Here is a 56,349-nt window from a genome sequence, read left to right as displayed (position 1 = left end):
ACCCGGTCCAGTAGGTCGAGGGTGGTGGCGGGGGAGTCGGTGAGAGTGTTGCCGTGGTACTCGAAAGCGATGGCGACTCCGCGCGCCGCGGCAAGATCGGCAATGCGCCGGGTGTCCTTCACAACTGCGTCCCAGTGTTCTTGGCTGGCGTTCGCGGAACCGAGTTCCCCTGCCCAGACGCGGATCCTTGGCGCGCCTAAGGAGGCGGCGAGGTCCAGTGCCCGGCCGAAGTCTCCAAAGGCCCCGCAGCGGTAGTACGAGCCGAGCGATAGGACTGTCAGTCCGGCAGCCGCCGTGGCGTCCTTCGCGTGCGCGGCTGATTCTGCGTCACTGACATGGACGTCAGTACCCCACTCGATGCCGGCCAGGCCCGCATTCGAGGAAATTCGGACCACCTCGTCGATTCCGTGTGCGCGGAGGGTGACGGAACAAATGCCAGGCGTGAGGTCAGCCAGCGTGGTGAGGTCGATCATCGTCTTAGGATACCGGGAATGCGCTTACCCGGTAATGGCGTATCGCATGTCGAACACATCCGCACCCGCTCCTGCCGGCCGTGCGCACCCGCTCCCGCCGTGCGCGCCCGTTTCCGCCGTGCGCACCCGTTTCCGCCGCGCGCACCCCTTGAGCGTCGGCACCGCACCCGTTCCCGCCGAGCCTGACACATGGGGGGTTATGGGTGCATTCGGCGTCAGGGGGTGCGCAGGTGGAACCCAGCCCGGCCAAGCCGCCCGGTCCACTAGTTCGACTTACTCAGCGTCCGGCCCATGATCGCCTGGGTGAGGGCGTCGATCACTTCGGCGTTGGCCAGCGGGTTCCGGATCAGGGTGAAGTCGACGTCCCCCACTGGCGGGAGGCCGAACCGCTGGGTGATCACTTTCAGGTCCTCGGGCACCAGCGAGGCGGGCATGACCGCAACTCCAATGCCCGCGCGTACCGCAGCCAACACTCCGCTGATCTGCTTGGTGCTGCACGTGATCCGCCAGGTCCGGCCCTCGGCTTCCAGTGCATCAATAGCCAGCTTCCGGCTGAGGCTTGGCGCCGGGTAGGCGATGAGGGGGACCGGCGCTCCGGGCTCAAGGATGGTTTGCTCGACGCCCACCCACGCAAAGTTGTCGTGCCGGACTACAGTGCCTTCCTTGGCTCCGGCCACCCATTTCACGAACACCAGGTCCAGTTGCCCGGCATTGAGCCGCTTGTAGAGCTGGTCACTTTGGCTGACGGTGAGCTCCAGGTTGATTTGCGGGTACAGCTGCCGGAACTCGCGAAGGATCCGGGGTAGGCCGGTGATGGCGAGGTCGTCTGCGGTGCCAAAGCGGAGCCGCCCGCGCATGGCTGAACCGGAGAAGTAGCGGGCGGCGGAGTCGTGGGCGGCAAGGATGCTGCGGGCAAATCCGGCCATGGCGTCGCCGTTATCGGTGAGCCGGACCTCGCGCGTATCGCGGGCAACCAACACCCGTTTGGCGGAGGCCTCGAGCTTGCGGACGTGCTGGCTTACGGTTGGTTGCGCGAGTCCCAGGCGTTCTGCAGCCTTGGTGAAACTCAGCGTCTCTGCGACGGCCAAAAAGGAACGGAGCTGGACAGGTTCGAACACGTAACTCCTCAAGCGCAGGTCAGCGCCGGGCCGGAGTACTGCGCCATTGGAGAGGGCTCATTGCATTCCGCAATGCTAGTTATAGGCGCAATACGCTTCCATAATTGCTGCTGGCAACCATAGCGTTAAACGTATCCCACCGAAACTCTCGATCCGAGGACTACTTTTGGCACCCCCACCGCCTTCAGCGGCAAACGTCAGCCAGCCCGTCATCGATTCCCTCTCCGCGCCTCAGCCGCCGGACACCGTCACCCAGCCGCTCGCCGTCGTGAGTGAAAAGCTGCCCTGGCGGCATACTTTCATCTCTCTGAAGGTCCCCAACTTCAGGATCTTCGCGATTGGCCACTTTATAGCCGTGATCGCCATCTGGATGCAGCGCATTGCCCAGGACTGGATGGTGCTTCAACTCTCCGGGTCCGTCACCGCGGTCGGAATTACGGTGGCGTTGCAGTTCATGCCGTCACTTTTCCTTGGCCCATGGGGTGGCATGATTGCCGACCGTTTTGCCAAGCGCAAGATCCTCATCATCTGCCAATCGGCGGCCGCAGTACTGGCCGCCCTCCTCGCGGTGCTGTCCCTGAGTGGCCGCGTCGAAGTATGGCACGTCTACGTGATCGCCCTTGCCTTGGGCTTCGTGACTGTTCTGGACCAGCCAGCCAGGCAGGTGTTCGTCAACGAGCTCGTCGGACCCAAGTACCTGCGCAACGCCATCAGTGTGAACTCCACGACCTTCCAGCTCGGCGGGCTGATCGGTCCCGCCCTGGCCGGTGTGCTGCTCACAGCAGTTGGTGCCGGCTGGGCCTTCGCCGCCAACGCCGTGGCATGCTGCTCCACGGTGGCCATGCTGCTGATCCTCCGCAAGGACCAGCTGCACCTCAGCCAGCCGACGCCCCGCAAAAAGGGAATGCTGCGCGAAGGCCTCAACTACGCGCTGAGCAAGCCAACCATCTACTGGCCATGGTTGATGGCCGGCTTCGTGGCAGTTTTCGCCATGAGCCTGCCGGTACTGCTGGCCGCCTTCGCGGACCACGTGTACGACGCCGGTGCCGGAGGCTACGGCCTGCTGAACGCTATGGTTGCGCTCGGTGCACTCGCGGGAGCGGTGGCGTCCACCCGGCGTCGTCAGTTGCGGTTGCGCTCGGTGGTGACCTCCGCCGGGTTGTACGGTTTGATGCTCTGCGTGTCCTCGCTCATGCCAACCATGGTGTGGTTCAGCGTCGCCATGGTCCTGGCCGGATTCTGGTGCCTGATGTTCCTCACCGCAGCCAACCAAATGGTGCAGACCAGCTCCAACATGAGCATCCGCGGCCGCGTCATGAGCCTGTACCTGGTGGTGCTGATCGGCGGCCAGGCAATCGGCGGTCCCATGATGGGTTGGCTCGCCGAGCACCTCGGTCCGCACCTGGCCGTCCTGATCTCCGGTGGGGTGCCGGCCATCGCAGCTGCGGTAGTCGCCGTCGTACTGGCCCGGAAGTCATCCCTGCACATCAAGGTGGACCTGCGTGATCGGCGTCGGGTGCTGCGGATCGTGCGGGAGCCGCAGACCGTATAAAACAGGTGAAGCGCCCCAGCCGAACCGGGGCGCTTCATGTGGCGTGGCGCTAGGCCGCAGGTATGTGCGGATACTCCGCTGAGCGTCCCTGGAACTCCAGGACGTCCGGGTTCCGGATCACGCCGTCGCGGATCTCGATGGCCCGGGAGACGGTTTCGTTGGCATCCCATCCCTCCGGTCCCGCCACCACGGTTTCCAGGAAGGGCAGCAGGGCCTCGCTGATTTCCCAGCTGGCCGAGTTCCACAGGTAGGACGGGCTGTGGTCCACTGCGTAGTAATTGACGTGCCCACCAACGCGGAACATGGGCTCGTCGAACGTGGTGGTCCGTGCCCAGCTGAAGCCCATGCCTTCGTCGCAGGAAACGTCCACAATGAGGCTGTCCGGCTGGAACTCCGTCAAATCCTCCGTGCGCAGATATGTCAGCGGGGCGTTCGGATCCTGCAGGGTGCAATTCACCACGATGTCAGCCGCGGCAAGGAACGGAGCCAAGGGCTTGCGCCCCTTGTCCGTGATGACTTCGCTCAGGAAAGGCGCCTTGCTGTCATGGTCGAACTGCACGATCCGCACTGAGTGGATCGGAGACCCGACGGCGGCGACGCCACGGTTTGTCAGGACCTGGACGTCGTGGATGCCATGGGCATTGAGCGCCGTGACAGCACCGCGGGCGGTGGCACCGAAGCCAATGACGACGGCGCTGAGCCGGCGGCCGTAGTCGCCGGTGGAACCCGTCAGGGCCAGGGCGTGCAGCACGGAGCAGTACCCGGCGAGCTCATTGTTCTTGTGGAAGACGTGGAGGCCGAAGCCACCATCGCCCGCCCAGTGGTTCATCGCTTCAAAAGCAATGAGCGTGAGCTTCTTGTCGATTGCCAACTGGGTGATCGCCCGGTCCTGCACGCAGTGCGGCCAGCCCCATAAGGTTTGCCCGTCACGGAGTTCAGCCAGATCCTGGGCCTGCGGCTTAGGGAGGAGGATGACGTCGCTGTCGGCAATCAATTCCTCACGCGTTCCGAGCCCGCCTACCAAAGACTCAAGTTTGCTGTCCGGAACGCCGAACCGCTCGCCGTAGCCATGCTCGAAGCGAAGTTGCCCGCGTACTTCAGGAGCAATCCGCTCCAAATGCTGCGGGTGGATCGGTAGACGGCGCTCATTGGGCTTCAGTGAGGAAGCCAGGACGCCTATGCTGAGCTGGCCGGTTGGCGCGCTCACTTCTTGTTGCCGGTGGAAGGCTTTGCCGCCTCGGTGGCGGAAGACTCGGAAGCCCGCTTATCCGCACGTTTTTCCTTGATGGATTTACTGGATTTCTTTGATGCGGTTTGGCGCGGTGATTTGTCGCCCATGATGGCTCCCTTAGAGCGGAGCCGCGATGGCTCCTGACTCCTGACGATACACCTTCCCCGGAGCGGATTGTGGCCGGAGTCACGAGGGCTTGGCGGCAGGCTGAAGACAAAAGAAACCCCGGATCATTGGATCCGGGGTTTTCTTGGAGCGGGCGACGGGAATCGAACCCGCGTATCGAGCTTGGGAAGCTAGCGCTCTACCATTGAGCTACGCCCGCGTTGCCCGGGAAAAATCCCCTGAGCGAGTCCTAGCTTAGCGCAGTTGCGGGACTCCTCATGACCGGCGCACCGTAGACCGCTGCGGGCCGTCACCGCGGCCCACCCCGGCCCTATTTGAACAGCTTCATGCCATTCCAGCCGTTGCCCACCTGACGCTGGGCACCCCAGACCCCCGCACCCAAGGCGTAGTCCACAAGATAGCCGTCCACGGTGTGGGCAGTGATGCTGCGCGTTCCCGGGCCTGACAAACCGAAGCTCGGAACCAGCGCCTTCATGGTGCCCCAGCCGGAACCAATGGTGGTGGGCAGTCCCGCGAAGCCGCCACTGCCGTTGCCGGGGTAGCTGAGCAGGTGCCCGGAGGTTGTGGTGGCCAGGATGTCGTTGGCGCCGTCGGCATTCCAGTCGGCCATGGTCAGGCCCATTCCAGCCCAGCCGCTTCCAATGTCCACGCGGTAGATCAACGACCTGCCCATGGTATTGGGGTAGTAGCGCAGCCCGCCATCCGGGAAATAGCCAACGACCCCTGGGAAGCGTTCCGCGGCGGACCATTTGCCCACGGTGATGTTCATCTTGTCCCAGTCGCCGGTTCCCACCACGATCTGAGTGGAGAAAGCACCGCCAGGCCAGCCCGTAAACAAGCCCAGAGTGCCGTTGTCCCATTGAGCCAGAATGTCGTAGACGCCATCAGAATCCCAGTCCACTACGAAGGCCTGCTTCAAGCCATGCCAGTTGGAACCGATCACCGTGGGAACGCCGTAGCCGCCACCACCGTGCGCAGGGTAGCGAAGGAGCCGGCCGGAAGAGTCTGCGGCCACCAAGTCCGCTCCGGAGGTGATGCTCGCATAAGCGGTGGGATTGCCCGCAAAGTACTGTTCCATGGTGGGAAAGCCCCGGCGTTTCATATCGGTGGCCAGATCCACGCCGACGTAACGCAGGTGCCACGGCTCATAGCTGTAGCCCGTGATGTTCGTATAACCGTTGGGATAGCGGACTATGAAGCCGTACTTGTGGGCATTCGCGGCCACCCAGATGCCGGCGGCCGTGTCACCGAAACACGTACTAAGCCCGCACGAACCGTTGGCGTTCCCCACATCCACAGCCAATCCGGTCTGATGCTCGCTGTGTCCTGGGCGTGCCGAAATGAGATCCGCCTGGGCCTGGCCGTAAATGCTGACGTAGTAGGAGTAAACCTGCTGCTGCTGCGCGTAGGAACGGTAGCCGCTCACCACTGCAAGCCCGCCCGTGCCGGCATCGGCCGCACCCTGGAACAAACCGTTGAGCCATGCCGCAGCTTCGGCGCGCAGGTACTGCCCGGAGCCGCGGGCATTAACAAGGTCGCCCGGAGCGTAGCTCACAGGATTCAGGGGCCTGGATTTATTGACCAAAACAGAGTAGCTCGCGGGGTTGCCCACAGGATCGACGCTCGGCAGCGGATTCGCTGCGGTTGGCACCGCTGCTTGAACGACACTGGCCTGTGCAGCAGTGGCAGGGACCGGCGCTGCCGTGGCAGGCGCCCCAGCCATGACCCCGCCAGCTACCGCCAGGCTGAAGATCGCAGCGCAAGCTGCCAGTCGTCGTCGTGCGCTCCCCACGGAACCCGAATGATTTTTCCCTCGCATAACGCCCCCAATTTTTTTGTAACCAGCCGCAGGCACTCTACCCGGCCCGCGGTCGCCTGTCAGCAGTTACCCGCAATAATCGGCAGATAACCATTCGGTCAAGGCTCGGCAGTCTTGTGTCGTGGGCGCCCCGCCGCTGACTATTCTGAAGGTGTTAGCTGCAGCGTATGGGGAACCGGGCTACGAATATTCGACCGTACGCCGAAAGAGGTTCCGTGGCATTCGCAGCCCATGAAGTGGTGATCAATAGGGACGCCATGACCGTCTACGGATTCCTCATGGACGGGATGAACAACTCCCTCTGGCGTTCCGGAGTGCGCAGCATCGCGCTTCGGTCCGGCGTTCGCGGCCAAAAAGGTGCCCTGTACCAGCAGACGATAACCGGCCCCGGCGGCCGCCCCGTCGCCGCCGACTTCAGGATCACCGAGGCCCGCCCAGGAGCCGAAGTCCGCTATTCCGTGGTTACAGGGCCAGCACGGCCCACCGGCGGTTTCTACCTCAGCACCGAAGGCAACACCACCCGGCTCCGGTTCGCCCTTGAATACCACCCCAAGGGCCTGCGTAAGCTCACGAACGGCGTGATCCAGAAAGCCTTGGAGGGCGAAGTGGCGCAGCTGGAACAGCTCAAGATTGCCATCGAAGCCCACCCTGAGGGGTAGTCGCCGCTGTTGACGTACGACGCCGACGCCCGGGTTAGGCGTTGAGGCGCAGCTTCTACTGGGCGAACTTCAGCCCGCCCCAACCGATGCCTATAGTCACCGGAGTTGTGAGGCGTCCGGTATTGAGATCCCAATACTCAACAACACCGTTGCGGTTCAGCCCGGCAACACCCGTCGAGTCGGGACCGGTCACACCTCGCAGCGTTCGCAGCCCGATGTAATCCGTCCATTCAGCACCCACTACCGGACGCGATTCCTGCTTGGGCGTGCCCAGTCCGCTGCCCCGATACAAACGGAGGGTGCCGTTGGCCTCAGTGGTGAGCAAATCCTGGAATCCGTCGGCGTTGTAATCCACCATGTTCAGCCTGATGGCCGGGAAACCCGTTCCAATCGCCGCCTGCGCACGAATAAAGGCCAGGCCCGCGTTCTTGTAGAGGTACAGGTTACCGCCCGAGTCCATGGCTACGATCTGGGGAAGCCGGTTGTTGGCGCACCACGTGCCCACGGCAATGTTTAGCGTCCCCCAGCCCTGGCCCAGTGCAACGGGATCCTTGAAACCTCCTGCCTGAAGACCGGGATACACCAAGAGGGCGCCGTCGAGTCTTTGGGCGATCAGGTCAAACACCCCGTCGCGGTCCCAGTCCGTAATGAAGAGGTCCTTCAGCCCGGTGAACCCGAGTCCGATTCTCTTGCCACCGCCGTACCGGCCGCCACCCCACGAAGGGTAGGCCACCACGGAACCGTCGCCGGCGATTGATACCAGGTCTGCAGCGCTGCTGATCGATGCCGCGCTGAGGTTAAGGGTGGGTGGTTGGTGCTTGCTGCCCGGTTCGCAGACACCTACAGGATCCGTTGGTGGCGGGACGGTGCCGCCCGGGCTGGTGGTGGTCCCTGCCGGCAAGGTGGTGTAGCCGAAGAAATTCACCACACCCCAGAGCGTGAATCGATTCGGGGTGGTCTGCCAATTTCCATCCGTGTACGTGATGCCGATGCCCATGACATTGAACCGAGGATCACGGAGAAGCGCATCGTGCCCCGGCGATCCCTTCCACCACTCCACAAGCTGCGCCGCGTCCCGGTCCCAGCGGACAGCGATCACCTCACCCGCGCCGTTGTTGGGGTTCAGCGCTCGTGGATCCGTCCAGAAATTGGCGCGGTGCTGGATCACCTCACGCGTTGCAATGTTATTGGACCAATCCTGCGCCAGGCTGGCCACAGTTGCGTGGTACTTCACGGGGGCCAGGCCGAGCGATGCGCGATAACTGTTGATCGCGTTGAAAACCGTCAGGATCGCTGCCGTGTTGCTGTCAGGGAGGAGGGCCAGGGCACCGTTGTCAGGATTAATGTCGCCGCTGGGGGCCTTTCCCGGGAACGGCGTGGGGGCGGTGGGTGAGGGTGCCGGGTTTTGGGTTACTGCAGGGGGCGGAGTCGGTGTTGATCCAGATGGTGCGGTGTCGACTGCTGGAGGTTCGGTCGCCGGGGGTTCGGTTGCCGGGGGTTCGGTCGCCGGGGGTGGCGAGGCGGTGTCAGTGGGTGACGGGCTCGGAGAGCCGGTTGGCTCCGTCGGTTCCGTGGGCGAGGCCGGTTCGGTGGGTGAGGCTGGTTCGGTGGGTAACGAGTCCGCGGGGTTCGGTCCTGCGGCCGGGGCCGTCGGCGGTGCCTCACTGGGGACGGTGCCGGCGGTCACTGGTGGCGCCGGTTCAGTTGCCGGCGGTCCGGAGACACCAGGGTCCGAGGGGTTGTCCGGACCCCACGAGGGCCCGATGCTGGGCAACGGCGGCGGAGTTTCAAAGACGGGATCCACGGCGACGGGACCACCGTTTGAGTCGGCTCCCGTCGTGATGCCTGGTGTCGGCGTCGAAGTCCCTGCGTCCGGGGCGGGCGCCGTGGACGGCGGGGATACGTTGCCGGCTGCCGGGAGGGGCGCGGAAGGTGCGGGCTCCGCCGTCGTGCTTTCCTTCGGTCCCGTCAGTCCTGACGGGACCTCTGCCGAAGGGGTGGACGTGGGGCCGGGGCTGGTCTGCGTTGAGGGAAAAATCTGGCTGGAAGCAACCACCCCGAGAGCCAGGGTGCAGGCCAGCACAATGGCGGCAGGCGCAGCCAGTTTTCTCACAATTACCCCGCGAATGCTCGTTGCCCCCAAGTACGGGCGCGGTTGTACATGTCCGGGAACTATAGTCCCATGGGGCGGCGTGGACAATGCATGGGGTATTTTTGATGCTGTGCTGATCTCTGACCGCGATATTCGTGCCGAAATAGAATCCCAACGGATTGTTCTTGAACCGTACGACCCCGCGATGGTTCAGCCGTCTTCCGTGGACGTGCGGATTGACCGGTTCTTCCGGCTCTTCGACAACCATAAATACGCCCACATCGACCCCGCCGAGGAACAGCCTGAGCTGACCCGGTTGGTGGAAGTGGAGGGCGACGAGCCATTCATTCTTCACCCTGGGGAGTTCGTGCTCGGTTCCACCTACGAAACTGTCAGCTTGGCCGACGACATTGCTGCGCGCCTCGAGGGGAAGTCATCCCTGGGGCGGCTTGGGCTCCTGACGCACTCCACGGCTGGCTTCATTGACCCCGGTTTCTCGGGTCACGTGACCTTGGAGCTCTCCAACGTTGCCACGTTGCCCATCAAGCTGTGGCCGGGCATGAAGATCGGCCAGCTGTGCTTCTTCCGTCTGACGTCCTCCGCTGAGCACCCCTACGGTTCCGGTGAGTACGGCAACCGCTACCAAGGCCAGCGTGGACCCACCGCCAGCCGCAGCCACCAGAACTTCCACCGGACGTCCATTTAGCGTCTTCTGGCGTGCCGCCGAGGGTTTAGCCCCCTGGCTTTGGGTGTGTCTTTGGGGTGAGATCCCGCCCCCTCGGCGGAGGGGGTGACACGCTCGCTACGCGGGTGCGCGTTCCGGCGTGCGGGGTGGTGTTCCCGGAGTTTTTCGGATGGCCTTGACCACTGGCTCCACGAAGCGGGCCGCAAGCGGGCCGAGGATGGCCATGATGAGTACGTAAGCGGTAGCGAGGGCTGCAAGTTCGTCGGGCACGGCCCCGGAAGCAACAGCCAGCCCTGCGATGACAATGGAGAACTCACCGCGGGCGATCAACGCAGCTCCTGCGCGGAAGCGGCCCGGCACAGCGATGCCCGCGCGATTGGCGGCCCAAATTCCTGTGAGCATCTTGGTTGCGGCGGTGACGAATGCCAGCACCAGCGCCCATCCAAGGACCGGGGGAATGGAGGTGGGGTCCGTGTTGAGTCCAAACGCCACGAAGAAGATGGCAGCAAAAAGATCCCGCAAAGGTTCGAGGATCCTGGTGGCGTTGTGGGCCGTCGCACCGGAGATAGCGATGCCCAACATGAACGCACCCACTGCGGCGGAGACTTGCAGGGCAGATGCAATGCCTGCCACGAGGAGAGCCAGGCCAAGCACGTTGAGGAGGAAGACCTCCGAGTTCTCGCTGTGCACTGCCTGCGAGACACGGTGGCCGTGCTTGAGTGCAATCACCAGAACCACCGTGACCACGGCCAGGGCAATTCCCACCGTTTGCAGTCCGCCAAGGAATCCCACACCGGCAAGGATGGCGGTCAGGATGGGCAGGTAAATGGCCATGGCCAGGTCTTCAAAGACCAGGATGGAAAGCACAACGGGCGTCTCGCGGTTACCGATTCGGCCGAGGTCGGTGATCACCTTCGCGGCGATGCCGGACGATGAGATATAGGTGACGCCACCCATGACGATTGCACCCACGAGTCCCCATCCCAAAAGCACGGCCAATCCGGCGCCCGGCAGGAAGTTGAGGACAAAGTCCATGACGCCGGCCTGCCACGATCTTCGAAGACCTGTAACAAGCTCCGACGCCGTATATTCCAGTCCGAGCATCAGCAGCAGGAGGATGACGCCGATTTCTCCCGAGAGATGGGCGAACTCGTGCATGCCATCGAGTTTGACGAACCCGCCGGCTCCGAAAGCCAAGCCCCCCACCAAGTAGAGGGGAATGGGGGACATGCCTATTCGGCCCGCTAGTCGAGCCAGGAGACCGAGGCAGAAGACGACGGCCCCCAGTTCAACGAGGGCTAATGCAAGCGGATCCATCCCGGTCAGCCGTTGCGGAGGATGTCGGCTGCCGAGTCAAGACCTTCCTGCGTGCCGACCGCTACGAGCAAATCGCCGGTGTGAAGTACGACGTCGGGAGCCGGCGACGGGACCACCTCGCCTTCGCGCATGATCGCCACGATGGAGACACCGCTGCGTGTGCGGATCTGCGCTTTGCCCATGGGTTGGTTCACGAAGGGCGACTCCGGTGTGATGGAGAACTGGCGGGTGACGATGCCCGGTATCTCGCGATGCTCCTCGGCCAAGCGCATGGCAATGTGTTGCCCGCCCAGGAGGTTACCTAATGTGGACGCCTCGTCGGCTGTCAAAGGGATGGATGCCTGGCAGGTGTCAGGATCATCCCAGGTGGACACGAAAAGCTCTGTCTCGCCCTCTCGAAGTTCCACGACACCGATGCGACGGCCCGAGGCCGTGACGAAATCCTTACGGACCCCGAGGCCTGGGAGTTCAGTCTCATCCACGTTCATAGCTTCACCCTAACTCTGTTGTACGGGTCCGGTACGGCGTTCATGCCCAACCGGCCCTATGTAGTTAACGCTCGGGGACCACGGCTATTTCCACTTGGGCCGGCGGCTTCACCGGGAGGATCACCAAGAGGCCCGCGAGCAGCACCACCATGATTCCCAGGATGCCCCAGCGTTGCGCTTCACCTTCTGCAACAAGCGGCGAGGCAATGGTGATGCACAGGGTGAAAAGTGTGGGGGCGAGGAAGCTGACTGCCCTGCCAGTTGTGGCGTAAAGCCCGAACAGTTCACCGGATTCCCCGGCCGGGGCCAGCCTTGCCAGGTACGCCCGTGATGACGATTGGGCTGGTCCCACGAATAAGCAGAGCATCAGACCGAAGACCCAGAACGTGGTGGTCCCGGGCCAATCATTTCCGAAGAAGACGTAGTCCCCATTGCCGAGAACCAGGATGGCTGTGCCCGCGATGAGGAGGCCAACCAAGGAAAGGATAATGACTGACTTGGGTCCGATCCTGTCATCCAGGAAGCCTCCGACGATGGCACCGACAGCCGCTACAACGTTGCCGAAGATGGCGAAGAAGATGACGTCCTTGAGTTCAAATCCGAAAGTACCGGCGGCGATGACGCCGCCGAAGGTAAACACGGCCGCGAGGCCGTCGCGGAAGATGGCGCTGGATAGCAGGAAGTAGATGGTGTGGGGACTGGTCTTGTAGATCGCGCTGATGCGGCGGAACAGCAGTTTGTAGGAGTCCACAAAACCCAGGGATGTGGTGTTTCGCCTCGCGGAAACTTCCGGAACCGCGAACATCACGGGAAGTGCAAAGATGAAGAACCATAGGGCGGAGAAGATGGCAACGAGCCGGATGTTCAGTGAGTCCTGCGTTGACGAGCCGAACCAGTCGAAGGAAGGCTGGACAAACAACTGCAGAACAAGGAGGAGCGCCACGATTCCTCCGAGGTACCCCATAGCCCAGCCAAAGCCACTGACCCTGCCAATGTTCTTGGGGGTTGAGATCTGGGCCAGCATGGCGTTGTAGTTCACGCCTGCAAACTCGAAGAAGATGTTGCCCAGAGCGATCAGGCAGACGCCCAGGAGCAGGAATTCCGGCCTCGGGAAAACGAAGAAGCACAGCGCAGTCAGGACGGCTGTGGCGGCCGTGTTGACTCCAAGCCAGAGCTTGCGGCGCCCTCCGGCATCTGAACGTTGGCCCGTGACGGGAGCAAACAGTGCAATAGCTAGGCCCGCAATTGCCAGCGCGGCACCGAGGGCTGCCGAGGCAGCGTCCTCACCTCCGAAGGCATTAGACGTCAAATAGACGGTGAAAACGAAGGTGGTCATGACCGCTTGAAAGGCAGCTGATCCCCAGTCCCAGGATGCCCAAGCGAGGATTTGTGCCTTTTTGGAGGCAACAGGTCCCGAGGCAAGCTCGGACGTCGGATGGGAGGCTTCGGGAACTGCGGCCGCGTTCATAGCTTGAATGCTATAGGGGGTAGGGATGTCGGTGGGCACATGACAGACCGGTATGTGGACAACGCGGCTTTAAGCCGTCCGCGCAGACGGGTTCCCATGCCGAAAACTGTCGGTCCGCCTTGATAAACTGGGTAAACCGAACCCAACGTATGACCGCCTGCTCCAACTTTTGACAATATGTTCCTGACTTTGCGGAGATAACAGTGATCACAGTTCTCGCCATCACCTTTGTAGCGGCAACTGTGGCGCCCTTGATCTTCCGCAAACTGGGCAGAAATGCGTTCTACGCCCTCGCGGCTGTTCCTGCGGGCGCCTTTGTTTGGCTGGTCTTCCAGTACGAGGCCGCATATTCCGGTGGAGGAATGGAAGAAATCCTTCCATGGATCCCCACCCTTAAGCTCGAGCTCGCTTTCCGTATGGATCCCCTGGCGTGGGTGATGTCGCTCCTGATCCTCGGCGTTGGATCTTTGGTGTTGATTTATTGCGCCCGCTACTTCAAAAACAAGGACGCGGATCTGGGCGGATTCGGAGCTCAACTCCTGGCCTTTGCCGGCGCGATGTTCGGTTTGGTGACTTCCGATGACCTGCTGATGCTGTTCATCTTCTGGGAACTCACCACCATCCTGTCCTACCTGCTGATCGGCTATGCGCGCACCCGTTTGGCTGCGCGCCGTTCGGCGCTCCAAGCACTCATGGTCACTACAGCTGGTGGTTTGGCCATGCTCGTGGGCCTCATCGTCTTGGGCCAGGCTGCAGGAACTTACCGGATTTCAGTGATTTTGGACCAAGCCGGGACGCTCATGAGCGGACCGATGCAAGGAGCGGTGGCTGCCGCCGTCGTACTTGTCCTTGCCGGTGCGGTGACTAAATCGGCGCTTGTTCCGTTCCACTTCTGGCTGCCGGGCGCCATGGCGGCTCCCACACCTGTCAGCGCCTACTTGCACGCGGCAGCGATGGTCAAGGCCGGCATCTATATTGTGGCGCGTCTGGCTCCGGGATTTTCGACGTCGGAGTTCTGGCTTCCCGTGGTTCTCGGCCTGGGCCTGGCCACCATGCTGGTAGGTGGCTACCGTGCGCTTCGCCAAACCGACATCAAACTCATTCTCGCCTATGGCACCGTCAGCCAGCTCGGGTTCCTCACCATGGTGGTGGGCCTGGGCCGACCGGATGCTGCCCTCGCGGGACTGGGTCTGCTGCTGGCCCACGGCCTGTTCAAAGCGGCTCTCTTCTTGGTGGTGGGCATCATTGACCACCAATCCGGAACGCGCGATATCCGCAAGCTTTCCGGGGTTTTCCGTTCTTCGCGTGCCCTCGGAGCGGTGGCCGGTATTGCTGCCGCGTCCATGGCCGGCGTGCCGCCGTTAGCTGGTTTTGTGGCCAAGGAATCGGTATTTGAGGCCTTCGTCCACTACGGCACCGGCGATCATGCTCCGGTGTGGGGCATCTGGATCCTGGTTGGGCTGGTCATCGGTTCCATCCTCACTTTCGCCTACAGCGCCCGCTTCATGTGGGGTGCGTTCGCCGTCAAGCCCGGCGTGGAGCCCACGCCTTTCAAGCCCATCAAGCCCGCCTTCCTGGCCGCACCGGCAATCTTGAGCCTCCTGACCATCGCTTACGGTGTATGGCCGGCACCCGTGGACACCTGGATCCAGCCTTACGCAGCGCTATTCGCTGATGGCGCGGACGCGGTCGACGCCGGACACTTGGCTTTGTGGCATGGCATCACCCCAGCTTTGGGGCTGACAGCGATAACCTTCGCGGCAGGCGCCGCGATGTTCTACGGACGCAACCTCGTCTCCCGGGCACAAAGCGTGGTTCCGGACTGGGTGGATGGCGACCGCGCGTACCAGAACACCATTGGCGCCCTGGACGATATTGCCGTCTGGGTCACCGGCCGCACACAGCGTGGTTCGTTGTACTTCTATCTGGCAGTAATTCTGACGGTAGCGTTCGCTGTGCCGGCCACCGCCTTGATCATGGCCAACAAGCCCCTGCCGGACGGCATCTACCTCATTGACCCGAACTCCCCGCTGCAGATCGTGGCCGGAATCGGGATCGTGGTGGGTGCCCTGGCTGCGGTCCGGGCCAACAAGCGCTTCCTTGCGGTCCTCATGGTGTCAGTAACCGGCTACGGCATCGCCCTCATGTTCGCGTTGCAAGGTGCTCCGGACCTTGCCTTGACCCAGATGCTCGTGGAAACCATCGTGCTGGTGGCCTTTGTGCTCGCCATGCGCAGCCTGCCCGCTGAGCTAAGGGACCGGACCGGTGGCAGGCTCCGGGTGATCCGAGTGATCATCGGCGCAGCCTTCGGTATCACCATGATCTTCGTGGCCATCTACGCCATGGGCGCGCGCGTTGCCACCCCCATCTCACTCGATTTCCCGCGACTGGCCTATGAAGGTGGCGGGGGTCTGAACGTGGTCAACGTGACCCTCGTGGACATTCGGGCCTGGGACACCTTCGGGGAAATCTCCGTGTTGGCCATTGCCGCCACGGGCGTTGCCAGCCTGATCTTCGTCCGCAGCCGCGGCGATCGCATCAAGACCTCCGAAGCCGTACCTGAAGGCAGTGTGGGCCGCCGCACCGGTGTCGACCGTGATTCTCACGACGGCGCCGCCCTGGCCGTCGCCAAGAAGTTCACCGACGTCACGCGCGATGCCTGGCTGGTGGCGGGACGCACGCTGGCGCCGGAGCGACGCTCGATCATCTTTGAAGTAGTGACCAGGCTGATTTTCCACTCGATGATCGTCTTTTCCATCTACCTTCTCCTGGCCGGACACAACTTACCGGGCGGCGGCTTCGCGGGCGGTCTCACCGCCGGCCTAGCCCTCACCATCCGGTACTTGGCCGGTGGCCGGTTCGAGTTGAGCGAGGCAGCGACCATCAGTGCCGGCACCCTTCTGGGGACGGGACTTGCCACCGCGGCAGCCTCCGGTGTGGTTCCACTCTTCCTGGGAGGACAGGTGTTCCAGAGCGCGATCATCGAGTTCTGGCTGCCCGTCTTTGGTGACGTCAAGTTCGTCACGTCCACGATCTTCGACATCGGCGTGTACATCGTGGTGGTGGGGTTGGCGCTGGATGTCCTCCGCAGCCTCGGCGCCGAAATCGACGAGCACTTCGAAGGCAAAGGCGCGCCGCTCGCGGATGAAGATGCCGCCGAGCATCCCGAACTTGCCCACGAAGCCGCTGAATCCGCTGCGCTCGGGAAGGGTAACGCATGAGCATCAACCTGACCCTGCTGATCGTCATGGGCGTGCTGTACGCCTGCGGTATCTACCTAATCCTGGAACGCAGTCTGACCCGAGTGCTGTTGGGTTTGATGCTGCTGGCCAACGCAACCAACATTCTCATCCTGAGCACCGGAGGGTATGCAGGCCTTGCGCCGCTGTTCAGCAAGGAAACGGCCCCGGAGGCATACAGTGATCCTCTGCCGCAGGCACTGATCCTGACGTCGATTGTCATTTCCTTCGCGGTGACGGCCTTCATGTTGGGCATTATTTACCGCACGTGGGTCCTGGCTCGTCAGGATGAGATCCAGGATGACCTTGAAGACGTTCGCGTGGCGAAGACGCCGAGCTTCGATGCCGAGGACGATGCCATCGTGCCGCTGGAAACCTCGGAATTCGCGGTCACTCCTGCCAGCCCGGCGGATCGTGACAAACCGGACGCCACAGAGACCCCCAACACGGCAACAACCCGGGAAGGAGGCAGCGCGTGAATCTCGCGAACCTGTCGCCGCTAGCTGTCCTCCTACCAATTCTGGGTGCTGCCCTGGCGTTCTTGCTGATCCGCCATCAAAGCGCGCAGCGGGTGGTGAGCATTGGCATTCTCAGTGCAACCCTTCTGCTCGAGTGCCTGCTCCTGATCTCCGTATGGGATGGGGGCACCACCTCGGTCACTTTGGGCGGATGGCTGCCCCCGTGGGGTGTGGTCCTGGTAGTGGACCAGTTCTCCTCGCTCATGCTGGTGGTCTCTACCGTGGTGAGCCTTGCGGTGCTCATCTACGCAACGGGTCAGGGTATGGCCGACGGTGACCAGGAAGCCCCGGTCTCAATCTTCCACCCCACCTATCTGATCCTGGTGGCTGGCGTGTCCAACGCCTTCCTCACCGGTGACCTCTTCAACCTCTATGTCGGTTTCGAGATCCTGCTGACAGCAAGTTACGTGCTGATGACGCTGGGCGGAACGGGGCCGCGTATCCGGGCCGGTGTTACGTATGTGGTGGTTTCCGTGGTCTCGTCCGTACTGTTCCTCATTGCGATCGCCATGATCTACGGAGCCACGGGAACCATCACCATGGCGGACCTGGCCATCAAGCTGGCCGAGCTGGACCAGGGCACCCAGAACCTCCTGCATGTGATGCTGTTGGTGGCGTTCGGCATCAAGGCTGCAGTCTTCCCACTGTCTTTCTGGCTTCCTGACTCCTATCCAACTGCTCCCGCCCCAGTCACCGCCGTGTTCGCAGGATTGCTGACAAAGGTGGGTGTCTACGCGATGGTCCGGACAGAGACGCTCTTATTCCCAGGGGACACGCTGAACGTCCCACTGATGGTGGTGGCGCTATTGACCATGATTGTCGGAATTCTGGGTGCCTTGGCCCAGAGCGACATTAAACGTCTGCTGTCCTTTACCTTGGTGAGCCACATCGGTTACATGGTGTTTGGCCTGGCCATGAGCTCAGTGGCAGGTTTGGGCGCCGCGGTCTTCTACGTAGCCCACCACATCACCGTCCAGACCAGTTTGTTCCTGGTCACCGGCCTCATTGAGCGGCGTGGTGGCAGCTCGTCCATAGACCGCTTGGGTGGCTTGGCCAAGCTCTCCCCGCTGCTGGCCTTGTTGTTCTTTATCCCCGCGATGAACCTGGCGGGCATTCCGCCGTTCTCCGGCTTCCTGGGAAAGCTGGGGTTGTTGCAAGCAGGTGTGGAGCTGGGGACGCCGTTGGCGATCACGTTGGTGGTGGGCGGCGTGGTCACCAGCCTGCTGACACTGCTGGCGATCGCCCGTGTCTGGAACAGGGCGTTCTGGCGCAGGCCCGAGGACGCTGAGTATCCGGACCCCGTGCTAAAAACGCCCGGGAACGTGGGAGTACTTCCACGGACCATGGTGGGATCCACAGCTGGACTGGTGGTGTTCGGCGTGGCACTGACCGTCTTTGCAGGCCCGTTGTTCAAGGTCGCTGACGGCTCCGCAGGAATCATGCTGGACCGTTCGGCCTATATTCACTCGGTCCTCGGAGATTCGGTTGTGGTGCCGCCGCTGGTTCGAAGGGATGACGTGCAGACGGGGGATGCCAAATGAGCCGTAAACCGATCTCGTTCCGCACGGAACTGCCGCTGCTCATCTGGTTGGTGATCGTATGGGGTGCCCTGTGGCGGGACTTCAGCCCCGGGAATCTCCTGTTCGGCGCCTTGATTGCCGTGCTGGTGGCCAAGTTCTTCTACCTTCCGCCCGTCGAGCTCAGCGGCAGGTTCAACATTCTTCGCGCCATTCCCTTTGCGCTGATGTTCCTCGCCAAAGTGGTGGCAGCGAGCTTCCTGGTGCTGTACCTGGCTGTCGCAAAAGGGCCCAAGGTCCGCAGCGCCGTCGTCGCCGTTCCGTTGCGGAGCCATTCCGACCTCATGGTGACGGCCACCGGCCACGTGATCTCGTTGATCCCAGGCTCCCTGGTGGTGGAGGTGGACCGCTCCACTTCCACGCTGTACCTGCACGCACTGAACATTTATGAAGAGGCGGATATCGACAAAATTCGTCAGGAAACCCAAGACATCGAAGCAGGATTGATCCGCATTATGGGTACACGCGAAGAAGTCGAGGCGCTCAAGGCCGAACAACGGCCAGGGCTGGAAGGGGCGGCGCTGTGAAGGAAGTAGTTCTGGTGGTTACCGCCGTCATCCTCAGCCTGGCGGCCGCAGGTGCGATTGTCCGCATCGCCGTCGGTCCGTCCCTTCTGGACCGTGTTCTGGCATCAGATGTTTTGCTGGCCATCCTGGGCGCTGCCTTGGCGATTGACATGGCGCTGAACAAGCACCTGAACAACCTGATGCTGCTGGTGGCTCTGGCAGTGATCGGTTTTATTGGCTCGGTGACCGTTGCAAGGTTCGTGGCCGAGCGAAGGGAACAGAGCAATGAATCCTGACGCTTCGGGCCTTGACTCCGTCATTGATGCTGTCACCGCGGTGTTCCTGGTGGTGGGCGCGCTGATGTCCCTGGGCGCAGCCATTGGCTTGTTGAGGTTCCCGGACCTCATGAGCCGCATGCACGCAGCCACCAAACCGCAGGTCCTGGGTCTGTTCCTCATGCTGGCCGCGATTGGACTTCAGATGCGGACATGGTGGGTGTGGCCGGTTCTGTTGGTGGCATGGATCTTCCAGCTCCTCACAGCACCAGTGTCAGCTCACATGGTTGGCCGTTCTGCCTACCGCACCAAACATGGACACCGGGAGAAGCTCACCAAGGATGAACTGGAGGCCGTGGTCCAAAGGGCGGCTGCCGGCCAGGAACCGCGGAGCGACAGCTAGCAGCAGCAACGACGAACGCCGGGTCACCTGCAGGTGACCCGGCGTCGTGGTTTGGATGCCTAGACGATGTCGTGGCTCTTGGCGAAGCGCGCGATGGCCCGCTGGGTGCCCCGGCTCGCCAGGACTTGGATGAGCGTGCTGACAAAGGCGGAGATCAAAGCGAAGGTTAAGGCCGAGCGCAGGCTGGTTTCTGCGTCGTCATGACCCAGGGGCGGCTTGTTGCCTGTTGCCTTTTCCCACCCTTTGTTGACGAGTTTGGTGCCCACGAAGCCTGCCCCGAGGCTTACTCCGGCACCGATCAGCTTAAAGAAGAGGTTCATGTCCCCAGCCTAGCTGGCTACACCCATCGCACGCGTTAGCGACGGTTTTCCCGCTCCTTAAGGAACGCTGCCATGGAGCCCACCGGCGCCAGCACCGGGACGACGCTGTGCTCGGCCGTCCAAACCTGGTCAACTGTTCCGAACCCGGCAAGTTCCTTGAGGAGGTAATAGGTTGGCGGCATCAACTTCAAAGTGCCGGCCGCTTCCGCTGCAAGAATCTCCGCCACAGGCATCCACAATGATTGCCAAGCCTCGGTTGTTTGGTGTTGGGGCGTAGCACCAGCTGTTGGCTTGGCAATGTAGAAGAAGGTGTCGAAGCGCTTGGGCATGTCCGCGGGCGTGATCCAGTTGGCCCACGGGCGGAGGTGTCCGGCTTCGATGGTGAGCCCGGCCTCCTCCTGAACTTCGCGGATGGCCGCAGTGAGTATTCTCCCGGCGTTCCTCACGGCTTCGGCAGGATCCGCGCCCACGGAGCTCTGGTTCCATTCTGACGCGTGGCGTTGAAGCAATTCCTCCGGGTAGTCCCACCCGGACCCGTCCGCGGAGTCCACACGTCCTCCCGGGAAGACCACCATTCCGGCCGCGAAGTCCATGGTGCTGACCCTGTGTTGGACGAAGGCTTCGAGCCCGGCAGGGGCATCACGGAGCAGGATGACGCTTGCGGCCAGACGTGGTTGGGGCACAGCGCTATGGGTGGTGGGAAGGTTCGTCATGACGTGTGCCCCTTTGCCGCGGTGAAGTCTGCTGGTTCATTCTCTCAGGTCCCGTTGTGTGGCCCGGTGTGCATGGAATGGTGTGGGTTTAGGGTGCAGAGTGGGCCTCGCAACGCGCACGGGGGTCAGCACTGTGCTCCGCCGCGGCTGATTGTGACTGAATGCCGCCCAACGGACCAGCGCCCGCCGCGGACTCAGGTGTAAACTGAACCAGCCCATCAGGGCAGATTTGATAACGACAGGGGAGCGCCGCCGTCGGACTCTGCAGAGATGCAGGAGACGCGAGGGCGCTGAGAGTGCGGATAGCCGCAGACCCTCGAACCTGATCCGGTTAGTACCGGCGCAAGGGAGTCGAGCTTCTCAGAGTGTCCGGATCCGGGCGGCGCAGGCCAGCTGGATGACGGGTAGCACTTTCCCCTCCTGTAACCTCAGGAGGCAGAAAATGACCACGGTAAACGTGAAGAAGACCAGTTATAACTGGCGTGTTGTAGACATTGTTGTGGCGGCTTTGATCGCCATTGCCGGCGGCGTGATTTTCTGGGCATGGTCCCAGGGCGCCGCACTGGTCTCCATCCCCATGAATGCGACGTATCCGCCGCTCACCGGTCTGATCGCCGGCGGCTGGATGATCCCTGCGGTCCTGGGCATGCTCATTATCCGCAAGCCGGGTGCAGCGCTGTTCTGCGAGGCTGTTGCCGCCACGGGTGAGCTCATCATGGGTTCGCAGTACGGCACCACGGTGCTCATCTCCGGCATTTTGCAGGGCCTGGGCGCCGAACTCATCTTCGCGGCGTTCCGGTACAAGAAGTTCAACCTGCCCACTGCTCTCCTTGCGGGCGCCGGCGCGGGTCTCTTCTGCGGCCTAAACGACTCCTTCCTGCCCTGGGGCTGGAACATCGCTTACGAGGCCATCGACAAGCTGGCCTACATCACCTTCACCACGATCTCCGGGGCGATCATCGCGGGCGCACTCTCGTGGATTGCGACGCGCGGGCTGGCCAAGACCGGGGTGCTGAGCTCCTTTGCCTCGCGCAAGGCCGCTTCGGAGCCAGTCTTCAACTGATGTCCGCGACACTTAGCGGCGCGGTGCAGCCTGCTGCCATCTCCGCCGAGGGCTGGGGGTGGCGGCATGCAGGCCGGGCCCAAGCTGCCATTGAGGGCCTGGACCTTCGGATTGAACCGGGGGAGCGCGTGCTGCTGCTGGGTCCTTCGGGTGCGGGCAAGTCCACGCTCCTGCATGCCCTTGCCGGGGTTCTGGGGGACGAGGAAGACGACTCGGATGAGACCGGCTCCCTGCTGATTGACGGCGTCGCGCCCCGCGAGCAGCGTGGCCGGGCCGGGCTGATGCAGCAGGACCCTGAGACACAGGTGGTCCTCTCGCGCGTGGGTGACGACGTCGCCTTCGGCGCGGAGAACCTCGCCGTCCCAAGGGACGAGATCTGGGAACGCGTCCATGAAGCGCTCGACGACGTGGGGTTGCGTACCGCGGCAGGCGGCGGTTTGGCGTTGGATCACCCGACGGCGGCACTCTCCGGTGGACAGAAGCAGCGCCTGGCGCTGGCCGGCATTTTGGCGATGCGACCCGGCCTGATCCTGCTGGACGAACCAACAGCAAACTTGGACCCGGCGGGCGTTCTGGAGGTCCGGGATGCGGTAGGGCGGTGCCTGGACAAGACCGGCGCCACCCTTGTTGTGGTGGAACACCGAGTGTCCGTGTGGAAGGACCTGGTGGACCGGATTGTGGTCCTGCAGCCAGGGTCAACAAAGGCGGCGGGCTCGGACGGCTTGGGAGCGGGCCGGGCTACAGGGGGCGTCCTCTTGGACGGGCCGCCGGACCAGGTACTTTCTGAAGCCCGCACCATGCTGATGTCAGCCGGCGTCTGGGTGCCGGGATATGTTCCGGCGACCCGGGAACGGCGGAATGATCCCCACGCCGAACCCCACACCGCGCAGCTCCTCCTCGCGGCGCAGGACCTCGCAGTTTCCCGGGAAAAGCCACGACGCAAGAGGTTCAAGACCATCCCACCCGTGCCGGTTCAAACGGGCATCAGTGCACAGGTCAGGGCAGGCCAAGCGCTGACCATCACGGGTCCGAACGGTGCCGGCAAATCCACTTTCGCGCTCACGTTCGCCGGCCTTCTTGCGCCGGTGGACGGCAAGGTCAGTGCCGCCGTCGACCTTTCCCAGGGTGCCGGTATTGACCCGTACAAGTGGAAAGCCGAGCAGTTGATCTCCCGCATTGGCACGGTTTTCCAGGAACCTGAGCACCAGTTCGTCACAGGCAACGTCCTGGATGAGCTCATGTTTGGTCCAAAGCATCTTGGCCACGGCGAGGAACGCGTGGATGAACTGCTGGAGCGGTTGCGGTTGACGCACTTGGTGGATGCCAACCCGTACACGTTGTCCGGCGGGGAGAAGCGGCGGCTCTCGGTGGCCACGGTGCTCGCGGCCCATCCGAAAGTGCTTGTCCTGGACGAGCCCACGTTCGGTCAGGACGCCAACACCTGGGCAGAACTGGCGTCGTTCCTTTCCGAGCTGCTGGACGCTGGAACCGCGGTGGTCTCCGTGACCCACGATCAGGAATTCAGTGCCGTACTCGGCGGAACGGAATTGCGGCTCGGCCCGGTCCAACAGGGTGAAGCCACACGTCAGGAAGCGGGTGCAGCATGAGGGACGCCTTGAACCTGCGCGGGAACCATGCCCTCCTGACCAAAGCCAACCCGTTGGCCAAGTTCGTATCCGTTTTCCTGATTTCCTTGGTGCTGGCCCTGTCCATCGACTGGGTCTCGGCCTCCACAGCACTGGTTGCGGAACTGGCGCTCTTTCCACTGGCCGGACTCACTCTCAGGCTTCTGTGGCAGCGGGCCTGGCCCCTGATCATCGCGGCAGCGATCGGCGGCTGGAGCACCGCGATTGTGGCGGCGGACAGCGGAGCTGTGCTGCTCGACGTCGGACTCTGGTCCATCAGTGAAGGTTCCCTGGAGCTGGGGCTGGGTTTCATGCTGCGCGGTTTGGCGATTGCGTTGCCGGCCATTCTCCTGATGACCTGCACCGATCCCACCGACTTGGCTGATGCCTTGGCGCAGAAAGCAAAGCTGCCACACCGCTTTGTCCTGGGGTCCCTCGCGGCGATGAGGCTGGTGGGGCTCATGGCCGAGGAATGGCAGACCATTGGCATGGCCCGCCGCGCCCGTGGGGTGGGTTCACAAGGCAGCCCGTTCCAACGCCTGAAAGCAACCCTCGGCCAGAGCTTCGGGCTCCTGGTCCAAGCTGTTCGCAGGGCTTCCCGGCTGGCTGTGACCATGGAAGCGCGCGGTTTCGGCGGGGGCCGGCGGACGTGGGCGCGCGAATCTACGTACTCGCTGTTGGATGCGTGGGTGGTCCTTGGCGGACTGGTGATCGCCGCCGGTGCGGTGCTGACGGCCGTTGGAGCGGGAACTTGGAGTTTCGTCTGGCGTTAGCGCTGGAGGCGTTGGTGAGCTGGGCACCAAGCGTGCCGCCGGTAGCGTTGGGGGCCGCCGGCGGCACTTTTTGTCCTCTCTACGCGGGCTCAGAGAGCCTGCTGCTCCTGGATTTCATCGAAGCCTGCGCGGGTCAGGAACCCCAACTGGGCTTCCTTCTCAGCGAGCTGAATGATGGGACCCAACTCAAAGCACGTCGCTTCCAGGCGGCGGAGGGCCTTGGCGTTGCGGGAGTCCGGTTCCACCACAATCCGGTCCTTGCCCGGCAGGGAGAACATGTACTTGATCAAGGACGTGCCCAGCCGGGGGGTGAAATGCGGGATAGGCCGTGTGGCGGGGGCCAGAAGCAGGTGCATGCCGATGTCCGCCTCGCGGGCGGGGTATGCCTCACCCACGGGATCGTGCAGGGGCTCGTAGGTCTGGAAGAGGGCCAGTGGCTCCCCGTCAAGGAGGGCCAGGAAGGCGTGGTGGGTCTCCAAGGAGTCCAGGAACTCGTAGATCCCTTGGACTTCGTCCCTGGAGTTTTCCGTCATGCCCCAGAACTTGGCGCGGGGTTGGGTGACCCATTCGAAGATGAAGTGGATGTCCTCGGCAGGAACCAGCGGGACAAGCCGCAATGCGCCCCACCCCTCGAGGTCTTCAGCGTAAACGGTGGTGCGGACAGAGAAGTCCTGGGTGGTGGTGGTCATGGCTTCCTTCGGGGCTGATGCGTTCTGATGCGGATGCTGGCGGATGTGGGGTCACGAGAGGGACGGAACGGGCTGGTCAGGGATGATCTTTGGCCAACGAAGGCCAGTCAGTGACCACCAGGGCGAGTTGACCCGCGGTCCAGAGCGGCAGCTGATCGGCGAAGTGCCGGTGACCTGGCGAGCCGGAAGCACCGAAAGGCACAATCCAACGGCTGTTACGCCGATCAGCCAGGTCCCAGACGTAGCGGGCCACGGGCCCACGGAAGCTTCGGTCTTCGACACCTGGGAGACTCTCGGTGCACAGGACGCACCCGGTGTCTCCGCTGAGCTCTGAGGTGGGCGCCGATGACGCGAGGGGGCCGGGGAGGACGTGGACGGCCAGAAGTTTGTGCCGGTCACCCCATGCAGCGCCGTTGAGCATGGACTCCTCCAAGGCAACGTCTTCAAGTGCGGCGGCGGCTTCCACTCGAACGTTAATGCCGAGTTCGGACCCACGCGCCAGGAGGGTCTCCAAGGCGAATCCAATGCGGGATGCCACGGATAACCAAGGCCCGAACAACGCTGAGTAACCAGTGGGCTCACCCAGGGGAGCCAACGCGGAATGCCGTGCCAGTCGCTGGACGATAGCTCCGCGCCACGCTGCAAAGACCGCAGCTTGGTGGCTGCCGGCATCCATCAGTCCATCCCACGTCAACAACAGCGCACGCAGGTCCTTGGCCTCCCTGGACAGGTCCTGGGTGTCAAGGCCGGAGAGCGTTGACCGGAACAACGGCCACGGACCCAGCAGAGTGTCCGTGTGGATGGCCTGCATGGCGTCCACGGATAACGGACCGGCGGTCGACTCCAGCAACTGCCGGATGCGGAGGGCCCGATGCGCGGGCGCGAACTCCATGGCCACCATGTCACCGCCGCCAGCTTCGCGGTCGTTCGCGCTGACCATAAACCTCTGGACCTCGGTGCGGGGCAGGACCACGTACTGTCCCTCCCACTCGTGGCGGGCCGAGAGGGCCGGGACGGGCAATCGCCGGTTGGCCGGATTCCGTTGCGGAACCAACCCGGCGACGAAATGCCGTACGGACCCGGAAACGTCGGCGGCCACTACGCTGTTGACGGGCTCCACCCACGCATCGAAGGCGGCTTCCACGTCGGAAACGCTCCGGCTCCGCAGCAGCGGCAGGAGGGCCTCGAAACCCAACCGCCCCTCGACCCTGGCCGGGAAACGCAAACTCAGTGCGCCGCCGTCGGGCGTTTCAGAGATGACCGGGCCGCGCGCGGTTTCAATAATTTCAACGGCCACTCCCTCACCGTCGCGGACGGTGATGGTTTCGGAACTCACGACGACGGGCTCCCAGCCTTCCGCTCCGCGCGCCTCGATGCGATCACCGGATCTGTCGCTGATCCGGCGCAATTCCTCCACGAAGAGGTCCTGGTAATCGGCCATGGCGTTGGTGATCGCCCAGGCGGTGTTGCCGGTGTGGGCGAAATGGGGGAGGCCGGGAACTCCGGGGAACGCGAATCCGATCGCGTCGAACTCGGGGCAGGCCAGCCGTACCTGTTGGTAGACGCCGGGGAGTTCCATGAGGCGGTGGGGGTCGCCGGCTATCAGCGGCAGGCCGCTGGCCGTCGTCGAGCCGTGGGCCGCCCACGCGTTACTGCCTGACCAGACGGGTGCCTCGATGCTGAACAGGCTGACGGCGTGGTCGCCGAGTGTCCGCGCGACGTGTGCCCGGAACAGTTTGTTGGGGAAGGTGGAGAAGAGGATGTGGTGCACCAGGAAGACGCCCAGCGGGGTCCATGGATTCCACGGCTCGGGTTCGCTGCCGGACTCGTCAAACTCGGCTCCGCCCCGATGCCCGTCCGTCAGTGCTTGATTGATGCCTGCCACGTACTGTCCGCACCAGCGTTGAGTGCCTGCGTCGAGGTTTTCGAAGCAGCGGCGCGCGGTGACATCCAGCCGCGCCTGGCGGGCAAAACGGTCCCAGACCACTGCGTCTGCACCCAGTACCTCGGCTGTGCGGCCTTCCGAACGCCACCGTTCCAGTTCGATCTGCCAAGAGCGGTCCGTGGCCGCATTCATGCCTTGCAGAAAGGCAAGTTCGTCTGGGGAATCAGCCCATAAATGCGGGATTCCCCACTGATCCCGGTATGTTCCGGAGCCGCCTGCCGGGGCGGGATGGTGCGTCGGGGCAGACGTCATAATCTCTGGCCGCTTTCAAGCTTAGGTTAGGCTTACTTAAGCTCAAGATAAAGGGCTTTGGCCCCGTTCACAAATCGTGGACATTCGTGAAGGAGTGTTGCTTGAAGCGCAATTGGGAAGGCGTCGTCCTCAAAGTCATGGGCGCCAAGGACTTCACCCTGGAGGTCACAGGAAGTGAAGAAATCACCCCCGACTTCCTCCGCGTGCATGTGCGTGACGGCGGACTCCTGGAGCGCAGCGGCATCCATCCCACCATGTGGATCCGGCTCTGGTTCAACGACTCCGGCAAGGCCCACCAGCGCGCCTACACCTTGGTGAACCCTGACCCGGTGGCCGGCACGTTCAGCATGGATTTCGCGATGCACCAAGGCGTCGCTGCGGATTGGGCCCGTTCGGTCCAGCCCGGCGAGACCATCGGCGCCACCGTCCAAGGCAGCTCCTTCGCTTTCCCACAGCCGGCGCCGCGCCGGATCTGGGTAGTGGGCGATCCCGCCTCCATCCCTGCCATCAATTCGCTGCTGGACGAGCGCGGGCGTGCAGCTGCCGGCGCAGCTCCGGTGACGGCGTGGCTCGAATACCAGCACGACGCCGACCCCTCGCTTGAGGTGCGAACGTCCGATTCCGACGTCGTCACCTGGATTCCGCGCAAACGCGACGGTGCCGCGCTGGTGGAGGAAGTCTGCGCTGCACTCACGGCGGACACTGTCTCCATTGGGGAGGACTTCTTCTGGATTGCCTGCGAAGCATCAAGTACGCGGGCGATCGTCAAGCACCTGAGGAAAGACCTCGGCGTGGATAAGCACCGGATGGATGCGCTGGGGTACTGGCGGGTCTAACGATTGACGGGTTCCTCGCGGTGGGCGCTACTCGCGCCAGGTGAGGTAGCCCTTCTGCCCCTCCGGCGGAGTGAGGACCACATCGCGGCCGTACTTCTTCCTGGCATCGGCCCCGGAGAAGGCGTCCGGGACAATACTGACCGCTTTGGTAACTTTGCCGTCTTTCAGGAAGACGAAAAGTGCCGGTGAGGCGGTGTAGCGGCTCTCCTTGGTGAGCGGTTCCCCAAAGGCTTCCTCGATGTCCTTGGCCGGGGTTCCAGCCGTGACAAAACCTGCTTGGTCCCAGTCGAAATCCGTGGCATCGGACAGCTTGAGCGCCGTGCCATTCGTGGCGGCCTCCAGGACCTGGCCGTTGAGGTGGTCGTTTGTTTCGGGCATGACGGATCCTCCGAGGGAGCAAGCGGCCAAGGCGCAGGCCAGAACTAGGGTGAGCAGGCTGGTCATGGTGACCCGGGGCGCCGCAGTCTTGGTGCGGCGTCGTGCGTTTGGGGTGGCAGGACGACTCACGACGTAGTCCTGGACTCGTCGTTGAACTCAGGATCTTCACCAGGGGCTGGCTCGGCGTTGCCGGCGTCGCCCGTCTGGTCGGCGGGGATCTGGTTGGACGGGTGCGGCAACAGGTCTGGTCCCACCACCACAGTGTCTCCGTTATTGACGGCTTCCTCGATCAAGTCTGCAAGCTCCTCAGCACTGGCATCCGGATTGGCAATGGCCACATTGCGACCAACCTCATTGTTGTACAGATCCATTGCTTCGCGTGGAGCCGGGTTTCCGGGGAGTTGCTCGTGGGCGGTGGCGTAGTCCTCAGCCCAGTCAGCGCCAAACTCCTTGACCATGAGGGCGTTCCAATAGGCGTGTCGGAAAGCGTCATTCTGGTCATCGTTGCGGTCTTCGCTGGGGAAGCGCTCATCGGCAACACTGAAGGCGTCGTCGTGAATGCCCTTGAAAGCGTTCAGCTCAAAAGGTCCAAGGCCGTTCAGCAGTTCCGCTTCCTTCTCGGTAACCACTCTTTGGTCCGTCACGAACCGCAACGGATCCCAGTCGCCGGGCCAGTTAGTGGTCTCCGCGTCACTGACCTGGTACTGGTCCAGGATCTCCTGGGGCGTGGGCTGGGTGGGATTGGAGGTCTTTGTTGTGGCGTCCTTCGCCGGTTTGGCGGAGTCGTTCCCGGTCCCGCTTCCGCCGGAGCCGCCGCCTGGGCCGCTGTTGCCTGCGCTGGCGCCCTCAGTGGAGGCACCCGACTGCTGGTCCGCGTTGGTGAGCACAGACTTGGACGCTTCTTCTATCCCACGCGAGGTCCTTTCAAGCAGCGGCCGTAAGTGGCCCTGCCACTCGGAGGCGAAGCGTTTGGCATCCTGTCCCTGCCAATAGCCGCCCTGCGCGATCAGGGAATCGAGTTCCCGGGCGCGGGTGGCCAGCAGCGAGGCCCCGCTGGCAAGGGTTTTCGATAGTGCTTTGAGCTGATCGACGTCGGCGCCGTAGAAAGGCATATTTCCCCCTGAGCTTTCCTGTACATCCTTCGCCAACTCCCGTTGGGGCACAATGGGGAGCTCTGCCCTTGAAGGAACTGAGGGAAAGCGTTCACCCAAGGCGAGTCGCCGACGTCGTGCCCTATATCGCACAGGGCGGGTATGGTGTGATGTTTACCGCTGAATTGGCATGTTGCACTGAACTTCTAGCTCACTTGTGATATTTATTGGTTATGACGCAACCTACCGCCGAACATGTAGGCCTCCTGCTCCGCGACGCCCGTGGCGAAAAAGGCTGGACGCAGGGGCAGCTGGCTACTGAATTGGGAACCAGCCAGAGCGCAATCGCCCGGATGGAACAGGGCAAACAAAACCTCAGCCTCCGCATGATTGAACGCCTCGAAGCCATTTTTGGGCGGTCCATCGTCAAAGTGGCCAAGCCGCAGATGACCCACCTCCGCGTGGAGGGCGGCCGGACCCTCTCCGGTGAAGTGGACGTCAACAGCAGCAAAAACGCCGGCGTAGCCCTCTTGTGCGCGAGTCTCATTAACCGCGGCACCACCACGCTGCGACGGCTCGCCCGGATCGAGGAAGTCAACAGGATCGTTGAGGTGCTGACCTCCATCGGCATGGAATGTACATGGCTCAACGGCAGCGATCTCCGCATCCGGCGCCCCGAGGTACTGGATCTCGAGTCCATGGATGTTGACGCCGCCCGGCGTACCCGCAGCGTCATCATGCTGCTGGGTCCCCTCCTGGACGAAACCAGCGAATATCTTCTTCCCTACGCCGGTGGCTGTGACCTCGGAACCCGCACGGTGGAACCTCACATGCAGGCGCTTCGCCAGTTCGGCCTCGAAGTGGAGGCGAAGTCCGGTTTCTACTCCGTGACCGCTCCTCCCGCCGACGACCTCGATCGCTCCTTCGTCCTGACCGAACGCGGCGACACCGTCACGGAGAATGCCATCATGGCGGCCGCCCACCGTGAAGGCACCACCATCATCCGCAACGCCAGCCCTAACTACATGGTGCAGGACCTTTGCTTCTACTTGCAGGGCCTCGGTGTGGAAATTGATGGCGTGGGGACCACAACGCTGAAGATCACCGGGCGTTCCGCCATTGATGTGGACATTGAGTACTTCCCGTCCGAAGACCCGATTGAGGCCATGAGCCTGATCACCGCAGGCATCGTGACCAACTCAGAGGTCACCATCCGCAGGGTGCCCATCGAGTTCATGGAAATTGAGCTTGCCACCCTGGAACAGATGGGCCAGAACCTCGAGGTATCCGGGGAATACATGGCACGCAACGGACGCACCAGGCTGGTGGACGTCACCACCAAGCCGTCGGAGCTTCACGCCCCACAGGACAAGATCCACCCCATGCCGTTCCCCGGCCTGAATATCGACAACCTGCCGTTCTTCGCAGTGATCGCAGGCAACGCCGAGGGCCAGACCATGATCCACGACTGGGTGTACGAGAACCGAGCCATCTACCTGACGGAACTCAACAAATTGGGCGCACAGGTGCAGTTGCTGGATCCGCACCGAATCTACGTCAACGGACCCACCAAATGGCGTGCCGCGGAAATCGGCTGCCCGCCGGCCCTCCGCCCGGCCGCTTGCCTGCTCCTTGCCATGTTGGCAGCCAGGGGCACCTCCGAACTTCGCAACATCTACGTGATTGAGCGCGGCTATGAGGACCTTGCAGAGCGACTGAACACCATTGGCGCGAAAATCGAGTACTTCCAGGACTGACGCTGGCGCTGCTTGGACAGCCGGCGGCACCCGTTAGTGCTTTTGGCGCTCCCTTTTCCGCCGGCCGCACCCGTATGTGCCGGCCGCACCCGTAAGTGTTTTTGGCGCTCCCGTTTCCGCCGTTTGCGCCAGATACCTCTGGTGCGGATGGCGGGAACTGGTGCGGAACGGACCGGGAGCCGGCCTCAGCCCTGTCCCCACTCGGCCTCCTGACGCGGAATGCGGGGTACTGCCCCCGCGCGCATCAGGAACGACCTCCCATGCTGACCCGGGTCAGGAGGCCTTTGCGTCCTGTTCTTCCCACGTCATCAGGTAGGCGCCGACGAGTCCCTCCACCAGATAGAAGCAGAACGGCGGGATGTCCTTTTTGGCTGCCAGGATGGCACCGTAAACGGGTGCGCTGGCCGCAGCCGTGATACCAATCCAGCGGCTTGCGGGTAAGGAAAGAAGGCTCCCGCCGAGCGCGGCCAACGCCACAACATGCAGCCCGGAGTACGCCAGGAACGGCGCGTTGGATCCCCTGCGGTAGGCGAACCCTTCAAGGTCGGATGCTCGCCGGGCGAGGCTTGAGACGAAGAACGGGGCGCCCGCGAGTAAGGCGGCGGCTGCACCGAAAGCCCACTTCCTCGCCCTCCGATGCGATGCGTTTCCTTGAACGGCATCTTGGTCCTGAACAGCGCGGGCAAAGGCGGCGAATCCCACCGGCACTGCAACTGTTCCCACGGCGGTAAGGTGCTGACCCACGATCCAGCCGCGCTGTCCGGCTGTGAGCATGCGCAGCCGCTCGGCGTTGTTGGGGGTGATGTAAACGCGTGAGACTGGAGAGATTCCTACGAACCACACCACCGTGCCGGCAACGATGACCGCTCCGGCACGGCGATAGGGATGGTTCCCGCTCATGGCAGCAAGGTTAGACCTGTTTGAGGGCCTTCTCCAGATCCAGGATGAGGTCGTTTACATCTTCAAGCCCTACGGACAGGCGGACAACACCATCCGAAAGCCCGATCGCCGCCCGCCCCTCCGGTCCCATGGCCCGGTGGGTGGTGGTGGCAGGGTGGGTGATGAGGGATTTGGAGTCGCCCAGGTTGTTGGAGATGTCAATGACGGAGAGACCGTCGAGCAAGGCGAAGGCAGCCTCTTTGGCTGATCGTCCGGCCGAAGGAGATAGCTCAAAGGTCAGGACGGTGCCGCCCGCCTTCATCTGCTTCGCCGCAAGTTCGTACTGCGGGTGAGACTTTAACAGCGGGTACTTGACCCAGCTGATGGCGGGTTGCTGCTCGAGCCACTCTGCGATCTTCAACGCGGATGCCGAGCTGTGGTTTACACGCAGTCCGATGGTCTCCAAGCCCTTGGTCAGCACCCAGGCGTTGAACGCGGATAGTGAAGGGCCGGTGTGCCGCATGAGTTGCTTGACGGGGCCGTCGATGAATTCTTTGGTGCCCAGGATCGCGCCGCCAAGGACGCGTCCCTGGCCGTCGATGTGCTTGGTGCCGGAGTAAACAATGACGTCGGCTCCCAGCTCACCGCAGCGTTGTAGCAGGGGCGTGGCAAAGACGTTGTCCACCACCACGGTGGCCCCGGCAGCATGCGCCAGTTCGCTCACCGCCGCGATGTCCACGATCTCCTGCATGGGGTTGGACGGGGATTCGAAGAAGACCGCGGTAGTTGGTTCGGAAAGGGCTTCGCGCCATTGATCCAAGTCCGGGCCGTCGACGAAGACCGTGTGAACGCCCCACCGTGGCAGGATCTCATTGAGGATCACAAAGCAGGAACCGAACAGGGAACGGGCGGCAACCACGCGGTCACCGGCAGCCAGCAGGGCACCCAAGGCAGTGAAGACCGCGGACATACCTGACGCAGTCGCAAAGCAGGCTTCGGTTCCTTCGAGCAGGCGCAGCCGCTCCTGGAACGTTGCAACGGAAGGGTTGCCGTAGCGGGAGTAAACGAAACGTTCGTCCTCACCGGTGAAGGCGCGCTCGGCGGCAGCAGCGGATTCGTAGACGAAACCGGAGTTCAGAAAAACGGGCTCGGACGTTTCCTGGAAGTTGGTACGGTCAAGGCCACCGCGGACGGCCTGGGTATCAGGGCTCCACCCGGCGGCATCGGGATTAAAAGTCACTTACTCAGTCCCCAGATTCGTCGGCAGGCCACGGTTCTTCCAACCGTTGACGGTGCGCTCACCATAGCGGTCCGGTTCACCTTCAAAGCCCTCCAAGACGTTGTAGGCAGTGAAACCGGCTTGCGTGGCGGCGATGGCTGCGGAGATGGAGCGCTGGCCGGAACGGCATAGGAACACCAGCTCAACGCCGTGGTCCTCGGGTGCCTGCTGACGCAAGTCCTCGATGAAGCGGGAGTTGGGGATGCCGCCGGCGAGGTTCCACTGGATGAACAGGGGATCGTTTTCCGTGGCTTTGGTGTCGGGGATACCGATGTGGGCCCACTCGCCCTCGGTGCGGACGTCCACCAGGATGGCACCTTCTTCGAGTTTGGCCCACGCATCCTGCGGGGTCAGGTCACCTGCGTAGCTCATGCGTGTCCCTCGAATGCTTCGTCGTCGTCGCTCTCAAGCTGGTCAACGGCACTGGCAACGGCGGCATCGGCATTGGCGATCGCGGCGGGCAGCACCACTGCTTGGGCAACGATGACGTCGGTGCCGTTGAACGTGGCAGCCGGGCTGCCATGGAGCACATAGCCCTCCGCGAGGGCGCTGTGGATCCGCTCGCAGAAATCACGGGTGTCCGGGCCAGTAATCAGGCGATAGGAAAGTTTTTCTTCAGTGGGTTCAGGCATAGCTGGTGCTCCTCAGTCACGCTTGCAGTTCGAGTTGTCGATACGCCGAGTAGTCACCTGAGGCACCCCGCCGGAGAGAGGGTTGCCGACCAGCAAGTCAGGGCTTCGCGCTGGTACTCATTACTCAAGAAAAACGTAACATCCGCGGGCCTCGGGCTGCACTTGCGGGCTGGTGTCCGGCCGTCATGTTGCGTAATCGGCGGTGCTTCCCTTATGCGTTTTTCAGTGCGCGCACGGCTGCGCCCACAGTGGGGAAGAAGTGCTCGGGCGTAAAACGGGCTGCAGTGCCCAGACGGAGTAGTTTGTCTTTGACAGGCCCCTTCAGTTCGGCGAACACTAAATCCACGCCTTTGCGGGCCAGCCATTCGTCCAATGTGACCAGGTCATCCAGCGCCGTAGTGTCGATCCCGGTGATGGGCTCCGCGGCGAGGATGACATGGGTAACCGGATCCGCGGTCTCCTTCGGGGCTTCGTCCAGTTGCTCCCGGACAAAGGCAGCCAGGACCTGCCCATTACCGAAGAACAGGGGCGCATCAAAGCGGAGGATGAGGAGTCCGGGGATGCGCTCGCCTTCGGGGTGCCGCTCCAGATCGTGATAGCCAGGGAGCCCTTCTTCGGCGCCGAGTTCTGTCCGGTACGGATCCCAGGCCCGCCGAACAAAGTCCAAAAGCGCCAAGGCAATGGCCACCACGATTCCCTGCAGTACCCCAACGGTGAGGACGCCCAGGAACGCAGCCAGCATGACCACGGATTCGCTTCGGCTCAGGCTGAAGAGCCGCCTAACACCGGCGGGGTCGGCCAAGGCAATTGCCGCAGCGATGACGACGGCCGCCAGGGTGGCCGAAGGCAGGTACCCGGTCACTCCGGGAGCCAGCAGCATGAAAGCCAGAACCAGCACCGCACCAACCACCCCGGTCATCTGGGATTTGGCGCCGGCGTCCACAGCCACGGGCGTCCGCGAGGTACTGCCGGATATAGGGAACCCGCCCAGCAAGCCGGTGGCTGCGTTGGCTGCCCCCAACGCCGCCATCTCCCGGTTGCCCGAGACTCTCTTTCCCTCCTTCGCTGCCAATGTCTGGGACAGGACGCCAGTGTCTGCGAAAGCCATGAGGGCAATACCGGCCGCAGCGGGAAGCAGCATCAGAGCGTCAGCCCAGCCAATGCCGCCGAGCGCGGGCATCGGCAGCCCCTGCGGCAAAACCCCGGTGACCTTGACGTCGTCGTTCAGGCCCCAAACAGCCGTTGCAACGCACGAGCCGACCACCGCCAGCAGGACGCCAGGTACCTTCCACTTCAGCAGCCGCGGGATCCAAATGAGGGCCAGGGAACCGACGCCTAGCAGCAGCGCGGTGACATTGACCCCGCCGCCCAGCAACCCGGTGGTGACCTTCGCGAGCTTTTGCCAGATGTCGCCGTCGGCCTCTATCCCCAGGAACGCCGGAAGCTGCGATAACGCCACCAGCAAGGCGATTCCGTTCAGGTATCCGAGCCTGATGGGTTTGGACAGCAGCCCGGTGATGGCACCGAGTTTCAGGGCGGAGCCCGCGAGCATGATCACCCCGATCAACACAGCCAACAGCCCGGCGAGTGCCACCGATCTTTCACTGCTGCCGGCTGCGAGCGGAACAATAGCTGCGGCGATCATGGGGGCAAGGGATGAATCGGGTCCCAAGACGAGAATGCGGGACGGCCCCACCACGGCGTAAACCAGCAACGGAATCACCGTGGCGTAGAGCCCTGTGACGGGTGGCAAACCGGCCGCCTGCGCGTAGGCCATGCCCGCAGGCACCAGCAGGGCAAAGAGCGCAGCACCCGCCACGGCGTCGTGCCGCAGCCATTCACGTTTGTACCCCTTGAGTGCCCAGACGCCCCAAAGGCGGTCCTTGGCGGAAGTGCGGGTGGCTGAACTCATACAGCGATCATTCCGGACGCATGGTGTTTGCGGAACAAGGCGAACGCCGTATGTGGAAATCCATACCGTCATGGGCGGGGCCCAAATGTGACGTCCCGGGAGCATAATTGACCCAGTACGACCCCCTGTAACTTCGCATGAAATCAGGTCGCGGTGAACGGACAAAGCAGTTCTACACTCAAGCCCATGCTGCACTTTGGATGGTTCGTGGGCCACGGTTTCGGTGTCCAGGGTTGGGGGACTCCCGGCTATGGCCTGGGCTACGACTGGAAGAAGCCCGCCCTCTATCAGGAGGCCGTCCGTGCGTTTGAGCGATCCGGCTTGGACCTGTTCATCATTGAAGATTCCCTCACCGTTCCGGACACCTATGGGGGTACGGCCGAGGTTTCCTTGGCCCACGCCTCGTTTGCACCTAAGCACGATCCCCTTGCCTTGGTCCCGTACCTTCTCTCCGCCACGGAGCACCTAGGAATCGTGCCCACGGTCAGCGCTTCCTTCTACCCGCCCTTCACCGCCGCCAGGCTCCTGGCCACGCTGCAACACTTTTCAGAAGGACAGCTCGGCTGGAACGTCGTCACCTCCGGCAGCGACCTCGCCGCACAGAACTATGGGCTGGACCAGCAGATTGAACACGATCTCCGCTATGAGAAAGCGGAGGAGTTCGTGGACGTCGTCAGGCGCCTTTGGCGGAGTTGGGAACCTGGGGCCGTGCTTGAGGATGTTGAAGCCGGGGTGTTCGCGGACCATAACAAAGTGCACCCCATCAACCACCAAGGAGACTTTTTCAAGGTCAGAGGCCCGTTGAACACGGCGCCCCTGCCTGAGGAACCTGTGCTGGTTCAGGCTGGTGCCTCGCCCCGGGGCAAGGCATTCGCAGGCGGCCATGCCGACGTCGCCATTGCCCTCGCTCGTGGGGTTGACGGGATGAAGTCCTACCGTGACTCCATCCGCGCGGAAGCTGCGAAGGCCGGCCGAAATCCCGATGACGTCAAGGTACTTTTCGTCCTGAAGCCCACCGTTGTTGGTTCTACAGCCGAGGCACAGGAGCTGCGGGCGCAGCGGCGTGAACTCACCCAGAGAGACATCGACAGCCAGCTCAACTCGATCTCCTACCTCTCCGTCATCGACTTCAAGCAGTTCGACCTCGACGCTCCGTTGCCCGAGCTGAGCACCAACAGCAACCAAGGCACATTGGAACACTTCGCCAAGGCTGCCCCTCCAGGTTCCACCCTTCGCCAGATCCTCCAGGCACGCAGCGGCGGAGCAGGCGACTCGATCATCGGCACGGTTGGCGAAATCGCTGACTATCTGGAGGAAACAGGCTCCGCCGTCGGCGGCGATGGGTTCCTGTTCTCCGGCTTCGTGGACCCGGTAACAGTGCACAGCGTGCTGGACAAGCTGACGCCGGAACTGAGGCGTCGCGGGCTGTTGAGGAAGAGTTACGGCAACGGCGGGTTTCGGCAAAACCTCCTGGACTTCTGATGGTGCCCGGGAAGCCGCAGACCCTGGTGATCGGATCGTCTCCGGTGCTAGTTGCGGACGTGGCCCGGGCGGCGGCAGACCCGAGGTTCCATGTGAAACTCAACCAAGATGCATTGTCTTTGCTAGGCCGCTCGCGGGAAATCGTGGAGTATACCGCCGCCTCCGGCGAACGGGTCTACGGACTGAATACCTTGCTCGGTTCCGGCCGGGATACCGCTGTGGAGGAGAAGTCGCTCCTTTCGTACCAGATCCAGGTGGTCAGGTATCACAACAGCGGGGTTGGCTCATATCTGGACCGCGCTGCATCCAGATCCGTGATCCTGGCCCGGCTCATCGGTTTCAGCAGAGGCGGTTCCGGCGTACGCCCTGGAACCGCCGAGTTCTATGCCGAAATGCTCAACCGCGGGGTCTTTCCCGCCATCCCGCGTGAGGGCTCGGTGGGTTCATCGGACCTGACCCAGCTTGCCGCCGTCGCCGCCGTTGCCATCGGAGAAGGTGAAGCGTTCAACGCGGACGGCGCACTGGTGCCCGGCGCCAAAGCGCTTGCCGACGCCGGTCTCCAACCCCTTGTCCTCGCCCCGGGGGAGGCCCTCGCCTTGGTAAGTGCCAACGCGTATTCGGTGGGTGTTGGAACCCTCGCATTGCTGCGGCTGCAGCAGCTAGCCGAGCTGGCCGACGTCGCGCTTTCCCTCTCGCTGGAGACGATCGCAAGGTACGACGGCGGCGGGAACCTCAGCCCCTTTTCGCCGGCGATCCAAGCGGCCAAGGCGGTGGACGGGCAGCGGGACTCCGCTGCTGCTGTGCGTCGCCTGCTGAGCGGTGGGTGGTTGGAAGATGTTCGGCCGGAGGTGTCGGTGCAGGACGCGTTGTCGTTCCGGGCCGCACCGCAGACGCACGGAGCCTTTCGAACCCTCGTGGCGCAGCTCGATGCTGCCCTGGACGTGGAGCTGAACGGCCGTGGTGACAATCCGCTGGTCGATGTCGAATCCGGGCGCATGATCTCCGGCGGGAACTTCCAGCCGATGCAGCTGGCGCTCGCCTTTGAGGGTTTGCGGCTGGCCTTGGCGCACGTAGGGATTTCCTGTGAGCGGCGTATCGCCAAGTTGTATCCGCCGCAACGGGCCATCAGGGCGCGCCATTTGCAGGCTGCAGCATCCGGGGAAGCCCTGGCCCAAGAGGAACTTCCCGGGTTGCTCTGGTACTCGGCGGCGGGACTGCTGGCCGAGCTCAAGGCCCTGGCCGCTCCGGCGACGCTCGGCGCACCAACCCTCTCGGCCGACGTCGAAGACCATTCAACGCTGGCCCCGCTCGCGTTGCAGCAACTCGAAAAATCGTTGGACGCAGCGGAGAAGCTCTTGGCGATCGAAGCGCTGACGGCGTCGTACCTGCTGCTCGAAGCGGGAGCCGCGCAACCGCTCGGGAAGGGGACCGGCGCCGTCGTGGGTCGCTTGGCTGACGTACTGGCCCGCCGGCCATCGGCGCCCGACTTGGTGGAACGGGCGCGGACCGAGCTGCGGGACCTCGTTGACCAGGAACTTTCTGAGGAAGGGGAGAAGACCTGGTGAGTACAGAGATTCGCAAACATGGTGTTCACGCCGCTTCCGGGCCTCCTGACGGCTTGGATGCTTCGGTCTTGGAGAGGGTCGGAAACACGCCGTTGGTGAGATTGGAGTCGCTGGGCCGCGGCCTGGGCAGCACCATCCACATCAAGCTCGAGTCCGAAAACCCTGGCGGCTCCATCAAGGACCGGACCGCGCTGAGCATGGTTAGGGCGGCCGAGAAATCCGGGGAACTGCAGCCCGGCGCCACAATTGTGGAGAGCACGTCCGGCAATACCGGGATCGGGCTGGCCCTCATAGGACACCTGACGGGCCACCCCGTGGTGGTGGTTACGGGCGACACGATTTCCGAGGAGAAGCTCGCCGCGCTGCACAACTATGGCGCCCGCGTGATCCTCACCGACTGGAACGCGCCGTCGGGGTCGCCTGAGAACGCACGCGCTGTAGCTGCGCGGATAACCGCTGAGACACCCGGCGCGTGGCGGCCCATGCAGTTCGACAACCCGGCCAATCCAGCCGCTCACTACCAAACCACCGGCCCGGAAATCTGGGAACAAACGGGTGGTTTGGTGACCCACCTTGTCGCAGGTATCGGAACCGGGGGGACCATCAGTGGGAACGGCAGGTTCTTGAAGGAACGCGTGGCAGCTTCGCGGCCGGGCGGGCACCTGGAGGTTGTTGGTGCCGACCCCTACGGCTCTGCCTACAGTGGAGGCCATCCCGGGGAGATCCTGGTGGACGGGGTGGGGAACTCCTGGCCCGAGCCTGAATGGCCCAAAGCCTTCGATCGCTCCATCGTGGACCGTTTCCTGCGCATTCCCAACGACGAGGTCTACACCACCGTCCACCGGCTCCTAGACGAGGAAGGTCTTGCACTCGGTCCGTCGTCCGGGCTGGCTGTGGCTGCGGCCATTCGCGTGGCTCGCGCTGCGCCCCACGGTTCCGTTGTGGTGGCCATAGCGCCCGACGCCGGAACCAACTATATGAGCAAGGCCTTCAACCCGGTGTGGCTGGCCGAGCACGGCATCCGGCTCGCCGCCGACACCCCTGCAGCCCGGGACGCCCGCGACGCCCGCGAGTAGGATCCTCTCTCACGTCCCGCGGGTTTTGGGCGGATCCTCTCTCACGTCCCGCGGGTTTTGGGCGGATCCTCTCTCACGTCCCGCGGGTTTTCATGGGGGCTGCTAGCATCTGATACTTCGGTCCGGCACCCTGCCGCCGCAAAATTGGGGGTTTTCTTGTTTTCACTTGTTGGTATTCTCTACACCCTGCTGATGGTGGCTGTCGCGGCTCTGGTGATTTACGCCTTGGTGCTCGCTATCATCTTCTTGCGCCTGCGCATTCAGGAGCTGAAGCGTGGGCAGGAACCCCCGTTGCGCTAGGCTCCAAGCATGCCCGAACAGGAAACAAAACCACGTCTGGCCGGCTATCTGGATAAGCAGCAGCCGGATCTTTACGCGACACTGAGCCACTATTCCCAGCAGCTGGTAGATGAAGCCGACCGGCTTGGCATCCCGCGACGCACCCTTGAACTCATCAACTACTTGTGCTCGCAGATCAATGGCTGTGCCTTTTGCCTTGACCTTCACCACCGGAGGGCCCTGAAATTCGGGGAAACGGAACAACGGCTGTCCCTCGTTGCCGTGTACAAGGAAGTGCAGTTGTTTGAGCCGGCGGAGGCCGTGGCCATGGAGATTGCTGAGCAGATCACCCGCATGAGTTCGTCGAGGCCTAGCCCTCAACTTTTCGAGCAAGCACGCCAGCACTATAGCGACGAGCAGATCAGCGTCCTGTGCATGGCGGCGATCGGGATCAATGCCTTCAACCGCCTTTCAATTTTGAGTGAGCACCCGGTCCGCGCGGCCAAGAAGTAAGTTCAACTGCTGGAGGGCATGCGGCAGCCGTAGGCTCCTGACCCTGTTTGAGACGAGATCAGCCCCTGCGCAACCGGGAAAGGTTGTCCAGGGGCTGATCTGCATCCAAAGAAGGTCAGGAAGCCGCAGAGCCACTCGCTGCTTTTTTGAGCGAACGCCGCCGCCCGTACTTGAAGTAGAAGATGGCGTAGCAGGCGCCCACGAACGGAACCCCAAAGAAGAGTGCAGCCACCTGGTTGGGGTCGAACGCGATGCCGATCAACGACACCAAACAGAGCGCGAACGCGAGGAGCGGAACCAGCGGAAACAGTGGAGCCTTGTAAGGGAGCGTTGAAAGGTCGCCACCGTTTTTGATGAACGTTCGGCGGTAGACGAAGTGTGAAGCGACAATGGACATCCACACACCAACGGTGGCGAAACCGGCTACGGAGACCAGTACCAAGTAAACTGTTTCAGCCGCCACTACGCTGCTGATCAGTGAAGCAAGGCCACCCAGCATGCTGACGCAGAGGGCCACCATGGGGATCCCGCGCTTGGTCAACTTCCGGAATGCCTTGGGTGCGTGGCCTTCATCGGCCAGCGAGAAGAGCATGCGGGCACAGGAGAAGAGCCCGCAGTTGCCGGCGGACAGCAGTGCCGTGATGATCACGAAGTTCATGATGTCCGCCGCATAGGGGATGCCCAGCATGGAGAAGACTGTGACGAACGGGCTCTCGTCCACGCTGACTTGTTCGTACGGGATGGTAGCTGCGATGACCACGATCGCTCCAACGAAGAAGATCATGAGTCTGATGACTGTGGTGCGCATTGCTTTGGGGATGTTCGCGCCCGGGTTGGCTGTCTCTCCTGCGGCGACACCGATCAATTCGGAACCCGAGAACGCGTAGAAAACCGCCAGGCAGGTGACGAAGACGCCGGTGAATCCGTTCGGGAACAACCCGTCAGGCGTGGTGAAGTTCTCGCCGAAGGAGGGAAACTCGCCGGGGGCCAAGGGGTGGAATCCCGCCAAGGCGGCACCTCCCAGGATGATGAGGCCGACGACGGCGGCAACCTTGATGAGCGCGAACCAGAACTCCGATTCACCAAAGACGCGCGATGAAATGGCGTTCAGCGTGAACAGGACGGTGGCGAAGATGAAGCACCAGATCCAGACGTCGACGCCCGGAAACCACCGTTGCATGAGTAAGCCTGCCGCGGTGAACTCGGAACCTAGAGCCACTGCCCAGCAGAGCCAGTACAGCCAAGCGGTGGCAAAGCCAGTGGCCGGGCCGATGGTCCGGGCGGCATAAATGTGGAAGGCACCAGAGACGGGGAACGCAACAGCGAGCTCCCCGAGGCATGCCATCACCAAATAGACGACTACTGCGCCAATGAGGAAGGCGAGGACCGCACCCAAGGGGCCGGCGGTGGCGATGGTGTATCCGGAACTAACGAACAGGCCTGAGCCGATGACGCCGCCCATGGCGATCATGACCAGGTGCCGGGCCTCCATGGACCGGCGGAGGCCTGTGGGTGAGGCGTCAGTCCGGGACTGCGCCTCGTGTGCCGATGCTTCGGCTTCTGTGGGGGAGCTGAGTCCCATATTCCCTCCGGGAAGTTAGCCAGCAAAGTCTGAAGTAGTACCAGCCGGACGTGATCCAACTAACACGAGAACAAGATTCATCACATGACGAATGACCATTTCAAGGAGCCTAAGAAACGCGATTGAACGCGCGGACCACTCACAGTCGAGGGCAAGAAGTTCTAATCATTAAGTCATGCGAGCGATTACTCTACTTGCCATCTGCTAGGTTCCTAGCGGAGCTCCGTCAACGAAAACTCTCGACGTCCGGTGGCTTACTCGATGCCCGCAAACAACGCGTTGAGCTCGGCGGTCAGTTGCTTCCGAACAGCCGGTGTACCGATTTCCTTGCCGTTGATGTGATTCACGGGAGCAATCAAACGGATGCTCGAGATCAGCCACACGGCGTCGGCGTCAAAAAGGTCCTGCGGGACCAGCGGCCCGTAGCCGAGCTCCCAGCCAGCTGATTTCGCCGCTGCGAACAGCGCCCCCTGCGAGGTGCCGGGCAGGATTCCACTGTCATGCTGAGGCGTGATGAGCCGGCGAACAGTCCTGACGGAACCGTCTCCGTCGTCGACCGTTTCCACGTGAGCCAGCAGGACGGTGGACGTCGGACCCTCCAGGACGCGACCGTCAGTTGAAGTAAAAATGGCGTCGTCTGCGCCTTGCTTATGCGCAAAACGAAGCGCAGCCATGTTGACCGCATAGGACAGCGTCTTGGCGCCCAGCAACAGCCACGGCGCGCGCTCGCCGGCTTCGGTGTCGAAGCCGCGGTCCAAAAGGACGACGTCGATGCCCGTCTCGCGCTGCCGCCGACTGCCCGCCGGTGACGGGGAAGCCTGCACCCAGCATGTGGGGCTGGCTGCGCCTTCGACGCCTCGGGTCACGATCAGCTTGACGACAACTTCGTCTTCCTCCGGAGTGGGCGCCGGGTGGACCTCGCGGAACTCGCTGATGGCGGTATCAATCGCCTTGCGCCAGGCATCCTGCTCCGGAAGCACCAGGTCCAATGCAGCGGCCGAACCGCTCAAGCGGTTCAGGTGGGCCTGCACCTTACGGGGGCGTCCTTGGACGGCGAGGAGTGATTCGAACACGCCATCGCCGCGGGTGGCGCCAAGGTCCGTAGCCATGAGCTGGGGCTGGCTGGAGTCGGCAATGCGTCCGTTTTCGAAGGCCGGGTCCAGGAAAACAAGGACCGTCGGGGCAGAGGAAGTCATGGTCCCAGCTTAGTGCGGTGCCGTTGCGGATGACTTTGCGCAAGACTTTGCCGGATAGGCTGAGGTTACTGTTGTTCTTGGAGCGTGGGGGTTTGTAGGTGCTCTTTCCTTTTCCGTTCGGCCAGGAGTGGACCTGGCTATTGGGCGCGTGGGCTATTGCGGAAGTGGTCATGCGGATCGTCCTTCTGGGCATCATTCCCGGTAACAGGCGTCCCACCACGGCCATGGCCTGGCTTTTGGCGGTGTTCCTCATCCCCTCGGTGGGCTTCGTCCTCTTCCTCCTTTTCGGCAATTTCAAATTGTCCAAGCGCCGGCGTGAGCAGCAGGAAGAAGTTAACCGGCGTGTCCGGGCGGTGACGTCCGATCTTGCGGATCCGGTGAGCGTCTACTCGGGTCCGGAATGGGTGAAGTCGGCCGGTGAGCTGAACCATCGCCTCGGATCCCTGCCCATGGTTGATGGCAATAAGGTTGAACTGATCCCCGGCTACCATGAATCCATCGCAGCCATGGCTCAAGCGGTGAAGGGTGCCAAGACCTACATCAACGCCGAGTTCTACATCATGAGCAGCGACTCCGTGACGGACGAACTGCTCACTGAGCTGGAGAAAGCTGCTGAGCGGGGTGTCACCGTCAGGCTGCTCTTCGACCACATTGGGACGCTGCGGGTCAAGGGATACCGTCGCCTGATCCGCCGGCTCAAGGCAGGCAAGATCCAATGGAAGCGAATGCTTCCGCTGCTGCCTATCCATGGTCAGTGGAGGCGTCCGGACCTCAGGAACCACCGCAAGATCATGGTGATCGACGGCGAGATTGCTTTCACCGGCTCCCAGAACCTGATTGAACCGTCCTACAACAATCCCAAACACCACAAAGTGGGCCGTAAATGGGTTGAGCTCATGTCCCGGCTCGAGGGGCCAATCGTGGCAACCCTCAATGTAGTGTTCGCCACGGACTGGCTCAGCGAGACCGATGAGTCGCTTGAGGACCAGTTGCGCCTTCCAAGCCGGCCGTCTCCAGGGCACGTCACCGCCCAAGTAGTGCCGAGCGGTCCGGGGTTCGCCACAGAGAACAACCTTCGCTTGTTCAATACACTGATCTATTCAGCGCAGCACAGAATCTCCATTTGCAGCCCGTACTTCGTTCCTGATGACTCCTTGCTTTACGCCATCACCACCGCTGCGCAGCGGGGTGTGGATGTGGAGCTCTTTGTGTCCGAAAAAGGCGACCAGTTCCTGGTCCACCACGCCCAGCGCTCCTACTACGAAGCCTTGTTGGACGCAGGAGTGCGGATCTACCTGTACCGGGCGCCGTATGTCCTCCATGCCAAGCACTTCACCATCGATGACGAAGTGGCCGTTCTCGGTTCCAGCAACATGGACATGCGCTCCTTCTCCCTGAACATGGAGGTTTCGGTGATGCTCTTGGGCGCCGAAACCGTGGACCTCATGCGGACGGTTGAATCCACGTATCGCGAGGTTTCCAAGGAGCTTACGTTGGACGACTGGATGGATAGACCCCCAATTGCCAAGTATGTGGATAACGTGGCCAGATTGACCGCCACGCTCCAGTAGTTTGTGTACAGCTAACGCCCTTTAGAGACGTTCTTGAGGGCATTAGCTGTACAAAAACTCAGGCGGGGAAGTCAGCACTCAGCGTGGACAGCACACCGTATGCCTTGGTCCGGATTTCCTCGTACTCGTCATCAGCCACGGAATCCGCAGTAATGGCCCCACCCACGCCGAGGGACAGGGTTCGCCCGCCATTGCCGTCAGGATTGACCACCAGAGTGCGGATCACCACCGCGAGGTCCGTTGCGGCGTTCAGTGAGAAGTAGCCGATTGCGCCGGAGTAGATCCCCCTGGGCCCGGATTCGAGCTGGTCAAGGATGTCCATGGTGCTGATCTTCGGGGCACCTGTCATGGACCCTGCGGGAAAGGCTGCAGCCAGGGCTTCCGCCCGCGGAGCACCCGGACGAAGGTGCGCATCTATGGTGCTCACCATTTGGTGGACGGTGGCGTAGCTCTCGATGGCGCACAGCCGGCTGACCGTCACGGAACCCGGGATGGCGAAGTGGCTGAGGTCGTTGCGCAGCAGGTCCACAATCATGATGTTCTCCGCGCGGTCCTTCAGCGACGTCTCGAGGTCGTGCCGCAATGCAGCATCCTCGGAAGCGTCAGTAGACCGGCCGCGGGTGCCTTTGATCGGCTCGGCGCGCATGCCGCCGTCGGACATAATGCGCAGGAACCGCTCAGGTGACGTACTTGCCACCACCAATTCGCCGAACCGAAGGTAACTGGCGAACGGTGCCGGGTTCCGGCGTCGTAGTGCCAGGTAGCTCGCCCACGGGTCCAGGCCGCCGGCAGGGGCTTCCAGCGTGGTGGTAAGGCAGATCTCGTAGGAGTTACCTTCGCTGATTTGGTGCTGCGAGTCCGCGATTTTTCGCTTGTAGTCGGTGGCGGAGTCGCGGCTGACGAACTCAAGGCCGGCAGGCTCCGGTTTGAAAGAGACCGCGAGGTCGGCAGCGGGGGAGACTGAAGCCTCAACGGCGGCGCGGGCCGCACGCAACCATTCCTCGGCGTCGGGCGCTTCCAAGGCGAGCAGCCAGACAGTCTGTCCGCGATGATCCACCACCACAGCCCGGCCGGCGAAGAGCAAGGCGGCGTCCGGGGTGTGGGAGGGGACGTCATTCCCGCCGGTTTCGCGCTTGAGTTCGTAGCCGAGGTATCCGAGCCAGCCGAGTGTGAACTGGCCGTCGTAACCTCGGGGCGCGCGGACGGCCCGGCGGCCCCAGACGGAATCGAGCCAGCGGAAGAACGGCCCGGAGGTGCTGACGGAGGCGGAACCGGCGGTCACTTGGGTAGTTCCGGAGCGGTGCAGTACCGACTGGCCGAACGTGCCGCCGTCGTCAGCCAGGATGCTGAAGCGGCTGCGCGCGGCGGCTTGGGAACGGCCGGCGACGGCGGAGGCATTGGAAGAATCCAGCCACACAGCGTTGGTGGACTTGCCGTAGAGGGAGGCGAAGAGCAGCTCAGCGTCGGGCGTCGCGTCCAGGCGCTCGGATCGCAGCTGAAGTCCCCGCCGCGCACTGAGTTCCGGCGACAAAATCGAAGCAACCGAAGGAAGGTACATCAGGGTTCGGAGGACATCGTCCGGAGCGCTGCCGTCGGCACGGTTCTGCACCCGGATGTCGGCGGCACTGATCACCTGGTCGCTTGAAAGCCACTCATCCTCCTGGGCGGCCCAGCTGTCCCAGTACGGTTCGTAGGTACTTCCGTCGCGAGTCAAAGCCCGACGACGGCGCTCGTCGCCGGAGGCTTCCACCCACACCACGGCGTCCAGCATGGGACGGGCGGCGTCCGCCGCCGCGCCTACCCCTTCAACGATCACGATCTCAGCTGGCAGCGTAACGTTCAGGCCGCCGTCGTAGTGCTTGTCCCAATCCCAGCTGGTCCACTCTGCCGCCATGCCTTCGCTGAGCGGCTTCAGGACCGTGCCCACGTAGCGCTCAATGCCGGGCATGAGGCCGTTCCAGCCGGGGTAGATGTCTTCCAGGTGGAACAGCGAAACCTTGTGGTGTTGCCGCAATCGGGCCGCCAGCTCAACGGCCAGCGTGGTCTTTCCTGCGCCGGACCTGCCGTCAACTGCGATGATCACGGGTGCAGGGGTCATGTCATAGAGGTTACCTGCTGGGGCTCGGGGGCTTTCGCGTCTTGAGACGCTGCGATGGCTGCTTTGACGTGCTGCACTATCCCTGGGATGGCGGCGTTGATGAGCGTCCACGTGTTGTCGAAGTCCGTGTGGCCGCCGTACCAAGGGTCTTCGATGCCGAGGTCAAGGGAGCTGCGGCCTGCCATGTGGGGATCGAAGCTGCGGAGCATCCGGACTTTTCCGAGGGAGGCGTGATCCGGGGCCCCTTCCTGAAGCCAGCCGAAATGGTCAACATCCAGTGCCAGGATCAGGTCCCGTTCGGCGTACCATTCACGCCGCCACTCGCGGGCAACGTGGTCCTCGGACGCGAGGTGCTGGGCCGTTAGAACCCGTGCGGCGCGGGGGTCGATGGGGTGTCCAACTTCGTAGCCCGTAGTGCCCGCGGAGTCCACCGCCACGAGTTCGCCGAGCCCTTCCGCGCCGAAGGCTTCGGTGAGCATGAGCGCTGCCATGGGCGAGCGGCAGATGTTTCCAGTGCAGACCGTGATGATGCGGTATGGGCTCGTCGTTGAGTACATTCAGCAAGCATGGTTCATGGCGCCCCCTCTTGGCTAGGGGCAACTTCACAACTAAGTCACTTTTCGTGTCAAAGTTGTCACGATGGGCGGTGCGGGCAAGCCGGTTGCGCTTAGGTGCGGGCCGGTTCCTGCGCCTCGGCGGCAAGCGCTGCAGCCGCCAAGTAGACGGTACGTACGACGGCGGCGCGTCGCCTTTGTGCGCGGCCGGGGTCGTTGCCGGCCATCAGTCCATCGAGTGCCGGGAGTACCGGGGCGGCGTCGCACAGGCTCACGATGGTGATGAGGAGATCCCCTGCATCTTCCCTGGAGACGCCGGGGAGGGCGGCGATGGTGCTGTTGACCTTGGATGCGCAGTTGGCCATCCGCTTTGGCAGCCCCACCACTTCCGTGCCCCGTTCCAGTCCTTCCCAGAACAGGAGGCGTGGGGCCGTGGCATCTTGCTGATGGTGGTCGAAGAGCCTGCCGGCGTAGTCCGCCATGGCTTCGGGTCCGCTGCCTTCGATGGGTACTTCGTCCATGAGGGAGCTGAGGGCGGCGACGATCACGGCGTCGAAGAGCGCGTTCTTATTGCCGAAGTACTGGTAGATCCGCTCCTTGTTGACCCCGGCCTCCGCCGCGATGCGATCAATGCGGGCGCCGGCCAATCCGCGGGTGCAAAACTCACTGGTAGCCGCCTCTAGAAGCAGCGCCTTGGTTCGCTCTGTGTCCCATGCCATAGGAGTCATATTACCAGTTTCCAACTGGATGGTTGTTTTTGTTGGAGAGTGGGGTTATTGTAATTCCAAGCCAAAAGCAACCGTTTAGTTGGAGAATGCCATGACGACACAAACAAGCTCCCACATCGCCGTTGAAACCCCAGCCGCCCCGGCCGCCCCTGCCCGTCCGAAAGCGCCGTCCGTTCACATGCGGGCCCTCATCACCTGGCTGGCCATCTTCCCGCTGGTGTCCATCGGCATGCTGCTCCTGGGTCCCATCATGGAGCCGCTCCACCCGGTCCTGCGGGCGCTGCTGCTCACGGCCCTGGTGGTTCCCGCCGCTGTGTATGTTGTGGTTCCCCGCCTCATGGCCGGCCACGGAGCCCTGTCCCGCAAGGCAGTAGAGCGGGCGGCCCAACGAGCAGCCCGCAAGTCTGCTTAACCCATGTAGGTCGCACTTAAGCGCGTTTTGACGGCTCAAAACGCGCTTAAGTGCGACCCAGTTGGGTGCGGGGCTGGGACTAAGCGCCCCGCAGCTGTTCTACGTCGGTGATGGTTGGGTAGGCGGCCTGCGTACCCTTCTTGGTGGCAGCCAAGGCCGCAGCCACCGAGGCGAAAGATGCAGCATCTGCGAGGGATTCACCAGCTGCCAAGCGAGCAGCCACAGCACCTGTGAAGGCATCACCGGCACCCGTGGTGTCCACTGCGGAAACGCGCGTAGGGGCGATGCGGGTGATCTGGTCTTCGCCGCTGGAAGCAAGCGAGTCCAGCACCACCGAGCCATGCGCCCCCAAGGTCACCAGCACCCGCTGCAACCCACGGTCGGCGAACTGGCTCCTGACCGGCTCCCACGCCTCCGCCTCTGCAGCGGCGTCCGGAATGTCCGCTTCGGTACCAAGGAACAACGACGCCTCGTGCGCGTTCACCAGCAGCACATCGCTCAAGCCAGCCAAAGCCTCCGGCACCTCCGCGTAAGGCGAGAGGTTCAGCAGAACGGTCGCACCGGCGTCGTGCCCTGCTTGGGCGGCGGCAATCACGGTATCCGTCTCCACCTCCAGGCAGAGGCACACCACGGCTGCATCCTGGAAGGCGTCGGGCGTGACGTCCGCTGGCCGCAAGGTCCCATTGGCGCCTGCGGAAATAATGATGCTGTTCTCACCGCCGGCGTCTACGGAAATGACCGCAACGCCAGTAGCGACGTCGGAGCGTCGGACGCGGGACACGTCCACTCCCGCGCTGGCCGTCGAGTCGAGGAGCATAGTGCCGTTGGGGTCGTCTCCCACGGCACCGATCAGGCTGACCTGACCGCCGAGCTTGCTGGCAGCCACGGCCTGGTTGGCACTCTTGCCGCCCGGATTGACGGCGAAACCGTTACCGTGGACCGTCTCGCCGGGTTGAGGGAGGCGGTCGCAGTAGATGGTGAGGTCGGCGTTCAGGGAGCCGACGACGACGATTCCCGCCTTGGGTGCGATGGTCATGCGGTCACCTTTTCGGTTTCGGTCACTTCTGCGTCCACCGGCTTGGGGATCAGGAGCGAGGCTGCGAAGGCTGCCAGGGTGATGGCGAGTCCCACCACAACAACGGTCAGGTAGGACGCCTTGGCATCATTGAGCGAAGCGGTGGCCACGAGGACCGCAGGCAGGACAAGGAAGCTCAGCCCGGCACCGAGGTTGAAGGCGCCGGCGTTCATGCCAGGCAGGAAGCCCGGGTTGCCCTGCGGGGAGAGAACCACGCCCAGTCCGTTGAGCATGATGTTGACGGTACCGGCGTACATGATGCCCAGCAAGGCCGTTCCCACAATCATCATGGGCAGGTTGTTGAGGCCGAAGAACGCGATGATCGCCAGCGCCACCAAGCTGCCAAGCAGGCCGATGCGCAGGACCTTGGTGTAGCCGAGCACGGGTGCCAGTCGGCCGCTGATCGGACCAAAGAGCCAGCCCAGCAGCGCGTATGGAGTCAGGATGATGAGCGACATCTCTGTGGGACCAACGCCGAAGCCCGGATCCGCTGCTTGCACGTAGGCCGGGACGATGCCGTTGATGACCGCGAAGATGCCGGTCATGGTGAGCGTGGTGGTCAGCAGCGGCGCCCACGTGGAGCGCTGGCGCAGATGCACAGTTTCCACCATGGGCTGCTTGGCCCGCTTTTCAACGGTCCAGAACGCGTAGAACGCGACGGCGGCGATCACGGTGAGGACCACCGCGAGGGTCAGGGTGCCGGAGTCGAAGGCGGAGGCAAGCTTGGCGCCCTCGTTCAAGGCTGTCAGCAAAGCGCCCACGGCAATCACAATGCAGAACACACCCAGCCAGTCCATGGTGGTACCCGCAGCAGGCTTGCTTTCACCGGCCAAGACGGCAATCAGCACGGTGGCAACGAGGGCCAGGGCGACCATGAGCCAGAAAATGCTGCGGAAGCCGAAGTTCTCAGCGAAGTAGCCACCCACGAAGGAGTCCACGCCGGCCACGCCACCGTTGACCGCGGTGATGAGGCCCATGAGGGTGCCGTACTTGCGGGGGTTGCTGACCGCGGAGCGGAGCATGATCAGGCACAACGGAACCGTGGGGCCGCTGACGCCCTGGATGATGCGGCCCACGAACAGCCACGTGACGTCGGGGGCCAAGGCGGCGATGACGGAGCCCACTGCCATCAGGAGCATCATGCCCACAAGGATCTTCTTGCGTCCCACGATGTCGCTGAGCCGGGGCAGGAAGAGGGAGAACAATGCTGCGGCGGTGAAGAACCAGGTCTGGGACAGGCCGATGGTGGCCTGGTCAGTGTTGAGTTCGTTGCCCATGGTCACCAGGGCCGGGCTGAGCATGGAAGCATTGAGCTGGAAAGCAACGCACGCGGCCAGTAGGGCCACCATGAGCGCGGTGACGTTGCCGCGGGTGGATGTGGATTCGGTTGCGGGGGAGGACATTACTTTGCCTCTCCAGCCAGAACGGGCTCAGCAGCAGCGGTGGCGTCAGCGCCGCCGTCGAGCGTTGGCTCGCCAATCCTGACAATCGCGTCGGTGACCAAATCCCAGAACTTTTTGTGGTCCAGGTCCACGGCCACGGAAGTGTGGCAGTCCTCCGGTGCCGGGGCGCGGAAATCAGCCACTGTCATGCCAAGCGTGAGCTTGCCTTGGAGCTCGATGTCCACGGGGACCTTGCGGGTTGTCATGACCGAGGGGTCGATCACGTAGGCAACGGCGCAGGGATCGTGCACCGGCGGGAAGTCGAAGCCCTGGGCGTCCTTGTAGGTCTTCTGGAAGAAATCCATGAGTTCCATGACGAACTTAGCCGGCTTGGTGCCGATGGCCGCGATGCGGTCCACCACCTCGTCGGTGGCCAGGGCCTGGTGCGTGAGATCGAGGCCCACCATCACCACGGGCCACTTCTCATTGAAGACGATGTGCGCGGCTTCAGGGTCAATGATGATGTTGAACTCCGCTACGGCGCTCCAGTTGCCCACGTGGTAGCCGCCGCCCATGAGGACAACTTCCTTGACGCGCTCAACGATGCGGGGCTCCTTGCGGGCAGCCATGGCGATGTTGGTGAGGCCCGCGGTGGGGACCAAAGTGACGGTGCCCGGCTCATGTGCCATGACGGTTTCAATGATGAGATCGACGGCGTGGCGCGGGTCCAGCTCGATGGCGGACTCAGGCTGTTCCGGTCCGTCCATGCCGGAGTCGCCATGGATGCTGGGGGCCGTTTCGATGGTGCGCACCAAGGGGCGGTCACAGCCGGCGGCGAAGGGGACTGCCGTGATGCCGGCAATCGTGGCCACTGAGAGGGCGTTGCGGGTGACTTTTTCCAAGGTCTGGTTGCCCACCACGGTGGTGACCGCCAGCAGTTCGATGTCCGGGTTGCCGTGCGCCAGCAGCAATGCCACTGCGTCGTCATGGCCAGGGTCGCAGTCAAGAATGATCTTCCTGGGTGCGGGCGTCATGGTGTTGGGGTCCACGTTTTTCTCCACGTCATTGGGGCCTGCCTGGAACTTCCCCGGGCAGGGCAGTATGCATTCAGGGAGATTCTGGCACTACTTAGCTGCTTACGTCAAACGCTTAACGTGATCTTGGAGCCTTCAACGTCAAGCGCTTGATGCCTTCTCGCAGGTCAGGGCTGGTTGGAGCCGCTACGATCGATGCATGGAATCCCTGGAACGGCCCCACGGCCGCGCGCCCCGCTCGCACCGCGTGACGGCCGCGATGGTGGCCGCCCGCGCAGGCGTTTCCACGGCCACCGTGTCCCTGGTGGCGAACGGCAAAACCCAGGGGCGGGTATCCGACGACAACATCTCCCGTGTTCGTTCCGCCATTGCTGAACTTGGTTACGTGGTGGACAGCATCGGCAGCTCGCTGGCCCGCGGGGTCAGCTCAATCGTCATACTTGTGACGCCGGATGTGTCCAACCCCTTCTTTGCCAACGTCATCGCTGGGGTGCGGGAATCGTTGGGTTCCGAGTATCAGCTGCTGCTCTCCGTGACCGACGCCGGTGAATCACCGCAGGCTGATGACGTCCGCAAGTTGCTGGCTCTCCGCCCTGCCGGACTGCTGGTGGGCGCACCCAGTGCGGAATTCCTGGAAGACCTGTCTGCAGCCCCGCCCCTTGTATTGCTGGATGCCCCGGGGCTCGAGTCCTATGCACCTTCCGTGAACCTTGATGTCGCCCAGGGCGCCCGCGAGCTTGCCCGGCACCTCGCTGCTTCCGGGCACACCCGGGCCGCCTACGTGGACGGCATCACCGGCACTGCCACGTTCCAACTGCGCCGTGAGGCCTTCTTGGCGGAGGCTGCAGCCTGTGGGCTTTTAGTGGCCGACGGGCATGTCATCAGCACCCCGATCGACGTCGGTGCTGCCGCTGCCGCGTTCGCCGACGCCTGGCCGGAGTGGCAGCGTGAGGGAGTTACCGCCGTCGTTTGCGGTACCGATACGCATGCCTACGGCGTGCTGCAGGAAGCGCGCGTGGAGGGTGTCCGGATCCCGGAGGAGTTGGCCGTGGCGGGCTTCGATGACCTGCCGTACTCAGCCACCAGCAACCCCAGCCTCACCACCGTCCACTTGCCGGCCACACCGCTGGGGCGCAAGGCCGGGGAACAACTGCGGGGACTCATGGAAGGCCTACCACTGGCAGAGCCACATGTGACGCTCGAAAGTTCATTGGTGGTGCGCGGATCTACGTCTCTTGGTTAGGTGACAGCGGGCGAAGCTGTCCTCCGTGATGGGTAGCGACACCGTGAAGTAAATCTGCGGCGCAGTCATATCGCCCCAGTCTTCCTTTTTCACGCGGACAGCGGAGGGCGTAACCTCGGCGATCCGCACGCGAAGCCAACCGCCGTCGTCGAGCAGTAATTCGTGAGGGTCGGCCAGGTAGCGCAGCCCGAGTTCATCAAGAGTTTCCTCGGCGCTCAACCAGTCCACCGTCTCCGTCCTGGGGCGTCCCAGAAGGTCAATGGCAACGAATCCATCGTCTACCGGCTTCATCCAGCCCACGTGCTCGCCATCGTCTGCTCGTCGGTGTTCGATCCAATCGGATTCCATGGCTTCGACGGTAGCACCGCGTTTTGCTACGACGCGCCGTGGCTAGTGGATAACTGCCAGCAGGATGCCGACCAACACGAACAAGCAGCCAAAGACGCGGTTGAGGACTTTCTGGCCCTTTTGGTCATGGGTGAATCTTTGGAAGGACCGGGCTGCGAGGGCGAAGAAGAACCACATCACCATGATGTCAATGACAATCACCGTGGCAGAGAGCACCACATACTGCTGAAGCAGGGGTTCGTTTGGCCTAATGAACTGGGGCATGAAGGCCAGGAAGAACACAATGGCTTTAGGGTTCAGCAGGTTCACCCAGATGCCGCGTTGGAACATGGACAGGGCGGACTCGTTCTTCTTGTCCTCAACCTCTTCCTTGTCCAGGTCCGGCTTGTGCAGGAACTGCCGGATGCCCAGGTACACCAGGTATGCGGCGCCGGCGTAGCGGATCACATTGAAGATCACCGGCGAGTTGGACACCAGCACGCCAACGCCCAGAGCGACGATCACAATGTGGATGACCAAGGCCACCTGTTGACCAAGGATGCCCCAGATGGAGCGTCGGAAGCCGGAATTGAGCGAGTTGCTCATGGTGAAAATGGCACCGGCGCCGGGAGTGAAACTGATCAGGGTGCCGGCGCCAACCAGGGCCAGCCAGAGTGAAAACTGCACATCTCAGCTTATGCCCGTGAAGTGGGTGGTTTGGACGGGTTGCTTCCTGACCTCTTTTGGCGGCGCTGACCACGGAATGCACCCGGAATGGGTTGATTATGGCGCTCCCGGACCTCAAAGTGGGTCAGGAAGCTACAGCCCAAGCCGCGGCTTAGGGCAAACTGGTGCCGTGAGCGGAATCCCGTGGGTGCTGCACGTCGATCTGGACCAGTTCATTGCCGCTGTCGAGATACTCCGGCGGCCCGAGCTCGCGGGCAAACCGATCATCGTAGGAGGCCGGGGGGACCCCACGGAGCGGGCTGTGGTGTCCACCGCGTCCTATGAAGCCAGGGCGTTCGGCGTCGGTTCCGGGATGCCCCTCAGGATCGCAGCCCGGAAAGTGCCGGACGCCATCATCCTGCCGGTTGATCAGGAGGCGTACTTGGCGGCCTCGGACGTGGTGATGACCACGCTGCGCGCGCAGCCGGGAGCCACGGTTCAAGTGCTCGGCTGGGACGAGGCTTTTGTGGGCATCCAAACGGAGGATCCGGACGCCTACGCCAAGCAGATCCAGGCCGCCGTCCTGGAGCAAACGCAGCTGCACTGCAGTGTAGGCATCGGCGACACGTTGGTCCGTGCCAAGAACGCCACGGATTTCGGCAAACCGGCAGGCATCTTTCGGCTGACCAAGGAGAACTGGCTGGACGTCATGGGCGACAAGCCCACCAAGGAATTGTGGGGCATTGGAAGCAAAGTGTCCCAACGGCTGGCAAAGCACCACATCACCACGGTGGCTGAGCTGGCAGCATGCAATCCCCAGGATCTCGTCCCGGAGTTCGGCCCCAAGATGGGTCCTTGGTACGCGCAGTTGGGACGCGGTGAGGGTTCCAGCGAAGTGGATGACACTCCGTGGGTGGCCCGGGCACATGGCCGCGAGACCACCTTCCAACAGGACCTCACCGCGCCCGCCCAGATCAGCGACGCCATCAAGGAACTGACCGCCCGCGTCCTGGAAGACGTCGCGGCGGAGGGACGCCCTGTGATCGGGCTGACCCTGAAAGTCCGCTACGCACCGTTCGTCACCAAGACCTACGCCAGGAAGATTCCCGAGACTTTCGACCGCGGGGAAGTCCTTGCGCAGGCCTTGGAGCTCAGCGGAAAAATCGAGCCGGACCGTCCCATCCGGCTCCTCGGATTGCGGGCAGAGATGCCGATGCCTGAAGAAGCCCGAAAGGGACATACGCCCACGCGCGGCGGCTGGTGACGCCGTCGAACGTTAACGCCCGACGGCGGCCCGGCAGCTACCAGCGCGGGTGAATCGCTGCGCGGAAGTAACGGTCGTAGATGTCCTGGACCCCGTCCGTGAGCCCGGCGCCTACAGACTGCAGGCCACCTGCCTCGGCATTTGCCGCTGCCTGCGAAGCGGATCGTGCACCGGGAATGACCGAGGTGACACCGTCCTGCGCGATGACCCAGGCGAGGGCCGCTTGGGCGGTGCTGACGCCGTCGGGCACTAATCCGCTGAACTCCTGCGCGGCCTTGACGCCGGTTGCGAAATCGACGCCTGAGAACGTCTCGCCGACGTCGAAGGAAGACCCGTCGCGGTTGTAATTGCGGTGATCGTTTTCAGGGAACTCGGTGTCCGGCGTGTACTTCCCGGACAGCAAACCGGACGCCAGCGGCACCCTCGCAATAATGCCTACGCCCGCTTCCTTGGCTGCGGGCAGAACCTCATCCAAGGGCTTGAGGCGGAAGGCGTTGAGGATGATCTGCACGGATGCAGTATTCCCGCGCTTGATGGCTTCGAGGGCCTCATCGGTGCGCTCAACGCTGACGCCGTAGTTGCGGATGGCCCCTTCGCTGACGAGGGTGTCCA

The 56,349-nt window shown here is 62.9% G+C and carries 54 protein-coding genes, 1 tRNA gene and 2 riboswitches (2 of these 57 running past the window's edge); of the genes, 23 read left to right on the top strand and 32 right to left on the bottom strand.

Features of this window, described 5'->3' with window-relative positions:
* A protein-coding gene (locus MOD31_RS10175; RefSeq protein WP_142937732.1) for a sugar phosphate isomerase/epimerase crosses the window boundary here: on the bottom strand, positions 1–473 show its 5' portion. It extends 301 nt beyond the left edge of the window; only the first 473 of its 774 coding nucleotides appear in the window; it begins with the start codon at positions 471–473; its stop codon lies off the left edge, out of view.
* 263 nt (positions 474–736) lie between these two features.
* Positions 737–1,591, bottom strand: coding sequence for a LysR substrate-binding domain-containing protein (locus MOD31_RS10170; RefSeq protein ID WP_142937733.1), 855 nt, complete (start codon positions 1,589–1,591; stop codon positions 737–739).
* Positions 1,592–1,757: 166 nt separating this feature from the next.
* Here MOD31_RS10170 and MOD31_RS10165 point away from each other — a divergent pair, with 166 nt between their 5' ends.
* Positions 1,758–3,143 carry an MFS transporter gene (locus tag MOD31_RS10165; RefSeq protein WP_250820503.1) on the top strand — a complete coding sequence of 462 codons (1,386 nt, stop codon included), beginning with the start codon at positions 1,758–1,760 and terminating at the stop codon, positions 3,141–3,143.
* 49 nt (positions 3,144–3,192) lie between these two features.
* Here MOD31_RS10165 and MOD31_RS10160 read toward each other — a convergent pair whose 3' ends face one another.
* From MOD31_RS10160 to MOD31_RS10150, 4 genes are all read right to left on the bottom strand, one after another.
* The gene (locus MOD31_RS10160) at positions 3,193–4,350 is read right to left on the bottom strand and encodes a N(5)-(carboxyethyl)ornithine synthase (protein ID WP_250820502.1); all 1,158 of its coding nucleotides are present in this window, start codon (positions 4,348–4,350) and stop codon (positions 3,193–3,195) included.
* Positions 4,347–4,481, bottom strand: coding sequence for a hypothetical protein (locus tag MOD31_RS21930; protein WP_011776304.1), 135 nt, complete (start codon positions 4,479–4,481; stop codon positions 4,347–4,349). Before MOD31_RS21930 ends, MOD31_RS10160 begins: the two co-directional genes overlap by 4 nt.
* A gap of 144 nt (positions 4,482–4,625) precedes the next feature.
* Positions 4,626–4,699 (bottom strand) — tRNA-Gly (locus MOD31_RS10155).
* 111 nt (positions 4,700–4,810) lie between these two features.
* The gene (locus MOD31_RS10150; RefSeq protein ID WP_250820501.1) at positions 4,811–6,319 is read right to left on the bottom strand and encodes a D-alanyl-D-alanine carboxypeptidase family protein; all 1,509 of its coding nucleotides are present in this window, start codon (positions 6,317–6,319) and stop codon (positions 4,811–4,813) included.
* 215 nt (positions 6,320–6,534) lie between these two features.
* Between MOD31_RS10150 and MOD31_RS10145 the strand changes: the two genes are divergently transcribed.
* Positions 6,535–6,978: an SRPBCC family protein gene (locus tag MOD31_RS10145; protein WP_250820500.1), complete on the top strand. Its 444-nt coding sequence runs from the start codon at positions 6,535–6,537 to the stop codon at positions 6,976–6,978.
* A gap of 55 nt (positions 6,979–7,033) precedes the next feature.
* Here the strand turns inward: MOD31_RS10145 and MOD31_RS10140 are convergent, their stop codons facing one another.
* Entirely contained in the window at positions 7,034–9,091 is a 2,058-nt protein-coding gene (locus MOD31_RS10140; protein WP_250820499.1) for a CAP domain-containing protein, read from the bottom strand.
* A 109-nt stretch (positions 9,092–9,200) separates the two neighbouring features.
* On the opposite strand from MOD31_RS10140, the gene dcd reads away from it, so the two are divergent.
* Entirely contained in the window at positions 9,201–9,776 is a 576-nt protein-coding gene (gene dcd, locus MOD31_RS10135; RefSeq protein ID WP_142937771.1) for a dCTP deaminase, read from the top strand.
* A 96-nt stretch (positions 9,777–9,872) separates the two neighbouring features.
* On the opposite strand, the gene MOD31_RS10130 is transcribed toward dcd, so the two are convergent.
* The 3 genes from MOD31_RS10130 to MOD31_RS10120 all read right to left on the bottom strand — a co-directional run bounded on the left by MOD31_RS10130 (position 9,873) and on the right by MOD31_RS10120 (position 13,028).
* Positions 9,873–11,072 carry a cation:proton antiporter gene (locus tag MOD31_RS10130; RefSeq protein ID WP_250820498.1) on the bottom strand — a complete coding sequence of 400 codons (1,200 nt, stop codon included), beginning with the start codon at positions 11,070–11,072 and terminating at the stop codon, positions 9,873–9,875.
* Between the two features lie 5 nt (positions 11,073–11,077).
* The gene (locus MOD31_RS10125; RefSeq protein WP_142937740.1) at positions 11,078–11,560 is read right to left on the bottom strand and encodes a cation:proton antiporter regulatory subunit; all 483 of its coding nucleotides are present in this window, start codon (positions 11,558–11,560) and stop codon (positions 11,078–11,080) included.
* Between the two features lie 64 nt (positions 11,561–11,624).
* Complete coding sequence (locus tag MOD31_RS10120; RefSeq protein ID WP_223941072.1) at positions 11,625–13,028, bottom strand: MFS transporter; 1,404 nt, start codon at positions 13,026–13,028, stop codon at positions 11,625–11,627.
* A gap of 203 nt (positions 13,029–13,231) precedes the next feature.
* On the opposite strand from MOD31_RS10120, the gene MOD31_RS10115 reads away from it, so the two are divergent.
* The 6 genes from MOD31_RS10115 to mnhG are packed head-to-tail and all read left to right on the top strand — an operon-like array spanning position 13,232 to position 19,546.
* Complete coding sequence (locus MOD31_RS10115; RefSeq protein WP_223941071.1) at positions 13,232–16,249, top strand: Na+/H+ antiporter subunit A; 3,018 nt, start codon at positions 13,232–13,234, stop codon at positions 16,247–16,249.
* Positions 16,246–16,746, top strand: a complete 501-nt coding sequence (locus tag MOD31_RS10110; protein WP_142937743.1) for a Na(+)/H(+) antiporter subunit C — start codon at positions 16,246–16,248, stop codon at positions 16,744–16,746. Before MOD31_RS10115 ends, MOD31_RS10110 begins: the two co-directional genes overlap by 4 nt.
* Positions 16,743–18,326: a Na+/H+ antiporter subunit D gene (locus tag MOD31_RS10105; protein WP_223941070.1), complete on the top strand. Its 1,584-nt coding sequence runs from the start codon at positions 16,743–16,745 to the stop codon at positions 18,324–18,326. The genes MOD31_RS10110 and MOD31_RS10105 overlap by 4 nt, the downstream gene beginning before the upstream one ends.
* Complete coding sequence (locus MOD31_RS10100) at positions 18,323–18,889, top strand: Na+/H+ antiporter subunit E (RefSeq protein ID WP_166842185.1); 567 nt, start codon at positions 18,323–18,325, stop codon at positions 18,887–18,889. The genes MOD31_RS10105 and MOD31_RS10100 overlap by 4 nt, the downstream gene beginning before the upstream one ends.
* Entirely contained in the window at positions 18,886–19,164 is a 279-nt protein-coding gene (locus MOD31_RS10095) for a monovalent cation/H+ antiporter complex subunit F (protein ID WP_142937746.1), read from the top strand. The genes MOD31_RS10100 and MOD31_RS10095 overlap by 4 nt, the downstream gene beginning before the upstream one ends.
* Positions 19,154–19,546, top strand: coding sequence for a monovalent cation/H(+) antiporter subunit G (gene mnhG / locus MOD31_RS10090; RefSeq protein WP_223941069.1), 393 nt, complete (start codon positions 19,154–19,156; stop codon positions 19,544–19,546). Before MOD31_RS10095 ends, mnhG begins: the two co-directional genes overlap by 11 nt.
* A gap of 59 nt (positions 19,547–19,605) precedes the next feature.
* On the opposite strand, the gene MOD31_RS10085 is transcribed toward mnhG, so the two are convergent.
* Both MOD31_RS10085 and MOD31_RS10080 read right to left on the bottom strand, forming a co-directional pair.
* On the bottom strand, positions 19,606–19,866 hold the full coding sequence (locus MOD31_RS10085; protein WP_142937748.1) for a DUF4235 domain-containing protein: 261 nt from the start codon (positions 19,864–19,866) through the stop codon (positions 19,606–19,608).
* A 35-nt stretch (positions 19,867–19,901) separates the two neighbouring features.
* Positions 19,902–20,579 (bottom strand): NUDIX hydrolase, encoded by a 678-nt coding sequence (locus MOD31_RS10080; protein ID WP_223941068.1) that lies wholly within the window; start codon positions 20,577–20,579, stop codon positions 19,902–19,904.
* Positions 20,580–20,809: 230 nt separating this feature from the next.
* Positions 20,810–20,946, top strand: a riboswitch (TPP riboswitch).
* Between the two features lie 75 nt (positions 20,947–21,021).
* Between MOD31_RS10080 and MOD31_RS10075 the strand changes: the two genes are divergently transcribed.
* The 3 genes from MOD31_RS10075 to MOD31_RS10065 are packed head-to-tail and all read left to right on the top strand — an operon-like array spanning position 21,022 to position 24,040.
* Positions 21,022–21,642: an ECF transporter S component gene (locus tag MOD31_RS10075; RefSeq protein ID WP_142937750.1), complete on the top strand. Its 621-nt coding sequence runs from the start codon at positions 21,022–21,024 to the stop codon at positions 21,640–21,642.
* On the top strand, positions 21,642–23,249 hold the full coding sequence (locus tag MOD31_RS10070) for an ABC transporter ATP-binding protein (RefSeq protein ID WP_223941067.1): 1,608 nt from the start codon (positions 21,642–21,644) through the stop codon (positions 23,247–23,249). Before MOD31_RS10075 ends, MOD31_RS10070 begins: the two co-directional genes overlap by 1 nt.
* Positions 23,246–24,040 (top strand): energy-coupling factor transporter transmembrane protein EcfT, encoded by a 795-nt coding sequence (locus tag MOD31_RS10065; RefSeq protein ID WP_166842189.1) that lies wholly within the window; start codon positions 23,246–23,248, stop codon positions 24,038–24,040. The genes MOD31_RS10070 and MOD31_RS10065 overlap by 4 nt, the downstream gene beginning before the upstream one ends.
* Positions 24,041–24,129: 89 nt before the next feature.
* Here the strand turns inward: MOD31_RS10065 and MOD31_RS10060 are convergent, their stop codons facing one another.
* Together MOD31_RS10060 and MOD31_RS10055 are read right to left on the bottom strand one after the other, a co-directional pair.
* Positions 24,130–24,729 (bottom strand): GNAT family N-acetyltransferase, encoded by a 600-nt coding sequence (locus tag MOD31_RS10060; protein WP_250820497.1) that lies wholly within the window; start codon positions 24,727–24,729, stop codon positions 24,130–24,132.
* 76 nt (positions 24,730–24,805) lie between these two features.
* Positions 24,806–26,926, bottom strand: coding sequence for a penicillin acylase family protein (locus MOD31_RS10055; protein WP_250820496.1), 2,121 nt, complete (start codon positions 26,924–26,926; stop codon positions 24,806–24,808).
* Positions 26,927–27,027: 101 nt separating this feature from the next.
* On the opposite strand from MOD31_RS10055, the gene MOD31_RS10050 reads away from it, so the two are divergent.
* Positions 27,028–27,762 carry a siderophore-interacting protein gene (locus MOD31_RS10050; RefSeq protein WP_250820495.1) on the top strand — a complete coding sequence of 245 codons (735 nt, stop codon included), beginning with the start codon at positions 27,028–27,030 and terminating at the stop codon, positions 27,760–27,762.
* A gap of 27 nt (positions 27,763–27,789) precedes the next feature.
* On the opposite strand, the gene MOD31_RS10045 is transcribed toward MOD31_RS10050, so the two are convergent.
* A complete protein-coding gene (locus MOD31_RS10045) occupies positions 27,790–28,269 on the bottom strand; it encodes a hypothetical protein (RefSeq protein WP_250820494.1) in 480 nt (159 codons plus the stop codon).
* Positions 28,266–29,252 carry a WXG100 family type VII secretion target gene (locus MOD31_RS10040; RefSeq protein WP_250820493.1) on the bottom strand — a complete coding sequence of 329 codons (987 nt, stop codon included), beginning with the start codon at positions 29,250–29,252 and terminating at the stop codon, positions 28,266–28,268. Before MOD31_RS10040 ends, MOD31_RS10045 begins: the two co-directional genes overlap by 4 nt.
* 212 nt (positions 29,253–29,464) lie before the next feature.
* Here MOD31_RS10040 and MOD31_RS10035 point away from each other — a divergent pair, with 212 nt between their 5' ends.
* Positions 29,465–30,988, top strand: a complete 1,524-nt coding sequence (locus tag MOD31_RS10035; RefSeq protein WP_142937758.1) for a UDP-N-acetylglucosamine 1-carboxyvinyltransferase — start codon at positions 29,465–29,467, stop codon at positions 30,986–30,988.
* A gap of 273 nt (positions 30,989–31,261) precedes the next feature.
* Here the strand turns inward: MOD31_RS10035 and MOD31_RS10030 are convergent, their stop codons facing one another.
* From MOD31_RS10030 to MOD31_RS10010, 5 genes are all read right to left on the bottom strand, one after another.
* Positions 31,262–31,888: a hypothetical protein gene (locus tag MOD31_RS10030; RefSeq protein ID WP_250820492.1), complete on the bottom strand. Its 627-nt coding sequence runs from the start codon at positions 31,886–31,888 to the stop codon at positions 31,262–31,264.
* 10 nt (positions 31,889–31,898) lie between these two features.
* Positions 31,899–33,107 carry an O-succinylhomoserine sulfhydrylase gene (locus tag MOD31_RS10025; protein ID WP_250820491.1) on the bottom strand — a complete coding sequence of 403 codons (1,209 nt, stop codon included), beginning with the start codon at positions 33,105–33,107 and terminating at the stop codon, positions 31,899–31,901.
* Positions 33,108–33,518, bottom strand: a complete 411-nt coding sequence (locus tag MOD31_RS10020) for a rhodanese-like domain-containing protein (RefSeq protein WP_142937761.1) — start codon at positions 33,516–33,518, stop codon at positions 33,108–33,110.
* Positions 33,515–33,778: a DUF1737 domain-containing protein gene (locus tag MOD31_RS10015; RefSeq protein WP_250820490.1), complete on the bottom strand. Its 264-nt coding sequence runs from the start codon at positions 33,776–33,778 to the stop codon at positions 33,515–33,517. The genes MOD31_RS10020 and MOD31_RS10015 overlap by 4 nt, the downstream gene beginning before the upstream one ends.
* A 13-nt stretch (positions 33,779–33,791) precedes the next feature.
* A riboswitch (SAM riboswitch) is annotated at positions 33,792–33,903 on the bottom strand.
* A gap of 86 nt (positions 33,904–33,989) precedes the next feature.
* Complete coding sequence (locus MOD31_RS10010; RefSeq protein WP_250820489.1) at positions 33,990–35,690, bottom strand: SulP family inorganic anion transporter; 1,701 nt, start codon at positions 35,688–35,690, stop codon at positions 33,990–33,992.
* Positions 35,691–35,843: 153 nt separating this feature from the next.
* On the opposite strand from MOD31_RS10010, the gene MOD31_RS10005 reads away from it, so the two are divergent.
* From MOD31_RS10005 to MOD31_RS09985, 5 genes are all read left to right on the top strand, one after another.
* Positions 35,844–37,172: an NtaA/DmoA family FMN-dependent monooxygenase gene (locus tag MOD31_RS10005; protein WP_142937764.1), complete on the top strand. Its 1,329-nt coding sequence runs from the start codon at positions 35,844–35,846 to the stop codon at positions 37,170–37,172.
* Complete coding sequence (locus tag MOD31_RS10000; RefSeq protein ID WP_250820488.1) at positions 37,172–38,737, top strand: aromatic amino acid ammonia-lyase; 1,566 nt, start codon at positions 37,172–37,174, stop codon at positions 38,735–38,737. Before MOD31_RS10005 ends, MOD31_RS10000 begins: the two co-directional genes overlap by 1 nt.
* Positions 38,731–39,813 carry a PLP-dependent cysteine synthase family protein gene (locus MOD31_RS09995; protein WP_250820535.1) on the top strand — a complete coding sequence of 361 codons (1,083 nt, stop codon included), beginning with the start codon at positions 38,731–38,733 and terminating at the stop codon, positions 39,811–39,813. The genes MOD31_RS10000 and MOD31_RS09995 overlap by 7 nt, the downstream gene beginning before the upstream one ends.
* A gap of 156 nt (positions 39,814–39,969) precedes the next feature.
* Entirely contained in the window at positions 39,970–40,113 is a 144-nt protein-coding gene (locus tag MOD31_RS09990; RefSeq protein WP_165450169.1) for a hypothetical protein, read from the top strand.
* Positions 40,114–40,122: 9 nt separating this feature from the next.
* On the top strand, positions 40,123–40,605 hold the full coding sequence (locus MOD31_RS09985) for a carboxymuconolactone decarboxylase family protein (RefSeq protein ID WP_250820487.1): 483 nt from the start codon (positions 40,123–40,125) through the stop codon (positions 40,603–40,605).
* A gap of 115 nt (positions 40,606–40,720) precedes the next feature.
* On the opposite strand, the gene MOD31_RS09980 is transcribed toward MOD31_RS09985, so the two are convergent.
* Both MOD31_RS09980 and MOD31_RS09975 read right to left on the bottom strand, forming a co-directional pair.
* Positions 40,721–42,187: an amino acid permease gene (locus MOD31_RS09980; protein ID WP_250820486.1), complete on the bottom strand. Its 1,467-nt coding sequence runs from the start codon at positions 42,185–42,187 to the stop codon at positions 40,721–40,723.
* A 254-nt stretch (positions 42,188–42,441) separates the two neighbouring features.
* A complete protein-coding gene (locus MOD31_RS09975; protein ID WP_250820485.1) occupies positions 42,442–43,383 on the bottom strand; it encodes an aminodeoxychorismate lyase in 942 nt (313 codons plus the stop codon).
* A gap of 98 nt (positions 43,384–43,481) precedes the next feature.
* Here MOD31_RS09975 and cls point away from each other — a divergent pair, with 98 nt between their 5' ends.
* Positions 43,482–44,954 carry a cardiolipin synthase gene (gene cls, locus MOD31_RS09970; protein ID WP_142937775.1) on the top strand — a complete coding sequence of 491 codons (1,473 nt, stop codon included), beginning with the start codon at positions 43,482–43,484 and terminating at the stop codon, positions 44,952–44,954.
* A gap of 58 nt (positions 44,955–45,012) precedes the next feature.
* Here the strand turns inward: cls and pabB are convergent, their stop codons facing one another.
* The 3 genes from pabB to MOD31_RS09955 form a co-directional block, all read right to left on the bottom strand.
* Positions 45,013–47,052: an aminodeoxychorismate synthase component I gene (gene pabB, locus MOD31_RS09965; protein ID WP_250820484.1), complete on the bottom strand. Its 2,040-nt coding sequence runs from the start codon at positions 47,050–47,052 to the stop codon at positions 45,013–45,015.
* Positions 47,049–47,609: a low molecular weight protein-tyrosine-phosphatase gene (locus tag MOD31_RS09960; RefSeq protein ID WP_166842204.1), complete on the bottom strand. Its 561-nt coding sequence runs from the start codon at positions 47,607–47,609 to the stop codon at positions 47,049–47,051. Before MOD31_RS09960 ends, pabB begins: the two co-directional genes overlap by 4 nt.
* 110 nt (positions 47,610–47,719) lie before the next feature.
* Positions 47,720–48,325: a TetR/AcrR family transcriptional regulator gene (locus MOD31_RS09955; RefSeq protein ID WP_166842205.1), complete on the bottom strand. Its 606-nt coding sequence runs from the start codon at positions 48,323–48,325 to the stop codon at positions 47,720–47,722.
* Positions 48,326–48,425: 100 nt separating this feature from the next.
* Here MOD31_RS09955 and MOD31_RS09950 point away from each other — a divergent pair, with 100 nt between their 5' ends.
* The gene (locus tag MOD31_RS09950; RefSeq protein ID WP_142937779.1) at positions 48,426–48,746 is read left to right on the top strand and encodes a hypothetical protein; all 321 of its coding nucleotides are present in this window, start codon (positions 48,426–48,428) and stop codon (positions 48,744–48,746) included.
* A gap of 79 nt (positions 48,747–48,825) precedes the next feature.
* On the opposite strand, the gene MOD31_RS09945 is transcribed toward MOD31_RS09950, so the two are convergent.
* The 3 genes from MOD31_RS09945 to MOD31_RS09935 are packed head-to-tail and all read right to left on the bottom strand — an operon-like array spanning position 48,826 to position 52,237.
* Entirely contained in the window at positions 48,826–49,782 is a 957-nt protein-coding gene (locus MOD31_RS09945) for a ribokinase (protein WP_250820483.1), read from the bottom strand.
* Complete coding sequence (locus tag MOD31_RS09940; RefSeq protein ID WP_166842208.1) at positions 49,779–51,224, bottom strand: MFS transporter; 1,446 nt, start codon at positions 51,222–51,224, stop codon at positions 49,779–49,781. The genes MOD31_RS09945 and MOD31_RS09940 overlap by 4 nt, the downstream gene beginning before the upstream one ends.
* The gene (locus MOD31_RS09935) at positions 51,224–52,237 is read right to left on the bottom strand and encodes a nucleoside hydrolase (RefSeq protein ID WP_250820534.1); all 1,014 of its coding nucleotides are present in this window, start codon (positions 52,235–52,237) and stop codon (positions 51,224–51,226) included. Before MOD31_RS09935 ends, MOD31_RS09940 begins: the two co-directional genes overlap by 1 nt.
* A gap of 199 nt (positions 52,238–52,436) precedes the next feature.
* Between MOD31_RS09935 and MOD31_RS09930 the strand changes: the two genes are divergently transcribed.
* On the top strand, positions 52,437–53,480 hold the full coding sequence (locus tag MOD31_RS09930) for a LacI family DNA-binding transcriptional regulator (RefSeq protein ID WP_250820482.1): 1,044 nt from the start codon (positions 52,437–52,439) through the stop codon (positions 53,478–53,480).
* Here the strand turns inward: MOD31_RS09930 and MOD31_RS09925 are convergent.
* Positions 53,445–53,828 (bottom strand): hypothetical protein, encoded by a 384-nt coding sequence (locus MOD31_RS09925; RefSeq protein ID WP_250820481.1) that lies wholly within the window; start codon positions 53,826–53,828, stop codon positions 53,445–53,447. The genes MOD31_RS09930 and MOD31_RS09925 overlap by 36 nt on opposite strands.
* Positions 53,829–53,870: 42 nt before the next feature.
* Positions 53,871–54,494 (bottom strand): LysE family transporter, encoded by a 624-nt coding sequence (locus MOD31_RS09920; protein WP_142937784.1) that lies wholly within the window; start codon positions 54,492–54,494, stop codon positions 53,871–53,873.
* 187 nt (positions 54,495–54,681) lie between these two features.
* Between MOD31_RS09920 and MOD31_RS09915 the strand changes: the two genes are divergently transcribed.
* The gene (locus MOD31_RS09915; protein ID WP_142937837.1) at positions 54,682–55,737 is read left to right on the top strand and encodes a DNA polymerase IV; all 1,056 of its coding nucleotides are present in this window, start codon (positions 54,682–54,684) and stop codon (positions 55,735–55,737) included.
* A 37-nt stretch (positions 55,738–55,774) separates the two neighbouring features.
* On the opposite strand, the gene MOD31_RS09910 is transcribed toward MOD31_RS09915, so the two are convergent.
* Positions 55,775–56,349 carry the 3' portion of an aldo/keto reductase gene (locus MOD31_RS09910; protein WP_166842211.1) on the bottom strand. It continues 409 nt past the right edge of the window, so only the last 575 of its 984 coding nucleotides appear in the window; its start codon lies beyond the right edge, outside the window; the stop codon is at positions 55,775–55,777.

The sequence above is a fragment of the Paenarthrobacter sp. TYUT067 genome, from assembly GCF_023656375.1.
Classification (GTDB): domain Bacteria; phylum Actinomycetota; class Actinomycetes; order Actinomycetales; family Micrococcaceae; genus Arthrobacter.
The sequence above is the reverse complement of the archived record's forward strand: the minus strand, read 5'-3'. Positions and strand labels throughout refer to the sequence as shown.

Bases quoted from the DNA above. Each gene is read 5' to 3' on its own strand.
- MOD31_RS09950 (WP_142937779.1), top strand. From the start codon at position 48,426: ATGACGACACAAACAAGCTCCCACATCGCCGTTGAAACCCCAGCCGCC.
- MOD31_RS10125 (WP_142937740.1), bottom strand. From the start codon at position 11,560: ATGAACGTGGATGAGACTGAACTCCCAGGCCTCGGGGTCCGTAAGGAT.
- MOD31_RS10055 (WP_250820496.1), bottom strand. From the start codon at position 26,926: ATGACGTCTGCCCCGACGCACCATCCCGCCCCGGCAGGCGGCTCCGGA.
- MOD31_RS09935 (WP_250820534.1), bottom strand. From the start codon at position 52,237: ATGACGCCCGCACCCAGGAAGATCATTCTTGACTGCGACCCTGGCCAT.
- MOD31_RS10065 (WP_166842189.1), top strand. From the start codon at position 23,246: ATGAGGGACGCCTTGAACCTGCGCGGGAACCATGCCCTCCTGACCAAA.
- pabB (WP_250820484.1), bottom strand. From the start codon at position 47,052: ATGACCCCTGCACCCGTGATCATCGCAGTTGACGGCAGGTCCGGCGCA.
- MOD31_RS10120 (WP_223941072.1), bottom strand. From the start codon at position 13,028: ATGAACGCGGCCGCAGTTCCCGAAGCCTCCCATCCGACGTCCGAGCTT.
- MOD31_RS10075 (WP_142937750.1), top strand. From the start codon at position 21,022: ATGACCACGGTAAACGTGAAGAAGACCAGTTATAACTGGCGTGTTGTA.
- MOD31_RS09975 (WP_250820485.1), bottom strand. From the start codon at position 43,383: ATGACTTCCTCTGCCCCGACGGTCCTTGTTTTCCTGGACCCGGCCTTC.
- MOD31_RS10080 (WP_223941068.1), bottom strand. From the start codon at position 20,579: ATGACGAACCTTCCCACCACCCATAGCGCTGTGCCCCAACCACGTCTG.
- MOD31_RS10015 (WP_250820490.1), bottom strand. From the start codon at position 33,778: ATGCCTGAACCCACTGAAGAAAAACTTTCCTATCGCCTGATTACTGGC.
- MOD31_RS09955 (WP_166842205.1), bottom strand. From the start codon at position 48,325: ATGGCATGGGACACAGAGCGAACCAAGGCGCTGCTTCTAGAGGCGGCT.
- MOD31_RS10000 (WP_250820488.1), top strand. From the start codon at position 37,172: ATGGTGCCCGGGAAGCCGCAGACCCTGGTGATCGGATCGTCTCCGGTG.
- MOD31_RS09930 (WP_250820482.1), top strand. From the start codon at position 52,437: ATGGAATCCCTGGAACGGCCCCACGGCCGCGCGCCCCGCTCGCACCGC.
- mnhG (WP_223941069.1), top strand. From the start codon at position 19,154: ATGAATCCTGACGCTTCGGGCCTTGACTCCGTCATTGATGCTGTCACC.
- MOD31_RS10150 (WP_250820501.1), bottom strand. From the start codon at position 6,319: ATGCGAGGGAAAAATCATTCGGGTTCCGTGGGGAGCGCACGACGACGA.
- MOD31_RS10110 (WP_142937743.1), top strand. From the start codon at position 16,246: ATGAGCATCAACCTGACCCTGCTGATCGTCATGGGCGTGCTGTACGCC.
- MOD31_RS10010 (WP_250820489.1), bottom strand. From the start codon at position 35,690: ATGAGTTCAGCCACCCGCACTTCCGCCAAGGACCGCCTTTGGGGCGTC.
- MOD31_RS10030 (WP_250820492.1), bottom strand. From the start codon at position 31,888: ATGAGCGGGAACCATCCCTATCGCCGTGCCGGAGCGGTCATCGTTGCC.
- MOD31_RS10035 (WP_142937758.1), top strand. From the start codon at position 29,465: ATGACGCAACCTACCGCCGAACATGTAGGCCTCCTGCTCCGCGACGCC.
- MOD31_RS10100 (WP_166842185.1), top strand. From the start codon at position 18,323: ATGAGCCGTAAACCGATCTCGTTCCGCACGGAACTGCCGCTGCTCATC.
- MOD31_RS09940 (WP_166842208.1), bottom strand. From the start codon at position 51,224: ATGTCCTCCCCCGCAACCGAATCCACATCCACCCGCGGCAACGTCACC.
- MOD31_RS10060 (WP_250820497.1), bottom strand. From the start codon at position 24,729: ATGACCACCACCACCCAGGACTTCTCTGTCCGCACCACCGTTTACGCT.
- MOD31_RS09945 (WP_250820483.1), bottom strand. From the start codon at position 49,782: ATGACCATCGCACCCAAGGCGGGAATCGTCGTCGTCGGCTCCCTGAAC.
- MOD31_RS09925 (WP_250820481.1), bottom strand. From the start codon at position 53,828: ATGGAATCCGATTGGATCGAACACCGACGAGCAGACGATGGCGAGCAC.
- MOD31_RS21930 (WP_011776304.1), bottom strand. From the start codon at position 4,481: ATGGGCGACAAATCACCGCGCCAAACCGCATCAAAGAAATCCAGTAAA.
- MOD31_RS10070 (WP_223941067.1), top strand. From the start codon at position 21,642: ATGTCCGCGACACTTAGCGGCGCGGTGCAGCCTGCTGCCATCTCCGCC.
- MOD31_RS10040 (WP_250820493.1), bottom strand. From the start codon at position 29,252: ATGCCTTTCTACGGCGCCGACGTCGATCAGCTCAAAGCACTATCGAAA.
- MOD31_RS10020 (WP_142937761.1), bottom strand. From the start codon at position 33,518: ATGAGCTACGCAGGTGACCTGACCCCGCAGGATGCGTGGGCCAAACTC.
- MOD31_RS09980 (WP_250820486.1), bottom strand. From the start codon at position 42,187: ATGGGACTCAGCTCCCCCACAGAAGCCGAAGCATCGGCACACGAGGCG.
- MOD31_RS09960 (WP_166842204.1), bottom strand. From the start codon at position 47,609: ATGTACTCAACGACGAGCCCATACCGCATCATCACGGTCTGCACTGGA.
- MOD31_RS10130 (WP_250820498.1), bottom strand. From the start codon at position 11,072: ATGGATCCGCTTGCATTAGCCCTCGTTGAACTGGGGGCCGTCGTCTTC.
- MOD31_RS09985 (WP_250820487.1), top strand. From the start codon at position 40,123: ATGCCCGAACAGGAAACAAAACCACGTCTGGCCGGCTATCTGGATAAG.
- MOD31_RS10085 (WP_142937748.1), bottom strand. From the start codon at position 19,866: ATGAACCTCTTCTTTAAGCTGATCGGTGCCGGAGTAAGCCTCGGGGCA.